The sequence below is a fragment of the Chryseobacterium viscerum genome, from assembly GCF_025949665.1.
In the GTDB taxonomy this organism is placed as follows: Bacteria; Bacteroidota; Bacteroidia; order Flavobacteriales; family Weeksellaceae; genus Chryseobacterium; species Chryseobacterium viscerum_A.
Genome location: NZ_JAPDFT010000006.1, coordinates 1 through 57,671 on the forward strand (window position 1 = coordinate 1; position 57,671 = coordinate 57,671).

At 36.3% G+C, this 57,671-nt stretch carries 46 protein-coding genes, 1 rRNA gene and 1 pseudogene (1 of these 48 running past the window's edge); 21 read left to right on the forward strand and 27 right to left on the reverse strand.

Annotation, left to right across the window (positions count from 1 at the left end; all coding sequences use genetic code 11):
• From rrf to OL225_RS20620, 4 genes and pseudogenes are all read left to right on the forward strand, one after another.
• Window positions 1–94, forward strand: a 5S ribosomal RNA gene (rrf, locus tag OL225_RS20605); the annotation flags it as partial.
• Window positions 95–949: 855 nt separating this feature from the next.
• Entirely contained in the window at window positions 950–1,117 is a 168-nt protein-coding gene (locus tag OL225_RS20610; protein WP_264519435.1) for a hypothetical protein, read from the forward strand.
• Window positions 1,118–1,137: 20 nt separating this feature from the next.
• A pseudogene (locus tag OL225_RS20615) lies at window positions 1,138–3,846 on the forward strand (SusC/RagA family TonB-linked outer membrane protein); the annotation flags it as partial.
• 15 nt (window positions 3,847–3,861) lie between these two features.
• Window positions 3,862–5,757, forward strand: coding sequence for a SusD/RagB family nutrient-binding outer membrane lipoprotein (locus tag OL225_RS20620; RefSeq protein WP_264519436.1), 1,896 nt, complete (start codon window positions 3,862–3,864; stop codon window positions 5,755–5,757).
• Between the two features lie 141 nt (window positions 5,758–5,898).
• On the opposite strand, the gene OL225_RS20625 is transcribed toward OL225_RS20620, so the two are convergent.
• The 10 genes from OL225_RS20625 to OL225_RS20670 form a co-directional block, all read right to left on the reverse strand.
• Window positions 5,899–6,468 carry a hypothetical protein gene (locus OL225_RS20625; RefSeq protein WP_047373616.1) on the reverse strand — a complete coding sequence of 190 codons (570 nt, stop codon included), beginning with the start codon at window positions 6,466–6,468 and terminating at the stop codon, window positions 5,899–5,901.
• 9 nt (window positions 6,469–6,477) lie between these two features.
• Complete coding sequence (locus OL225_RS20630; protein WP_264519437.1) at window positions 6,478–7,002, reverse strand: hypothetical protein; 525 nt, start codon at window positions 7,000–7,002, stop codon at window positions 6,478–6,480.
• Complete coding sequence (locus tag OL225_RS20635; protein WP_264519438.1) at window positions 6,999–9,746, reverse strand: hypothetical protein; 2,748 nt, start codon at window positions 9,744–9,746, stop codon at window positions 6,999–7,001. The genes OL225_RS20630 and OL225_RS20635 overlap by 4 nt, the downstream gene beginning before the upstream one ends.
• Window positions 9,739–10,539, reverse strand: coding sequence for a DUF3324 domain-containing protein (locus OL225_RS20640; protein ID WP_264519439.1), 801 nt, complete (start codon window positions 10,537–10,539; stop codon window positions 9,739–9,741). The genes OL225_RS20635 and OL225_RS20640 overlap by 8 nt, the downstream gene beginning before the upstream one ends.
• Before the next feature lie 105 nt (window positions 10,540–10,644).
• On the reverse strand, window positions 10,645–11,223 hold the full coding sequence (locus OL225_RS20645) for a hypothetical protein (protein WP_047373612.1): 579 nt from the start codon (window positions 11,221–11,223) through the stop codon (window positions 10,645–10,647).
• A 175-nt stretch (window positions 11,224–11,398) separates the two neighbouring features.
• Window positions 11,399–13,744, reverse strand: a complete 2,346-nt coding sequence (locus tag OL225_RS20650) for a phosphocholine-specific phospholipase C (RefSeq protein ID WP_264519440.1) — start codon at window positions 13,742–13,744, stop codon at window positions 11,399–11,401.
• An 84-nt stretch (window positions 13,745–13,828) separates the two neighbouring features.
• The gene (locus tag OL225_RS20655; protein WP_264519441.1) at window positions 13,829–15,349 is read right to left on the reverse strand and encodes a SusD/RagB family nutrient-binding outer membrane lipoprotein; all 1,521 of its coding nucleotides are present in this window, start codon (window positions 15,347–15,349) and stop codon (window positions 13,829–13,831) included.
• An 18-nt stretch (window positions 15,350–15,367) separates the two neighbouring features.
• Window positions 15,368–18,526: a SusC/RagA family TonB-linked outer membrane protein gene (locus tag OL225_RS20660; protein WP_047373610.1), complete on the reverse strand. Its 3,159-nt coding sequence runs from the start codon at window positions 18,524–18,526 to the stop codon at window positions 15,368–15,370.
• A gap of 319 nt (window positions 18,527–18,845) precedes the next feature.
• The gene (locus OL225_RS20665; RefSeq protein WP_264519442.1) at window positions 18,846–20,450 is read right to left on the reverse strand and encodes a hypothetical protein; all 1,605 of its coding nucleotides are present in this window, start codon (window positions 20,448–20,450) and stop codon (window positions 18,846–18,848) included.
• A 99-nt stretch (window positions 20,451–20,549) separates the two neighbouring features.
• On the reverse strand, window positions 20,550–21,344 hold the full coding sequence (locus tag OL225_RS20670; protein ID WP_264519443.1) for an SDR family oxidoreductase: 795 nt from the start codon (window positions 21,342–21,344) through the stop codon (window positions 20,550–20,552).
• 397 nt (window positions 21,345–21,741) lie between these two features.
• Here OL225_RS20670 and OL225_RS20675 point away from each other — a divergent pair, with 397 nt between their 5' ends.
• The 3 genes from OL225_RS20675 to OL225_RS20685 all read left to right on the forward strand — a co-directional run bounded on the left by OL225_RS20675 (window position 21,742) and on the right by OL225_RS20685 (window position 28,101).
• The gene (locus OL225_RS20675; protein WP_264519444.1) at window positions 21,742–24,630 is read left to right on the forward strand and encodes a SusC/RagA family TonB-linked outer membrane protein; all 2,889 of its coding nucleotides are present in this window, start codon (window positions 21,742–21,744) and stop codon (window positions 24,628–24,630) included.
• A 25-nt stretch (window positions 24,631–24,655) separates the two neighbouring features.
• Entirely contained in the window at window positions 24,656–26,164 is a 1,509-nt protein-coding gene (locus tag OL225_RS20680; protein WP_264519445.1) for a RagB/SusD family nutrient uptake outer membrane protein, read from the forward strand.
• A 110-nt stretch (window positions 26,165–26,274) separates the two neighbouring features.
• Window positions 26,275–28,101, forward strand: coding sequence for an alkaline phosphatase (locus OL225_RS20685; RefSeq protein WP_264519446.1), 1,827 nt, complete (start codon window positions 26,275–26,277; stop codon window positions 28,099–28,101).
• Window positions 28,102–28,319: 218 nt separating this feature from the next.
• On the opposite strand, the gene OL225_RS20690 is transcribed toward OL225_RS20685, so the two are convergent.
• From OL225_RS20690 to OL225_RS20710, 5 genes are all read right to left on the reverse strand, one after another.
• The gene (locus OL225_RS20690) at window positions 28,320–29,303 is read right to left on the reverse strand and encodes a phosphatidylinositol-specific phospholipase C (protein ID WP_264519447.1); all 984 of its coding nucleotides are present in this window, start codon (window positions 29,301–29,303) and stop codon (window positions 28,320–28,322) included.
• Between the two features lie 405 nt (window positions 29,304–29,708).
• A complete protein-coding gene (locus OL225_RS20695; protein WP_264519448.1) occupies window positions 29,709–30,389 on the reverse strand; it encodes a hypothetical protein in 681 nt (226 codons plus the stop codon).
• A 78-nt stretch (window positions 30,390–30,467) separates the two neighbouring features.
• Window positions 30,468–31,691, reverse strand: a complete 1,224-nt coding sequence (locus OL225_RS20700) for a 3-phosphoshikimate 1-carboxyvinyltransferase (protein WP_264519449.1) — start codon at window positions 31,689–31,691, stop codon at window positions 30,468–30,470.
• Between the two features lie 75 nt (window positions 31,692–31,766).
• Entirely contained in the window at window positions 31,767–32,093 is a 327-nt protein-coding gene (locus OL225_RS20705; RefSeq protein ID WP_034692883.1) for a nucleotide pyrophosphohydrolase, read from the reverse strand.
• Entirely contained in the window at window positions 32,093–33,502 is a 1,410-nt protein-coding gene (locus tag OL225_RS20710; protein WP_047373604.1) for a hypothetical protein, read from the reverse strand. The genes OL225_RS20705 and OL225_RS20710 overlap by 1 nt, the downstream gene beginning before the upstream one ends.
• A gap of 184 nt (window positions 33,503–33,686) precedes the next feature.
• On the opposite strand from OL225_RS20710, the gene OL225_RS20715 reads away from it, so the two are divergent.
• Both OL225_RS20715 and OL225_RS20720 read left to right on the forward strand, forming a co-directional pair.
• Window positions 33,687–33,938: a type B 50S ribosomal protein L31 gene (locus OL225_RS20715; RefSeq protein ID WP_027375398.1), complete on the forward strand. Its 252-nt coding sequence runs from the start codon at window positions 33,687–33,689 to the stop codon at window positions 33,936–33,938.
• A gap of 105 nt (window positions 33,939–34,043) precedes the next feature.
• Window positions 34,044–35,204 (forward strand): GlmU family protein, encoded by a 1,161-nt coding sequence (locus OL225_RS20720; RefSeq protein WP_264519528.1) that lies wholly within the window; start codon window positions 34,044–34,046, stop codon window positions 35,202–35,204.
• A 32-nt stretch (window positions 35,205–35,236) separates the two neighbouring features.
• Here OL225_RS20720 and OL225_RS20725 read toward each other — a convergent pair whose 3' ends face one another.
• The 3 genes from OL225_RS20725 to OL225_RS20735 are packed head-to-tail and all read right to left on the reverse strand — an operon-like array spanning window position 35,237 to window position 38,034.
• A complete protein-coding gene (locus OL225_RS20725; protein WP_264519450.1) occupies window positions 35,237–36,070 on the reverse strand; it encodes a hypothetical protein in 834 nt (277 codons plus the stop codon).
• A gap of 41 nt (window positions 36,071–36,111) precedes the next feature.
• Window positions 36,112–36,708 (reverse strand): DUF6705 family protein, encoded by a 597-nt coding sequence (locus tag OL225_RS20730; protein ID WP_264519451.1) that lies wholly within the window; start codon window positions 36,706–36,708, stop codon window positions 36,112–36,114.
• Window positions 36,709–36,720: 12 nt separating this feature from the next.
• A complete protein-coding gene (locus OL225_RS20735) occupies window positions 36,721–38,034 on the reverse strand; it encodes a hypothetical protein (RefSeq protein ID WP_264519452.1) in 1,314 nt (437 codons plus the stop codon).
• A 154-nt stretch (window positions 38,035–38,188) separates the two neighbouring features.
• Between OL225_RS20735 and OL225_RS20740 the strand changes: the two genes are divergently transcribed.
• The 7 genes from OL225_RS20740 (at window position 38,189) to OL225_RS20770 (ending at window position 45,582) form a co-directional block, all read left to right on the forward strand.
• Window positions 38,189–38,539: a helix-turn-helix domain-containing protein gene (locus tag OL225_RS20740; RefSeq protein WP_264519453.1), complete on the forward strand. Its 351-nt coding sequence runs from the start codon at window positions 38,189–38,191 to the stop codon at window positions 38,537–38,539.
• A gap of 86 nt (window positions 38,540–38,625) precedes the next feature.
• Window positions 38,626–39,135, forward strand: coding sequence for an RNA polymerase sigma factor (locus tag OL225_RS20745; protein WP_047373602.1), 510 nt, complete (start codon window positions 38,626–38,628; stop codon window positions 39,133–39,135).
• A complete protein-coding gene (locus OL225_RS20750) occupies window positions 39,110–39,790 on the forward strand; it encodes a hypothetical protein (protein WP_264519454.1) in 681 nt (226 codons plus the stop codon). Before OL225_RS20745 ends, OL225_RS20750 begins: the two co-directional genes overlap by 26 nt.
• A 16-nt stretch (window positions 39,791–39,806) precedes the next feature.
• Window positions 39,807–41,093, forward strand: coding sequence for a DUF4252 domain-containing protein (locus tag OL225_RS20755; protein ID WP_264519455.1), 1,287 nt, complete (start codon window positions 39,807–39,809; stop codon window positions 41,091–41,093).
• A gap of 10 nt (window positions 41,094–41,103) precedes the next feature.
• A complete protein-coding gene (locus OL225_RS20760) occupies window positions 41,104–41,607 on the forward strand; it encodes a DUF4252 domain-containing protein (RefSeq protein WP_264519456.1) in 504 nt (167 codons plus the stop codon).
• A gap of 297 nt (window positions 41,608–41,904) precedes the next feature.
• On the forward strand, window positions 41,905–43,365 hold the full coding sequence (guaB, locus tag OL225_RS20765) for an IMP dehydrogenase (RefSeq protein WP_047373599.1): 1,461 nt from the start codon (window positions 41,905–41,907) through the stop codon (window positions 43,363–43,365).
• A gap of 348 nt (window positions 43,366–43,713) precedes the next feature.
• Entirely contained in the window at window positions 43,714–45,582 is a 1,869-nt protein-coding gene (locus tag OL225_RS20770) for a zinc-dependent metalloprotease (protein WP_264519457.1), read from the forward strand.
• A 144-nt stretch (window positions 45,583–45,726) separates the two neighbouring features.
• Here OL225_RS20770 and OL225_RS20775 read toward each other — a convergent pair whose 3' ends face one another.
• From OL225_RS20775 to ruvC, 4 genes are all read right to left on the reverse strand, one after another.
• A complete protein-coding gene (locus OL225_RS20775; protein WP_047373597.1) occupies window positions 45,727–46,419 on the reverse strand; it encodes a T9SS type A sorting domain-containing protein in 693 nt (230 codons plus the stop codon).
• 5 nt (window positions 46,420–46,424) lie between these two features.
• Window positions 46,425–47,018 carry a phage tail protein gene (locus OL225_RS20780; RefSeq protein ID WP_264519458.1) on the reverse strand — a complete coding sequence of 198 codons (594 nt, stop codon included), beginning with the start codon at window positions 47,016–47,018 and terminating at the stop codon, window positions 46,425–46,427.
• A 172-nt stretch (window positions 47,019–47,190) separates the two neighbouring features.
• Complete coding sequence (locus OL225_RS20785) at window positions 47,191–48,261, reverse strand: DUF4407 domain-containing protein (RefSeq protein WP_264519459.1); 1,071 nt, start codon at window positions 48,259–48,261, stop codon at window positions 47,191–47,193.
• A 132-nt stretch (window positions 48,262–48,393) separates the two neighbouring features.
• Window positions 48,394–48,948 (reverse strand): crossover junction endodeoxyribonuclease RuvC, encoded by a 555-nt coding sequence (gene ruvC / locus OL225_RS20790; RefSeq protein ID WP_047098744.1) that lies wholly within the window; start codon window positions 48,946–48,948, stop codon window positions 48,394–48,396.
• A gap of 101 nt (window positions 48,949–49,049) precedes the next feature.
• Between ruvC and OL225_RS20795 the strand changes: the two genes are divergently transcribed.
• Together OL225_RS20795 and OL225_RS20800 are read left to right on the forward strand one after the other, a co-directional pair.
• Window positions 49,050–49,541 carry a hypothetical protein gene (locus OL225_RS20795; RefSeq protein WP_264519460.1) on the forward strand — a complete coding sequence of 164 codons (492 nt, stop codon included), beginning with the start codon at window positions 49,050–49,052 and terminating at the stop codon, window positions 49,539–49,541.
• A gap of 2 nt (window positions 49,542–49,543) precedes the next feature.
• Window positions 49,544–50,902, forward strand: a complete 1,359-nt coding sequence (locus tag OL225_RS20800) for a M64 family metallopeptidase (RefSeq protein WP_264519461.1) — start codon at window positions 49,544–49,546, stop codon at window positions 50,900–50,902.
• Between the two features lie 31 nt (window positions 50,903–50,933).
• On the opposite strand, the gene OL225_RS20805 is transcribed toward OL225_RS20800, so the two are convergent.
• Window positions 50,934–51,458 (reverse strand): 2'-5' RNA ligase family protein, encoded by a 525-nt coding sequence (locus OL225_RS20805; protein WP_264519462.1) that lies wholly within the window; start codon window positions 51,456–51,458, stop codon window positions 50,934–50,936.
• Window positions 51,459–51,537: 79 nt separating this feature from the next.
• On the opposite strand from OL225_RS20805, the gene OL225_RS20810 reads away from it, so the two are divergent.
• Both OL225_RS20810 and OL225_RS20815 read left to right on the forward strand, forming a co-directional pair.
• Window positions 51,538–51,861, forward strand: coding sequence for a PadR family transcriptional regulator (locus tag OL225_RS20810; protein WP_047373591.1), 324 nt, complete (start codon window positions 51,538–51,540; stop codon window positions 51,859–51,861).
• Window positions 51,858–52,577, forward strand: a complete 720-nt coding sequence (locus OL225_RS20815; protein WP_264519463.1) for a hypothetical protein — start codon at window positions 51,858–51,860, stop codon at window positions 52,575–52,577. Before OL225_RS20810 ends, OL225_RS20815 begins: the two co-directional genes overlap by 4 nt.
• Window positions 52,578–52,593: 16 nt before the next feature.
• Here the strand turns inward: OL225_RS20815 and OL225_RS20820 are convergent, their stop codons facing one another.
• Complete coding sequence (locus OL225_RS20820) at window positions 52,594–53,706, reverse strand: serine hydrolase domain-containing protein (protein WP_264519464.1); 1,113 nt, start codon at window positions 53,704–53,706, stop codon at window positions 52,594–52,596.
• A 171-nt stretch (window positions 53,707–53,877) separates the two neighbouring features.
• Between OL225_RS20820 and OL225_RS20825 the strand changes: the two genes are divergently transcribed.
• The gene (locus tag OL225_RS20825; protein WP_264519465.1) at window positions 53,878–55,287 is read left to right on the forward strand and encodes a pyridoxal phosphate-dependent decarboxylase family protein; all 1,410 of its coding nucleotides are present in this window, start codon (window positions 53,878–53,880) and stop codon (window positions 55,285–55,287) included.
• Window positions 55,288–55,322: 35 nt separating this feature from the next.
• On the opposite strand, the gene OL225_RS20830 is transcribed toward OL225_RS20825, so the two are convergent.
• The 3 genes from OL225_RS20830 to OL225_RS20840 all read right to left on the reverse strand — a co-directional run.
• Window positions 55,323–56,033, reverse strand: a complete 711-nt coding sequence (locus OL225_RS20830; RefSeq protein ID WP_264519466.1) for a diphthine--ammonia ligase — start codon at window positions 56,031–56,033, stop codon at window positions 55,323–55,325.
• Between the two features lie 42 nt (window positions 56,034–56,075).
• The gene (locus OL225_RS20835; RefSeq protein ID WP_264519467.1) at window positions 56,076–57,134 is read right to left on the reverse strand and encodes a hypothetical protein; all 1,059 of its coding nucleotides are present in this window, start codon (window positions 57,132–57,134) and stop codon (window positions 56,076–56,078) included.
• A 91-nt stretch (window positions 57,135–57,225) separates the two neighbouring features.
• Window positions 57,226–57,671 carry the end of a methylmalonyl-CoA mutase family protein gene (locus OL225_RS20840; RefSeq protein WP_264519468.1) on the reverse strand. The gene runs 2,902 nt beyond the window's last position, so 446 of the gene's 3,348 nt are visible here — the last part of the coding sequence; its start codon lies off the right edge, out of view; it ends in the stop codon at window positions 57,226–57,228.

A 57,671-nucleotide genomic window follows, 5' to 3' on the forward strand; every position in this document is an offset into this window, starting at 1 on the left:
CGGTGGGGCTCACCTGTTCCCATTCCGAACACAGAAGTTAAGCCCACCAGCGCCGATGGTACTGCGAAAGCGGGAGAGTAGGCCGCCGCCAGTTTTTATTTTATTTTTAAAAAATCCTTTATCATCAGATAAAGGATTTTTTTTGTTGTATACCTAATCCAGCCAAATAAGCAGCTACAACTCTAAACATAAGTAATGAGCAATAAGTAATAAACAATAGTCATCACTCATCACTATGTCATCGCAGATGTTATTATTTATCCATTCATCATCCATTACTTATTACTGATTATTCATTACCCATTATTACTTTTCCCTTTTTTATATTACTGCTGACTCCTTCTTTACTGTCATCACTACCGTTTATCACCCCCGGTTTGTCACTCCGCAGGAATCTAAACAATACATTTTAAAGTTCTATCATCAACTCTATCTAAGATTACAAAATCACTTAAGTATTAAAAACCCCTGTAGTTCTGCAGTATCCCTTTAAATTTTTTTAACCCTAATAAATGTGGCTGGATTCCTACGGAATGACATAGTTGGGATATTAGATCTTACTATGTAAAATTGACTCTTCCTAATCCGGATCTGATAATTCACAATTTAACGCTGATCACTTATTAATGATCATTTATAACATATCCCACTATCACTCCATAGGAGACTAAACAAATCCATTTTATTCAACTCAATTCCCACAAAGTACTAGATTTAGACTATAGCTCATCTAACTTTAAATTTTACTTAATCATTTAAGGATCAAAAGCTTTAAACTCATATTAATGATTTAATATGTTATGATTAAAAAAATATTAGAAAGATTCTGTTGCTTTTATTAATGTATTTAGCATAAATAATTAATGATTGTATATTAATTTAATAAGAATTACGTTTATTTGTTGAAATATCTTGTGATATTATTAAGTATATACCAAATCTAATTTTTATGAAAAAAACCATTTTTAAGGTTGGACTGCTCCAATCCTTATTCTTTTTCGGTGGATTGTATGCACAAAGCGATTCAACTAAAACGTCAAAGATTGATGAAGTAGTTGTTACAGCTTATGGTGTAAAAAAAGAAAAAAAGCTCTTGGATATTCTTTCCAGGATGTAAAAGGCCAGGCCCTTGTTGATGCTAAGGAAAACAACATGACCAATGCATTAGTAGGAAAGGTTGCCGGATTACAAGTCATTAAAGGAGGTTTTGGACCTGGTTCTTCTTCCAAAATTAATCTGCGAGGGTTTAATTCTTTTACAGGAGATAATCAGCCTCTTATTGTGGTGGATGGAGTTCCGTTAAGTAATAGCTTAGGATCAAAGGTTAAGCAGAATGGAAAAGACTTTAATAATGATTTCTGGAACCCGGATCTTGATATGGGTAATGGTTTAAGTGATATTAATCCTGATGACATCGAAAGTCTTTCTGTTTTAAAAGGTGGTGCTGCTTCTGCTCTTTATGGTTCCAGAGGTGGAAACGGAGTTATTTTGATTACTACAAAAACTGGTAAAAGAAAAGGAGGATTAGGAATTACATATTCTACAAGCTTAGGGTTTGAAAATATTTTTATGAAACCTGATTTGCAGCACAGTTTCGCACAAGGCAGTAATGGTTTACCCAACCCACAGGGAGTTGATAATACAACTTCATGGGGGCCCGCTTTTGAAGGATCAAATATGACGGTTCATGATAACCTAAAAAACTTTTTTAAGACAGGAACTAATGCTCAGCATACATTGAGCTTTCAGGAGAACTTAGGCGAAGGATCAAGCCTGTACACTTCTGCTAATTATTTAAACAGTAATAGCCAGATTCCGAATTCAAAATATGAGAGGTTCAATTTTATGGCAAAAATGAATTCTAATTTTGGAGCTAATAAAAGATGGACGTCTGAGGTGAAAGCCCAATATATGAGCGTTAAAGGAACAAACAGACCTTCTGCAGGACAAGGCGATGGAAATTACTATCCAAAAATTCTTCTAATGCCTCAAAATATTGATGTAAGAGATTATCGTGACGGGCAGATGCAAAATGGAGTGACATCGCGCTGGATAACCTCAAATGGAATTAATCCTTATTGGACAGCCTATAATGCATTGAATGCCGATAAAAAAGATAGATTCTTATTAAACGGCTATCTCAAATATCAATTTAATAATTGGCTGAGCGCAGATGTAAGGTTAGGTACAGATTTCTATTCTTTAAATACTGATGCCAGGGTTTGGACGGGCTCTACCCGAAATAATTCCTACTCAACTGGTCAGGAGAAGTTTTATGAAAATAATTACATCGTAAGTCTTAATGCTAAAAAAGATAATATTGTGGGCAAATGGGGCGGATCACTTTCTGTTTATGGACAGATGATGGAAAGCAGGGATAAAGCACTATATTTTTCTACACAAAATCTTATTCTTGCCAACGTTTTCAGCACTTCTAATACGAGTGATCTCGCGTCTATTACAACGACTGAAGTTGATATGTGGAAAAAAATTAATTCAGTATTTGCTGCTGCTGAAATTAATTATGACGGATATTGGTTTCTGAATGCTACGGCAAGAAATGACTGGTCTTCTACTTTGAATATTGATAACAGATCTTACTTCTATTCTTCTGTGAGTACTTCTTTGGTTTTGACAGACATGCTGAAGAAATTAAATGGCACAAGTTCAAATGTCTTAACATTTGCTAAGCTTCGCGCGGCTTATGCAGTTGTAGGAAACTCTTTACCTCCTCAAAGCCTGTACAATACATATAGCGCTTCCACTGATCCAAACGGACATATTGTACTTACAAGAAATAAAATACTTTTTAATTCAAATTTGCATGCGGAAAAGCTTAAAACTTTTGAAGTCGGTGCAGATATGAAGTTTTTTGACAGAGTATCTCTGGATGTAAGTTATTTTAATAATAATGCCACCGATCAGCTTATAGCTATTCCGATAAATCCACTTTCCGGATATGAAAGAATGATGATTAACTCAGGAGGGCTGCATAACAAAGGGTTTGAATTCGTATTGAATACGGATATCTTTAAGAAGGAAAGTTTCGCATGGAATGTTAATGCCAATTTTTCAACGTTAAAAAGTAACATCGATAAAATTGATGGGATTGTTTCAAAATACCCTTTATCAGGTTTTGACAACGTTGCCTTCTTTGCAGAAGTAGGAAAACCTTACGGAGCAATTTATGGAACAAAATTCTTAAGAGTAGAAGATACCAGCAGCCCTTATTACGGAAAACTGATTGTGGATCAAAACGGATTACCACAGGCTACTCCTGATCAATATTACCTTGGAGATCAAACTCCGAGAGCTTTGTTTGGTTTTACAAACAGCTTTGTATATAAAAATATCGGACTTTCATTTTTAATTGACGGAAGAATCGGAGGAAAATTTTTCTCTGCTACACAAGCCGCGTTACAAGCTGATGGGCTTGCTGCAGACACTGCACCTGGAGGAAAACGATATAATATGGTATTGGATGCGGTAGTACAGGGAAATAGCGGCTATACACCAAATACCAAAGAAATTACTCAACAGGATTATTGGGGAGCTGTAACATCGGGAAATTTAGGAATTACAGAGCAAAATATTTATGATGCTACCAATATTCGGTTAAGAAATATTCAGCTGACGTATAATTTTCCTAAAAGTATTTTCCAAAAATTAGCTTTGCAGAGTGCTAAAGTTGCTTTTACCGCAAATAATGTATGGATGATCTACAGTAAAGCCAAAGGAATTGATCCGGAATCTGTATTCGCAATTAATTCTAATGCTACAGGATTTGAAAACCTTGCTTTTCCTACTTCAAGATCTTATTTATTTACAATCACTTTAGGCTTTTAATTAACAACTGAAACAATGAAAAAATATATCTTATCATTTTTTACGATTGGTTTACTATGTACTTCATGTAATGATTTTGAAGACATCAATAATAACCCGTTTGCCGTAGACGCTAGTAAGGCAGAACCTGAATATTTCTTAAATAATTCAATTCTCGGTGCTCAGCAGGATCCTAATATCGCAGAACGTGTTTTTGTTTTATATTGGAAAACGGCGGCAAGACAGCATTTGTCAACAGGAATTGCGGGTGGAACTTATGATGATTCCTGGACTTCCGAATATTGGAAATACGTTTCAGATTGGCTGAATAATGCGAATGCAGCCATTCAATTGGCCAATGAAAAAAAGGCGGCCGGGCAAGGAAAACCTTATTATGACAACATTATTCAGGTTTCCAGAATTTGGAGAGCTTATTTGATGAGTGAATTTTCAGATAATTTTGGGCCACAACCTATTCAGGCTTTTCAGGGAACAAATCCTACTTTCAATTCTGAAAAAGAAGTGTATTATTTTATTTTAGAAGAATTAAAAGATGCAGCCGCAAAAATGAACACAACCCAGGGAGCACCATCAAATGCTAATGCTTATGATATGGTGTATGGGTTTAATTGGACTCAATGGGTAAAGTATGCCAACTCTATGAGGATGAGAATTGCCATGAGAATCGCCGAAGTAGACCCTTCAAAGGCAAAAACGGAATTTGAAGCAGCAGCTAATTCAAATATGTTTATCGCTACAAGTGCAGATAATTTTACAGTGGCTGAAAAACCGGGATGGGATGCGCTAACAGGTGTGATGTCCAGAGAATGGAACTCCCAGATCTTATCGGCAACACTTAATAATTTATACATTGGTCTAGGAGGAGTAAACTCCACCGATCAATTACCGGCAGCTCAACATACAATGGTAAAGGCATCCGACTATATTGGTATAAAATATGACCAACAGTTCACTACAATGACCAACGATCCAACTGCAGGATATTGGTTGGATGGCTTACCCAATAAAATTGATCCGAGAGCGTATAAAACGTTCTATATTCCGGGGGATCTTACAAGCCCGGTTTATTCATTGTATCCCACTTATACCAATCAGGCAACTACCAATCATGGAGATCTTACATTTGAAGATAATTCTAAAATAACAATAAATACAGTCAATACCTGGAATGCCTATACCATTGGAAATTGGGGGGGAAAAGGACAGAGAAACGGCTTGAGAAATGTAGTAGGATGTGTACCGGCTTTGGGTAAGCAGTATAGAGAAAGTAAGAATTCAAGAATATTTTTTGCAAGCTGGGAAACCTATTTCCTTATAGCGGAAGCTGCATTGAAAGGCTGGACGGTTCCAATGAGTGATGAAGCTGCTTATAATAAGGGAATTCAGGATAGCTTTGCTTATAATGGAGTTTCACAATTCTATGGTCAATATATTGCTTCAACAGATTATAATCGTGATGGTACTTCTGTTTCTTACAGTCATATTACAGAACCGGGAGTAAGTCATACAATGAAATATAAAGATCCTGTAAGCGGGAACTTAGTTTCTGTAGAGATTAAATATCCTGTAAATACCATTTATAAGAACGGATCGGTAAAAAATGATAAATTAACAAAAATTATTACCCAGAAATACATTGCCAATATGCCTTGGTTACCATTGGAATCCTGGAGTGATCAGAGAAGACTTGGGCTGCCGTTTTTTGAAAACCCTGCCATCGAAGCTCCATTGCCAAACCTTCCTAATCTGAGCTCAGGGAATTATATGACGAATTCTATTCAGAATTTCCCTCAGAGGTTAAGATATCCAAGTACTTTCAGAAATACTGATCAGCCTGGATATGATAAAGCTGTACAATTACTTGGGGGTGCAGATGCTGTACTGACTCCTCTTTGGTGGGCCAAACATTAATTAATTTTAAATAATAAAAAAATAATCCTTTTCTGATTTTGAAAAGGATTGTTTTTTTGGATACAAATTCACTGAATATCTCTTTAGGTGAATTGTTGAATTAATTATGAGGTAGGTAACTGGATTGGCTTTGGTGTACTTTTAATTTGCTCCAATTGTGAAAACTACCTGTGTAGCATATGTAGTTGCAGGAATGGCTACAGAAACTCCGCTTATCTGCAATTGTGCATTGATACCTGTGTACGTTACACTGTTACCCAATCCCAAAACTCCGGTAAAATTGATTGTAAAGAATGCTGTAGCCACAGCTTGTGGTATTTCTGTATAAGTTGTCCCTCCGTTTATTGTTGCTGTACAAAGAACACAGAGTCCACTGATACTAGTACTTCCACCACTTCTTTTGGCATAAAGATGCAGATTGCTATTCCAGGTGGTAGGAGTATGATGTACACTCACTCTGGCAGCCCCACTGGTAAGAAGGTTTAAAAATGATCCAGGTAAATTTCCGGAAAGCGTTATCAAATTGGTAGCACTTTCATAAGTTCCGGCATAGTCTGTTCCGGCTTCTGTAACAGCAGGTACACTTACTGTCCAATTACTGCCACCAACATTTATAGTTTGTGCCCCAAGACAGCAGCCCAATATTAGAAGGAAACTGCTTACATATTTTTTTAAACGGATTTCTCTGAAAAAACAACTATTGATTTTCATTTTTCAATTTTATTCTGTGATGGTGTAGGTAACTACAATAGCAGTATTAGCCTGTGCAATTAAATTAGCATAAGTGTTGGTTGTTAATGACATTGTGAGTACATGGCCGTTACTGGAACCATTTCCCGTATATGCACCTCCAATTCCACTGATGATCGTAGTGGCAGTTGTGGACAATGTAACGATCCCAACAGAAGTTCCCAATGTTCCTCCTCCTGCTCCGGTAGCTGCCGCTGCCTGTAATCTTATATTTACTCCATCGATGACTTTATTCACAGATGCTGTAATTCTTCTGGTAACTCCACTGGGAGCAATAGCGGAAGTATAGTTAATTCGTTTTGATGTATTTGGGGTAGGGCTTCCAATGGCATTTCCTGCTTCAGTAGGAGCCGTAAAGTTGAGTGCAAAACTTCCTGTAGGCTCTATATCCATTAAAGTAACAATAGGTAAGGTCATGGTAACAGTAGTCTGGGAATAGAATACCCCCGACAAGATAAAAGACACCAATAACAATAGAGAACGGATCAAAATCATTTTTTCTTTTTTATTTCATTATAGCCTACCTTTAGAGATTCCTGCTGATATTTTATTTCTATTTGCTGCTTGACAATATGAATGTTTAATTTTTTTGTTTCTGAAGGATTAAGAGTAAACTGGAATTTATCATTCGAGACTTTATAACGCTTATCAAGACCATTGCGATAGACTTTAACGGTCCAGTCTCCAGGTCTGAGATAAGTAAAATCAAAATCTTCACCTATAAAACAGATTTTACGATAGGTTTGGTCCTTGCCTGTAGCTTCTATAATAATACTTTCTTTTTTCTTTTTTTTAGCAAGCAGTTCAGTAAATCCCGTCTGATCTTTATCTTCTGTTTCTGCAAACTGAATATGACCCTGAACATTAGCTGCAATCGTTAATCCGAAATTAAAGATATTTTCCTTATTACTCAGAGAAAGTGCTGCCGGAAAAGCCAATGTGGGAATATCATTGATCTCTGTTGTTGATCGGTCGATTTCCAGAAAATAATTTCCAGGAATCACATTTTTGAATACATAATTTCCATTCTGATCGGTAACTGACAGATAGCTTCCCAGCATTAACCTTACGCCTTCCGTCTTTTTTATCCCAAGATTACTGATATTTCCGGATAACGAAATATATTCAGCTGTTTTCTGTACCGGAACATTGGGACGCCATGTATAGCGCATGGAGAATATAAAATCTTTATCCCCGATTTCTCCTCTCTGTAATGAATATCTGCCGGAAAGATCAATTTCATTTCCTGGAAATAGCTGCTGGTGGAAGAGAAGCTCAAACAAATTTCGGTCTTTAAAATATTCTTCCGGTATATAATTGTTCTGATAAAAAATGCTTAAACTAGTCTTATCAGAAAAACGGCTGTAAATTCTTGCTCCATAATAGAGTTGTTTCTGATTCTGCAGCTGGTATCTTGAGCTGATGGCGTAGCTTCCGAATACATTAAAATAGGTTCTGAATTTTTGAAATGAAAGGTTGGCAGAATAAAAACTTGAATTACCGCTAAATCCCGTCAGATAATTGTCTGTTTTGCCAAACTGCCCTGCAATATTCACCTGAAACATTCCGAGCTGCTGATCAATGCTTACCTTGAAAAAGCGTTCATAATAATCAAACTGTCTGGGTTCCAGACGGTCCTGATACTTTTGATAACCGCTGTTAAGGATAACAGATCCATTTGAACGGTATTTATATTGTAACCCATATTGCAGATACTGTCTGTAGGGAGCCGCTAAAAACAGAGTATCTCTCTGGAAATTTTTAACATCCTGTGTATAATTGACAAAAGCACTGATTTTTCTGGAAATTTTGTAATTAACGTTCCCATTAAAGGTATTTGTATTTGTAAAATATCCTGCAAATTCCGGACTTGCTTTTACATACATCAAACTTCCGTTAAGCTTTTCAAAAATAGCATCAGCCTGCAGCATATAAGCTGTTCCATCCGTTTTTTTTGTGTTGCTGTAGGCCAGTTCTCCGGAAATATTAATGTTTCTTGAGATTTTGAATTTTCCTTTAGCATAAGGAAGATGTGCATCAGAATCCAGTCTTACATCCCCATATCGGATTTCATCCTTTCTTGGAGTCTTGTAAAGGTACCCGACTGAAAGTTCTGATTCTTTCCGGATTTTGAAGCTGGAATAAATATTAAATTCATCCTTAATATCCCGGAAAAACCTGGGATGATTATAGAAACCGCCCAGACTCACTTTATTAAAATCATACCGGATTTCTGCCCCTCGTCCATATCTTGCAAATTCCGTTAAATAAGATGAAGAATACGTTTTATCACCCAGATGAATAAAGAAGTTATCCCGTTTATAATTCACAAAATATTCTTCATATTGGGTGAAAGTATTGAGTTCTACAGGATTGTGGGTAACCGCCCGAAATTCAATCTGATTTTTGTTGTCTTTGTCCAGAGTTCCTTTACCATAAATTTCTCCCTGAAAGCCATCATTGTAAACTCCCATATTCTGCATTCCGATGAAAGATAATGAAAGGGCAACAGGAAGCCTGTGGTAGATATCGTTTTCAGACGGTTTTACAGATATAATCTGAGTACTTACATAAAGACTTTGAACTTCCTTAGGATTATCTCCTGAGTACACCGAAAGATTAAGGTTCTGAAATTCATTTTGACTGAGTTCAGGGTTGGTTATTTTGTGTATCGTAATGACTTTTGACTCATTGGGCTCTAGTACTAATGAGGACTCATTGTCAAGAATAGCATTTTTACTTTCAAGATGAATATCCTCTGTTACATTACCATTATTTTTTAAAAGAAAAGAAGCCCGGATTGTTTCTCCTGCTCTTACAAACTCAGGTGAATTCAGAGCGGTAAGGGAAATATTCCGGTTTCCTGAAACTGTTATTTTCGATGTTTTTGTAAAGGATATTCCGTTGCTGCGGTCAGTAATATTCAAGGTTACAGAATAATTGCCCTGGCTTGTTTCTGTTGCAATACGCAAAGGTACCAGATAAGCCGATATTTCATGGGCTGCAATCTGAAATTCTCCTTTTGTTAAGATGGGCGTAATAGACGGGCTTGAAGTAGAAACTGAAATGTCATAAGTCCTGTTTTCACCTGAATTATTTTCTAATGTGAAAGGAATAGAAGTTGACATTCCCGGTAATATACTATCTTTTTTACTGGACAATCTGTTGGATTGCTGTTGAGAAAAAATAAATATCGGGAATAATAAGATGATAATAAATAAAGTCCAAGTTCTAATCATTTTTTACTTCTAATTCCACATTGAGTGCAAATGCATTCTCCTCTTCATCCGTAGCTATTATGGCGGCTTTGTATTTGTCTGGCGGTATTTTACTGATGTCGATGTAAAATGTTTTGGAGGTGTTAGGCAGCAGTCCCATTGTTAAACTGGAATACGTTCCTATTTTTTCACCTGTTTTACGGTTATAAATTTCAATGGCTGCTGTAGGCTTGCAGTAAAGATTACCATTATTAGCTACAGCAATTTTCACAGTTTGCTTTCCTTCCTGTTTTTCTACTTTTACACTCTCAAACTTAAGGTCCGGTTTGGCCTTTTCTGTTTCAAAATCTGTAATAACCTGGATAGCGTATCGTATAACAGAAGTGATGTTTACTCCCGGTTTATTGTCGCTGGGTTTGATATCTTCTACCGGCTCTACGATAATGACACTCCAATAGCTTCCTGGATCTCTGGTTTCATTGGGAACTGTAATCTCATAAAAGACCTCTGTCTTCTCCTTGCCTTTGAGAGTGACCAGATTGGTATTGAGTTTTATCCATTCTCCATTGGTCCGTTTATTTGTATGCAAAGCCGAATAATTGATCGTTCCGTCAGAATGATAAGCAAAGTCCTGTAAAAACAATTTTACACTTTGAGGATTATTGCTCGTGTTTTCAATGGCTACCTTTCCTTTGTAAACCTTTCCGTTTTCAATTTTGTAAGAATGCGTAAGTCCGTTGAGAATCACAATACCCGCATGTAAAAAGCTGAACTGCAAAATCAGGGTAATCAGGAAAAGGATACGCTTTATCATGATGTAAAGTTTGGAGTTAAATCATTAGGTAATACAAAAACAGGAAGAAACTGAATAACAACTTCTTCTTGTTTTTGGGAAACAAAATAAAATTTTAATTAAATTCTAATTGTCTGATATCGTATAGGTAACGGTTGCTACAGTAGTTGCTGTTGCCTGTAAATCAGCATAAGCTGCTACCCCGCCAGGGCCGCTTCCTGCAGCAAGTGCATATGTAAGGTTGTGGCCATTATTGGCGCCATTACCTGTATAAGCACTTCCGATTCCCGAAATAATAGTCTGATCAGCTGCACTTAATGTCAACAGACCTGCAGATGTTCCTAATGTACCTGCTCCGGATCCGGTTGCAGCAGCAGCAGTTACATGAAGATCAACTCCGGGAATGATAGCATTCATTTTTACACTTACATTACGGGTAGGGTCTGCAACAGATTTGATAGATGAATAATTAAGCCACAAAGTAGTGTTAGATGCTGCCGGGATGATAGGATTTCCTGCTTCTGTAGGAGCTGTAAAGCCAAGGGTAAGGTTTTTTGTGGCAGCTGGCTCAATATCTACCAAGGCAACTTCGGGAATAGAAATTGTGACTGTATGATTGTCTGTATTGGTATCCTGCGCGCTCAGATTGGCAGACAGAGAAAACGCAAATAAAGACATTGCAATAGTTAAATTTAGTTTTTTCATGATGCGAATAATTAGTTAAGTGAATATAACAAAAATCAGTATATCGTAAAAAAAATATATAATAATTTTTATATTGATGCTTATTTGCATTATGTAATGCATTATAATTAACAAATAACTCAAAAAAAACCTGCACAATTTTGTACAGGTTTTTATCAGTGTTATAAGTCTTTTTTTAAGCCCAATGCGGATCAGAAACAGAAACTTTTCCGGTCTCTATTCTTCCGGCAAAGTGCCACAGATGATCATTTAACGTTAATTTCAAATCATACCAGCCTTTATATTTATCAAGATCAATAATGATTTTTTCTTCCGGTTTTTGTACAGAAATTGTTTTTTGATTTTTTCTGTAAAGATCTTCCAGGCTGATGGGGAAATTTTTCTTTTTATGATTTCTGATGATCAGCTCCGCCTGATTTTTTGAGGACATATTTGTTAAAATCACCTCTATTTCCGCAGTTTTATTCCCCTTAAATTTCCTGAAAAAGCCATTGGGACCGAAAATTTCGTAATCATAAGCTCCGGAATGCACAGTATGGGATAGCATTTGCTTTGAATATAAGGCATATGAAAAATGATAATCCTTATTGTTGAATTGAGTTCTGTCATAGATTAACAAGGGAACTCCATTTTCTTTTAAGTTAGCCATTTTAATCTGCTCCCCTTCTAAATTGACATGGAAATGATACGGAAGCGGATTCGAGGGTTTCAAACCTCTTTCCTGAATCTCCAGTAAATTACCGTTAAGTTCATTTTCAGAATACCATTTCAGATCCGGAACAGGTTTGTTTTTAGCAGCATTAATGGTCTTTGCATAATCTTTTTGATTCAGATAATCCATCTCTGGAGCCTTTACACTGGAAGAATTGAAAGCGGATGTAAGATCACCACACACAGCTCTTCTCCAGTCACTGATGTTATCAACATGAACATTCTTGCTGAATTTTTTCATGATGAATTTCTCAAGAAACTGCAGGACGGAAGTATGATCCGATACCTCAGAATTTACAAAACCTCCTTTGGTCCAAGGGGAAGCGATGATCATCGGAACTCGGTAGCCCAGCCCAACGGTTCCTTCAATTTTTTCATAATTTTTTAAAGAAGGATCAGACATGTATTCCTGGGATTGATCTACATATTCCGCACCTTCTTTTCCGTTCATATCAACGGGCTGACTAGGATTCACCGGCGGGGCAAAAGGCAGAACATGATCAAAATATCCGTCATTTTCATCATAATTGATGATAAATATTGTTTTTTTCCAGGTTTCAGGATCTTTGGTCAGAATATTCAATACCTCAGAAATATACCAGGCTCCGTACCATGGTGATCCCGGATGGTCTGAGAAATGCTCAGGAGCTACAAGCCACGAAACCAGCGGAAGTTTTTTCTCTTCAACATCTTTTCGGAACTGGAACAGGACATCACCTTCCGGAACAACCAGTCTTTCTCCGTTGTCATCCTTTCCGATTTCCAGTTTCCAGTAATCCGGATCATTTACATTGATAGTGAAGGCTTTTTCGTGAAGGTTCTTTTCCTCTTTTGAAAGTTTTGAATAATTATCAGGATGATATTTCACCTGATCTTCCTGAACTTCTGCGAGCATAATTTCCAGCCTTTCTTTCTGCTTAGGATTTTTTTCAATTTCCTGTTTCAGATATGCTATGATATTAGGAATATTCTGATAATAGCCTTTTGAAAATTTAACGTTGAATTTTGAAAACCACTCAATAGGATTATCAGTAAAATTACTTAACCACGCTTCCTGTTCTCCGGACATCCCTTTTGGAAGACTGATTTCATTCTGATAAATCCTCCATGAAACATTCTGCTGTTCTAAAATTTCCGGAAAACTTTTCCATTTTGCCTGTCTCGCTTTATCATAATCAATGTTCTCATTCACAACATTGGCCTTTACTTTTCCGTTTTGCTGTTCCCTCAAGGTTCCGGACCAAAGGAATAATCTGTTGGGAGTAGTCCCGGTAAGTGAAGAGCAGAAATACTGATCGAATATGGTGAACGCATCTGCCAGCTGATAATAAAACGGAAGGTCTTCACGGTTATAATATCCTAATGTAAGCGGAATATTTTTATAATCTTTATTTCCTGAAGCTTTAGCCTGAAGCCATTGGTCATATTTTCCTTTGTTCAGTGCTTTTTGCTGATCTGCCCATGAATGAGGCAGTGAGCTCATCCAGGTTGATTTTGTATTTCTTAAATCCAGTCGGGCAGGAGATGCATATTTTCCTTCATCATTCTTTTGAAAGAAAACAGAATGTCCATCCTGTTTTACAAAAGCTCTTTTATCTAAAAAGCCTCTCACTCCTTTGAGTGCACCAAAAGCATGATCAAATGAGCGGTTCTCCTGCATCAGGATTACCACATGCTCTGCATCATAAAATGTAGACTGGGCAGCCGGATCAATGGCCAGAGCTTTTAAAATGGAAGGATGCAGAACACCTGATGTCCCTAATCCAGCTAATAAAAGACTTGATTTCTCTAAAAATTCTCTTCTGTTCATGTTCAATCGTAATAAGAAAGAAACCGCAAGTTAATAGGATTTTCCTGCGATTTCTTTGTTTTTTATATAAAAATAATCAGATTTCTATTGTAACCACCAAGGTTTGGAGTTAATATTGTCATTTCCTCCATACTGAGCAGCCAAAGCTGCTTTTAAATTATTACTGTTATAGCTGTATTCCGATTGCGGATACCTGAATCTGAAAGGAGCTGGAACTCCGGTTTTCAGAGGATAATTTGGATATCCAGTTCTTAAATAATCATAATAAGAAGTCCATTGTGCCTGATGAAACATTGTCATGTACTTTTGAGTCATGATTTTTTCCAGCTGTGTCTGTAAAGGATCAGCATTATTGTAGACAACCAAAGGCGTTGCCAGATACTGATTCACATCAAATCCTGAGAAATATTGTCCCTGATTTTTTACATAGGTCTGATAAAAACTGAAACTTGCCTTGATCGCATTATCATAATGGGTTTTTGCAGATCCGGAAATCCAGCCTCTTGCAGCAGCTTCGGCAAGGATAAACTCAAGTTCTGAGTAGCTCAACACAGAAGCAGGCTCATTGGTAGGATCTTTATAAAAACGGTCGTTTACTTTAGAGATGTTTTTTGCTGTGATCAATGCTGCATTGTCAGAATAAGGTGAGGTCGGGTTTCCTCCGTTATAGGCTGTAAAATCTGTGATGGCTTTTCCTGCTTCCTTAGCTCCGGTAGTTTGTGCTGCAAAAGTAAAAAGACGTGGATCATGTCTGTCTTTGAACATGTTGATGAAATAATCTGCCATATACAAACTTGAACCATATCCGCTGTTGTTAAACATTGTGTATCTGCTGTCTGCAGCATCGGCAAACTTAAGCTCACCATTGTCTGCAATAGAAGTCATTAAAGACTGGCTTCCTGCGATAGAAGCAAATTCTGTAGCAATATTGTAACTTCCTACTGTGGTTTTCTTAGATAAAGTGATCAGAATTTTCAGACGGAAAGAATTGATCAGCTTTTTCCACTTCAAAGCATCTCCGTTGTACACAATGTCACCTTCAATTTTGTCATTGGTATTAATAAGATCATTTGCTTCTTTCAGTTCTGATAAAATTCCGGACATTACCACTTCCTGTGTATCATATTTAGGCTGGGTAATCCCGGATTCACCTTTTGCTGCTTCAGAATACGGAGCACTTCCTACCTTTAAGCTGATATTGAAGAAATGATACGCTCTTAAAAACTTTCCAATGGCAAGATAATTTTTATTTCCTCTTTTCTCTGCTTCCTGCATCATTTTTCCTGTATTCAGGAGTCCTTTTGTATATACTTCAAAAGAGGCGTCATTCCATTTCATATATTGATAAGCATTCTCACCATCAGTACCAATCATCATTCTTGAAGCATACATATTATCACCGTTTACCTGGAATGTGTATTTTTCTACGTAAGTCAGAAGGTTTTTAGGATCTATGCTGGCCTGGTCATTAGGGTTCTCATTGATGGTGTCAAGACTGGTTTCGCATGAAGCCAATGTCAGAAGTCCTGCCGCAAATATAGACTTCATCAGCCATCTTGCTGCCTTACCTTTTTGTCCCTTCGCGTTATTGATATTATTTTTCATTGTTGACGTACTTTTTAGTTAAAACTTAAGATTAAATCCGATTCCGAACCATCTGCTTGACGGATCCTGGATATCATTAGCGATATCTCCACTTCTTCCTGATCTGATCTGGAAATCAGGATCGGAGTAAAGGTTCTTTGATTTTTTCCACATAGCTAAGTTGTAGGCAGAAATATTGGCGGTGAAACCTTTCACCATACCTTTTGGATTAAGCAGATATGAGAAATCATATTCCAATACTACAGATCTCAGCTTGATGAAAGTTCTGTCGAAAACATTGGCAAACTCTTCACTTTCATCCTGCGTTACCCTTGCCTGGTATGGATAATTCTGTGCCCAGTCCTGGAAGCTGATTGCTTTGGTGTGTGGAGTATAAAGACCAGTAGAAGGATTGTAGTTGACCCCATCCGGTACAAAATAATACGTTCCCGGATTAGCATATTCAAGATCTCTGTACGCTACAGAATTAGGATGTTTTCCTCCCCACCACATTTTTTCAACAACCTGCGACCTCATCACACCTCCGATGCTTCCATCGATTCCAATGTTTAAAGAGAATTTTTTGTATTTAAAAGTATTGTTGAAACCGAAAGTCCAGTCCGGATTGAAATGTCCTAAATTACTTGGCGTGTTGGCTCTTGTTGGCATTCCTGAATTGGCATCAAGAATTACTTTTCCGTCCGGAGATTTTTGCCATGTGTAGTCATAATAGCTGTCCATTCTTTCACCCAACTTAATGTTTTGATAGTTGGGCATATTATCATAAATGGAAGTCAGTTTTTGTTCATAAGTACTCCAGTTGATCAAAGTTTTCCAACTGAAATCGGCCGTTTTTACCGGAACCAAACCAAGAGAAACTTCAAATCCTTTGGTGGTATATTCATTTCCGTTGACATATTGTGAAGTGAAACCTGATGATTCTGCCGCTGGAAACTGAAGAATATTATTATAATCAAGTGTTCTGAAATAAGTAGCATCTAAAGTAATCCTGTTGTTAAGGAAACCGGCACTTAATCCCAGCTCGTAAGATTTTGTCTGCTCAGGTTTCAGCGAGTTTTCTACATTCAGAGTGGTTGGATAATAATACGTAGGATTTCCGTTGAAAGTAATTCCCTGGTTATTCAGATAATAATTTCTGATAGAATAGGGCTGGAAGTCATATGCCACTTTTGCCCATGAAGCAGAAAGTTTCAGCATATTGATAGACTCCGGTAATTTTACCAGGTTGGAAATAACAGCACTGATGGAGGCAGAAGGGTAGAAGTAAGACCTGTTGGCTTTAGGAAGCGTAGAAGACCAGTCATTACGCCCTGAAATATTGATGAAGAAAGCATTGTACAATCCAATGTCAATCGTGGAATAAGCACTATAGATCAACTTTTCCTTCAGATAGGTGTAATTTTTAAGTGCTCCGATAGAGTTTTCAAATGTGTACACTTCAGGGACTCTCAGTCCGTCTGTAGATCTTTCGTTGTTATTGTTTTTGAAATAAAAAGCTGAACCTCCGGCATTGATTGTGAAATCAAAGTTTTCAGATATCTTTTTCTTGTAAGTAGCCAGAACATCATAGTTAAGATTCCATGTTTTATTATCTTTCAGAATATACCCCCCACTTCTTGGTGCACTGTAATTGAAATAAGAATAAGGACTTAATATTTCCGTTTTGCTGTGGTTTTCCACAAGGGATATTTTCCCTTTTACCGAAAGATCCTGGGTAGCCTTATATTCTAATCCTGTCTGTGCATTGATGATATTGGTTCTGTTCTGATTTTTATAATACTCAGCTCCGAACCATGGGTTATTGTACCAGGCATAGTTCCAGTTGGCCTGCGCTCTTCCTTCCTGTCCGGGAATCCACATATGATTTTTCAGTGCCTTTCCGTCTACATCACCTCCCATCCAGATCAGGATGGTATACATGTGTCCGCTTGGGTTGTAATCGTAGTTAGGAATATTAGGTGTAAAAGCCTGATTGAAATTAAATTTTGTATTAAAGATTAATTTATCTCCCAGATGGTTTTCAGAAGAAAAATTGAGCCCATATTTTTGAAGATAAGAATTCGGAACTCTGTCATCATAATTCATGAAATTTCCGGAGAATCTGTATATATCTTTATTATCTCTGTAGCTGATCGCAAAATTATTATTATTGATCACTGCAGGCTTTAAGAACGTGCTTAAGTTATCGTGGTATTTCCAGTCAATCGGAACTCTTTCATATCTTGATTTATTATCATATTGAGTCCCGGTCACTGCTCCATACCATGGAACTACCTGCCCTGTTACTTTATCTCTGATAGGGCTGTTCCATTGGGCAATCTGTAAACCCGGGACAAATTTTGGTCCCCAGATCATATCCCCGTCATTCACACCGCCATCGGCTCCATCCCAGAATTCATATTTTCCGTGAGATCCGTTTCCGTATTCAGTCTGTGTTTTCGGAAGATTGGTAAATCCTGCCGTAATCATGGTGTTCTGAGAAAACTCTACGGAGAACCCTTTCTTCTTAGCTGATTTTGTCGTAATCAGAACAGCTCCGTAACGGCCTCTGGAGCCATACAGTGCAGAAGCGGTGGCACCTTTCAGTACGTTGATGTTCTCAATATTGTTTGGATCTAAATTCTGGAAAACTTCTTTTTCTACAATCACTCCGTCAATTACAAAAACAACATTGGAATTTCCTCTAAGAGTAAACTGCGGTGCCTGCTGCATTCCTGTTGGATTGGAAACATTCAGACCGGCAACCTGTCCTGAGAATAAATTACCAATACTCGGTGTAGTGATGGTTTCAAACTGTTTCGTTCCCACTTCCTGAGTAGAATAGCCGATTTTTTCTTTCTTCTTGGCAATACCTAATGCGGTAATGACAACGCCTTCAATCTGCTTTTCGTTTGGTTTTTTTAAGACAACGGAATACTGTTTTTTTGAAGAAACCTCAACGGTATAAACAGAAAAATCAGGAGCAAAAAACTCAAGAATGTCTTTCGGGTTTGCAGAAATGGTAAAATTACCATTTTCATCTGTAGTAGCAGTCTTTCCTGTATTTTTGTCAGTGATGTTTACACCGGAAACACTAGAACCGTTTTCTGATTTTACATTTCCGGAAATATTGATTTCCTGTGCGGAAAAATATAGAGGAAGTAAAAAAACGGCAAAAGTAGCTAGAGTCTTCTTCATTTTTTTTGAAGGCAAATTTAGTAGAGCACTGTTACCAGTATTTTAATGAAGTATTAAAATAAAAATACGATTTTAATATTTTTTAACAAGAAGAATTAATAGAAAGGTAAAGTGGGAAATGTCCTTTGTATAGGAACTTTTGCTTTATTATATAGATATTATTATAAGGTAGGAAGCTGGAAGAAGGAGGCTGGAAGTTACCTTTGTGTTATAAGATTTTAGGTATTTAATATAAATTATTTCTATAAAATAATAGGATAGTAAAACTAGGACATCAATAATTTTGACCTTCCAGCTTCCCTCTTCCTTTCTTTTATCCTTAGAACCTGCTCAGAATTCCCCAGTGGATTTTTGTATCATTAAACTTAAAAGGATTTCCAAATTCGTTACCATTAGATAACTGAAAACTCATCAGACCGATTGGAATAAAGAAGTTAAAACCAAGTCCTACACTATAAAGCTTGGGCCTTACATTTAAAGATTTATTATTGAGCTGTCCATATTGCCCAAAGACGTCGAAGAAGGCTTGACTGCCGATCAGATACCGGTATTCCAGACTTCCATAATAGTAAAAGTCGGCGGCAAGAGATTTTTCATTGAATCCCCGCATGGAGTTCCAGCCTCCGAAACGGTATAATTCGTTGGTGGTGAACTCTATTTTAGAATCCATCATGGCACCTTCTCCCTTAATGTTCAGGAAGTGATTCCCTGAGATATGGTAATTGTGTTCCCCAAAGAAATAAAACTGATTTTGATTGGCTTTTATATTATCTTTAGAATAGGTAGTCGTTAAAAAATCATACCCCGCATTGATCCTTGTTTTATAAAGGAAAAGATCAATATCGGTGGGTTCTGTCATTTCATACCATATCCCGATCCCTTTTTTGTTGTAATCTTTCCCCTGAACGTATAGGGTGTCAATAATAGTAGAGGATTCCAGGGTTGCTCTCAAACCTATTTTATTTCGGTTGTTGATATGATAATAAAAGGCAGGAAGGAATTTTACATTGGCAAACGTAGAATCCTGACGGTAGATATTTACCTTCGTATCCATCCCGACATTCGATTTGAACAGGTATGGAATATCTACTCTAAGATCAAAAGTCTGTCCTTTATCCGGGTTTCTCTGCCAATATAAATTGACAGTTTCAAAGCCATTGAACATATTCCTGAAATTGACATTCATTGTTCCATTTAATGTAAACTTGGAGGTTTTATCATTTCCGAAACCGACAACTCCGTCAAAAGTATTCGTTTTTTTCTTTTCCAGAAACAGGTAAATGCTTGTAGAGTCTTTTGTAAATAAAGTTTGTGGCTGCCGTTCAAGGGTCAGAAAAGGATGGCTCTGAAATGTTTTATTGATGGCTAAAAGATTTTTGTCATCATAGTTTTTGCCTTTAAATTCCTTTTCAAGATTTTTGATGAATCTTTTAGGAACTTTTTCATATCCTTTAACGACAAAATTATTGATCGTTCTTTTATCGTTCTTGTTAATGTCAAGCTCTACAATTGGATAACCGTTTTTCTGACCTTTGTATTTGGATTTGATTCTGCTGAAAGAATACCCGTCATCAATATAAGTTTTGTTGATGCTTTTCTTGGTGGAATCTAAATTTTTAGTGAAAAAATCTTTCTGAATCTTTAGCTTCTGGACCAGTGAATCGGTAAGGTTTACATACGTTTCATTGAAATTTTTGCCTTTGTCATAGAAAATTTCGGTACTGTCACCCTTTACTTTTACATCTTTCAGTTTGGTAAAGAAATAATTATTCTGAGCTAGTGAATCCAGAAATTTTACCGCAGAAGTGGAATCTTTTACTTTTTTCCTGACTTTGGTTTCCGTATCAATAAGCCAATACTGCTTTTTCTGCGCTTGTGTAAAAACGCAGAACAGTACAAAAAATATTTTTAAAAGTAATTTCAATTTATTCTTCTGAATATCAATAGGAATCTCTATAAAAATATAAAAGATTCTTCACTACATTTCATTCCCTTCAGAATGACAATGCGCCTTATCAATCAACTAATTTTTATCCAGTTTATTATACTTCTTCATCAAATTCTCATAAGTTCCCTGCGGCAGAATCCATTTCAAAGGAACTCCTATTTTCTGCCCGAATTTACCAAAATAATAATGAGCTTTCCATTTATTTTTTGCTAAAAGTTTTTCAATGTATTCTGCTACTTCCAACGGCTCTGTTCCGTCATTCACATGGGAATTCATCAGAGCATATACTTTGTCGAAAACGTTTTTGTAAGGCTGGGAAACCTGTGCAATAACTCTGTTGTCCGCAATATTGGTTTTAATATCTCCTAAATGCAGAGAACATACCTCAATATTCCATGGGTATACTTCATACCTCATTGCTTCTGTTACTTTATCCAATGCTGATTTTGAAGCAGAATAAAATCCGCGGAAAGGCAGACCCATTTCACTTCCGATACTGGAAACGTTGATGATTTTTCCAAATTTGTGCTCACGCATGTTCGGAAGAACTGCGCTCATCATCTGTACAGGTCCGGCAAGATTCAGACTGAAAAGTTTCAGAATATCTTCTTTTGTGGAATCTTCTACGGCACCTACCATTCCCATTCCGGCATTATTGATCAGAACGTCAATTTTAGTTTCTGTTTTTAAAACCTCAGCGATTGCATTCTGAACCACGGTGTTATCAGTAACATCAGTGGGGATAGATTTGAAGTACTGGCTTTCTGTATGCTTTCGGCTTAATCCGTATACTTTATGTCCTTTTTTACCAAAATATTCGGCCAATGCAAACCCGATTCCTGATGAGGTTCCTGTAATAATGATGGTCATTGAATTCGTATGATTTTTAATGTTTTTATTTTTCTTCTGATGCCAGCGAGACGTTTTTAAAGGTCTGTGCTCAAAAGTAAAATCTATTTTCAGCAAATGTAAAAAAAGAAAAATGAACTCAGTTATTTATTATTCCTGAAATAATCTTTAATGATTTCTCCATCTATTCTCCCGCTTCGATGATAAACTTAAAATAAAGTTAATCTCAATTCAGTAAACAATATGAATGGAATGATTACTTTTAATTGCTTATTGCATTGAAAATCAATTGTTTGTTTTTATTTTGTGGTAGGTGGTATCTGTAAAAAGCTAAAATTTCTTAATAAAAACATAAGAAAACCTTAATGATTGATGGGAGCGGGCTGATCTAATTTTGCACCTAATCAAAAAGGATATCATGAATGTATTTAAAATCCCTGTCTCAGTAACTTATTTAACGGGTAGGGTGTTACTTATTGGTGCAATATCAGCTTCACCGATGTTCCTCGCTCAGAAAAAAGACAGCTTAAAAGAAAAATCCATTGACGAGATTGTTGTTGTTGGATACGGAACACAGAAAAAAAGTAAAGTTTCCGGCGCTGTTTCGGAGGCTTCACTGGATAAGCTTACTTCCAGATCATTATCTGGTGTAGGAGAAGTTCTTCAGGGTAAAGCTCCCGGAGTAACTGTAGTGAACGAAGGTGGAGATCCTAACGGAGCACCTAAGGTAAATATTCGTGGCCTTGGAGGAATCAATGGAGAAACTCCTCTTTATGTAGTAGATGGAGTGGTTTTTAATGGAACTCCTTCTATTAATCCAAATGATATTCAGGATATTTCTGTACTTAAAGATGCTTCTGCAGCCATTTACGGAGCAAGATCTTCCGGAGGGGTTATCCTAATCACCACTAAAAAGGGGAAAAAAGGAAATCTTACAGTAGATTTTGATGTGAAATACGGGGTGAACCAGGTATGGAGACTAAAAGAATCTTTGAATGCTGCGGAATTTCAGGATGTAATGTACAAAGCATATGAAAATGCCGGGAAACTGGGAAGCATACCTATTGCTTTTAATCCTAACCAATATCCGGACGGAAGAATTACCAGAACAGACTGGATGAAAGAAATTTTCAGAACAGGAACTATTCAGGAATATAATGTTAATGTAAGTGGAGGAAGCGAGAAGTCAAGATATTTTGTGGGAATGAACCATAGAAATCTGGAAGGGATCTTACTGAATACTCAGGCAAAACGATACAATTTCAGAGTTAATTCCGAACATAAAGTAAAAGACTGGTTAACGATAGGAGAAAATATGTACTATAATTATTCTGACGGAAATACAGCAGATACCAAGAGTGGGTATACCGGTGCTTTAGTGGCTGCCATGTATTATCCGCCGAATGTTCCGGTATACACACCAAGCGGAGCTTTTTCCGGATTGCCTATTGATGTGGCAGGAGGTTATGGAGATATGATTAACCCGGTAGCTTATCTTAAAAGAATCAGTATCAGAAACCCTACTCATGAGATACTGATCAATCCATATGCGGAAATTACTTTGGCTAAAGATTTAAAATTCCGTTCTAACTTCTCGCAGACATTTAAACTGGGGGATGTAAAAAACTTTACCTACAGAGTTTTGGAAGTAGGAAAAATTTTTGATACCAATAATTTAGAATACCAGTCCAATAATTCTTCCACAGCGCTTGCAGAGCAGTTGTTAACATATAAAATTTCAGCAGGACAGCATAATTTTGATTTCCTTGGAGGTTTTACTTTCCAGAAAACAATTGATGATGGTTTTGTGGCAAAATCGTATGACTTCAGAAGTGAAGCTGAGGTTTTCCAGCACCTTCAGAATGCTGCCGATACTAATAAAGATGTCTCCAGTTATAGATTCAAACAGTCTTTGGTTTCTTATCTGGCGAGAGTAAACTACGATTATGCAGGAAAGTATATTGTAAGTTTATTGGGAAGACGTGATGGTTCTTCACTCGTAGCAAAACAGAACAGATTTGCTAACTATTATGCGGTTTCCGGTGCTTGGGTAGTTTCAAAAGAAAATTTCATGAAGGATATTTCATGGCTTTCCAGTCTGAAATTAAGAGGAAGTTATGGTATTCTGGGTAACCTTGGAGGAATTTCACCGCAAGCTGTGAATCCACTGATGACGAGAGATAATAATGTGATTTTCGGACAGGATCCTTCTCAGAATATTGCTTATTATGCTACAACGCGTCCGAACCCGGATCTGAAATGGGGTAAGTCTGAGCAGACTAACTTCGGGGTAGATGCTTCATTCCTTCACAACAGCCTTTCCTTACAGTTCGATTACTTTGTAAAGAATTCCAAAGATCAGATCTTCAACGTAAGCTTACCAAGTACGGCAACTTATAATAATCAGTATGTGAATGCAGGATTATTCCAGGATAAAGGATATGAATTGGGAATCAATTATAACAAGATTATTTCAGATGACTTTACCTTCTCAGTAGGAGCTACCATGAGTCAACTAAAAAATACGGTGAAGCAGCTTGCCAATGTAGATGAGATCTTCATCAATGATAACGGAGTAAGAGGAGTATTGAAACCAACCCGTGTGAAAGTAGGTGATCCTTTATATTCTTTCTATGGTTACAAGACCGGAGGAATTTTCCAGACTCAGGAAGAGATCAACAATTATAAAGACGCTAACGGAAATCTTATCCAGCCGAATGCTAAGCCGGGAGATATCAAATTCCTGAAAAAAGAAGGAAATACAGGAGTGCTTAATAATAATGACTTCGTCAATCTTGGAAGTCCTTATCCTAAGTTCTCTTATGGATTCTCTTACAATATGACCTGGAAAAACTTTGATCTGAATCTATTCTTCCAGGGAGTATACGGAAATAAAATATTCAACGGAATGAAGTTTATTTCTTTGAACCCAGGCGGAACAGGGCAGAACTACAATATGGATAAAGATATCCTGAATGCATGGACTCCTCAGAACACGAATACTGATATTCCAAGACTGGTACATGGTGACCCAAGCGGTAATTATTCCAAAGTATCAGATTTCTATGTGGAAGACGGATCTTATCTAAGACTGAAGAACCTTACCATCGGTTATTCATTACCAAAAGAACTGTACAGCAAGCTGGATGTAAATAAGGTGAGAATTTATATGACTTCCAACAACCTTTTTACAATTACGAAATATACAGGATTTGATCCTGAAGTAGGAATGAATTCTTATGGAGTAGATACCGGAAGATATCCTCAGGCGCGCTCATTTATCTTTGGAGTGGAGATCGGATTATAATTTTTAACCAACAAAAAGTAAAAAAATGAAATTTTTCAATAAAATATTTTTAATATCAGGACTATCTGTAATGCTTTTATCATGTACAGGAGAACTGGATGTTCAGCCGGAAGGAACACCTACTGAAGCCAGTTTCTGGAAAACTGAAAACGATCTGATTACCGGAGCCAATGCCATGTATAAACCTTTATTTGATGGAGAATTTTACGGAAGAGGTCTGTTTTGGTTTATCAATGCCAGTGATGATATGGTAACCGGAAGAGCCAAAAGTGAAGCCGATAATGCAAAAAACTTCAGCAGTAATTACATCGCAGCAGGAGATCTTGAAACTCAATGGAACAAAAGGTACAACGTGATCGGAGTTGCGAACCGTGTGATCCGTAATGTTGATAATATTCAGACCTCACAGGCTATTAAAAATAAATATCTGGGAGAAGCTTTGTTCATGAGCAGCAGAATGTATTTTGAACTTTCCTATTCCTACGGAAATGAAAAGGCAGGAGTACCTATTATTGACCGTTCAAAAGATCCGGATCCAAACCCGATTCCAAGAGCAGCTAATGTGATGGAAAATTACACCTACATTGTCAACGACCTGAAAAGAGCAGCAGAATTATTACCTACTCAGGCAGAACTTCCTGCAAAAGATTACGGAAGACCTCATAAAGCAGCAGCATGGGCACTTCTTGCAAAAGTATATCTGTTTATGAAAGACTGGAAGAATGCAGAATTCTGGGCTAATGAAGTAATGACGAAAGGAAACAGAGCCTTATTGGGTAATTTTGCAGATGTCTTTAAAGCTGAAAATAACTACAGTTCAGAATATATCTGGTCTATTCCTGGAACTCCTAAGTTTACAGCCTGGGGAAGTATTCTTCCGGGAGTAATGCTTGAAAATAAAGGATGGGGAGAATATAACGGATGGGGATACTTCCAACCTACAAAAGAACTCTATGACGAATATGAAACAGGAGATCTTAGAAGAAGTGCTTCCATCCTGAAAATAGGAGACAAATTTACCTTTAATGGTAAGGAAAGAATATATGCTTCTACCAATTCCCTTACCGGATACCAGTTCAATAAATATATGGACGCTTTCAAATACCAGCTGAACAGCGGTCATGTAAGTGCCAACGGAGATTATCCGTGTACAGATCTTGCCGTTCCTATCATGCGTTATGCTGAGGTTATCCTTATCAAGGCAGAAGCTTCACTAATGCAGGGGAAATCTGCAGATCAGGAAATCAATATGATCAGAGTACGTGCAGGTTTATCTCCGAAAAACGGATGTACAATGGCCGATCTGAAACATGAAAGACGTTGCGAACTGGCAGGCGAATGGGCAGACAGACACAGAGACCTTGTACGTTGGGGTGATGCGCAGGCAGCTTATGCGAAGCCTCTGCACGGTATCAACGGACAGGTAGTCTGGGCAGCAAGAAACTTTAATCCAGCTGTACATAATGTTTGGGCAGTTCCGCAGGCTGAAATCGTAAACAGTCATGGAATCATTAAACAAAATGAGGGTTGGTAAAATTTTAATCTTTTATATATAAGTCACTATATCATTGCAGAAGCTTCTGTGATGATATAGTTTTTCTCAGGCATTTCATTTGGCCTAAAAAGAACAATAAAGATATACGAATGAAACTATCAAAAATATTAGCGGTATTGGTTTTGGCTGTTTTTTCCGAAAATCAGGCTCAGAATTATTTAAATTACAATGTAGGGAATGCGCATTCGCATAATGATTATATGCAGGAAATCCCTTTCTGGCAGGCTTATTATGCCAACTTCGGTTCCATTGAGGCAGATGTTTTTCTGGTAAAAGGAAATCTTTGGGTAGCTCATACCGAAAAAGAACTTTCGGCAGACAGGACACTGGAAAATCTTTATCTCGATAATATTTCAAAGCAGATTAAGCTGAACAAAGGAAATATTTACCCTGATGCAGGTAAGAAACTTCAATTGCTGATTGATATTAAGCAGGATTATAAATCATCATTGGCTGCTTTAGTAAGTACATTAAAGAAATATCCGGGAATCACGGGAAATCCCGGAATTAAAATTGTTATCACCGGAGGAAGACCTCAGCCTGCAGATTTTCAAAACTATCCAGACTATCTTTACTTTGATGGAGATCTAGATAAAAATTATTCTGCAGATCAGCTGAAAAGAATCGGGATGTTCAGTGCAGACCTTCCGGGATTGGTAAAATGGAATGGAAAAGGAATTCCAAGAGATGAAGAAACGGCAAAAATTAAAACTGCTGTGGAAAAAGCACATTCTCAGCAAAAGCCAGTGCGTTTCTATGGTGCCCCGGACTTTCCGAATGCATGGGTGAATTTTATGGATATGGGAGTAGATTATATCAATACTGATCATATTCCGGATCTTAAAAAATTCATGAATACTATTCCGAAAAACTTTTATAAGAATACAAAAGAATACGCCACTTATACTCCAACTTATCAATCAGATGGAGTGGAGAAAAAAGTGAAGAATGTGATTCTTCTTATTCCGGACGGAACTTCTTTGCCACAATATTATGCTGCTTTTACCGCAAATAAAGGAAAGCTGAATGTCTTCAATATGAAAGCAACAGGGCTCTCCAAAACCAATTCATCCAACGCTTACATTACAGATTCAGCACCGGGTTCTACAGCATTTGCAACTGGTGTGAAAACTAAAAATACGTTTGTGGGAGTTGACAATATGGGAAAGGCACTCGCACAAATTCCTGATATTATTTTTGAAAAAGGAATGGTTTCCGGGCTGATTTCTACAGGAGATGTTACAGATGCAACTCCTGCAGATTTCTATGCCCATTCGGATAACAGAAACAGTTCAGAACCTATCCTGAAAGACTTTGCGGATTCAAAAGCTAAAATTCTGATCGGTGGTCCTACAAGCGGATTGTCTCAGGAAAATCTGCAGAAATTTAAAGAAGCGAAAATTGATCTGTTTCAGGATCTGAAATCAGTAACTAAAATCAACAACCGCACTTTGGTGATTGATCCTTTAGCTTCACAAAGAATAACCAATGGAAGAGGAAACTGGCTGGCTGATGCTTTTGATCTTACTTTAAATGATTTAAAAAACAATAAAAAAGGATTCTTTATGATGATTGAAGCTTCCCAGACAGATGGCGGAGGCCATAGCAATAACATAGAACAGCTGGTTACAGAATTACTGGACTTTGACCATGTTGTAGGGAAGGCTATGAAATTTGCTGACGAAAATAAAGAAACTTTAGTGATTGTGGTGGGAGACCATGAAACAGGAGGTTTAACGCTGTTAGACGGAAGTCTGAAAGAAGGCTGGGTATTCGGAAATTTCAGTACGAATGATCATACCTCTATTCCGTCAAGTGTTTTTGCTTACGGACCCAACTCAAAAGAATTCACAGGATTGTTTGAAAACACTGAGATCTTCAACAAAATACTGGCCGCTTACGGAATTAAGAAATAGCTTTTAATTTATACTTTTACTTTTACAAAGAGAGATTGTTTCATTTTTGAAGCAGTCTTTTTTTTGCGTGTTTAATTTAGAAATCCCTCAGATTTCACAGATTAAGCAAATGTTTGTGGATAATCTGTGTAATCTGAGGGAGATAAAAGCAGAGAAAAATTCAAAAAGGCTGCCTCAATAAGAGAGACAGCCTTTGAGTATATCTAACAAATAATAATTTAGAAATTCGTCTTAACAATTAATTCAGACAGCTCAGCATTCACAAAGTCAATCGGCATGATACCGAATGATCCCTGAGTATTGTTTTGGAAGAATGTTTTAAGTCTTGGATTAATATTATTGGATACCGTAGGAATACTTGGGATTCCGAAGATTCCAGGTTTATATCCGCTGGTGAAATTCACAAAAAGTTTACCATTTGTATCATTTTTCGCTTCATTTAGAAGGTTGAAAATTCCATTCCACTTATCGTCGTTATTCGTTACTTTATAATAATCCTGCACTTTTAACTGCACCCCGGAATTGTTGATGTCAAAAGTAGTATTGTCTGCCCATGGTGAAGCATTGATTCCTTTAGTTGTTCCTGAAGAGAATCTTCTTAACAATTTGATCTTTCCTCTTACAGAACCCAGCGTAGGAATATTTGCTCCAAGATCCCATTTAGTAGGATTTTTCTGTACATAAGAATCAAATGTCTGTTCAAAACTTCTGGTTGTGTTGGAAGCATCGTATTCTTCTTTTACAGACATGATAATGGTTTCAGACGGATTGTTTTGAAGGAATGTATAGCATGCATTAAGCACATCATCAAAATTCAGATTTTGGTAAATCGCTCCGTGATGAATAGTGAAAGCATTGTCAATATGTCTGCAACGTATATCCAGAAAACGGACTCCTGCATTCAGTTGTTCTGCAATGCTGAGGTCTTGGGTTTTAGCCGTACCTGAGACAACAGGGGCATCTACACGTGCTCCAGAATCATGAGTTCCCGGAATTGAAATTTTTGAAATGGAAATATTATCCTGAAGGCCAGACATCCAGTTATTCATAGCGATAGGTAATAATGAAGCCCTATTACTTGATTTTGCTAAAGAAGCTACACTGTTTTCATTGGAATCTCTTTCCAGCAGGCTGTCATTTGAACAGGAAAAAAAGATAGACGCAGTTACAACCCCAAGAGTGATGGCTGTCATACGTTTCATGTTTTGTTTGAACATAGTTTTTTTAATTTTAATGTAGCTTAAAAATAAGAATATATCAAAGTATGAGGAGTTAATTTAACTTTAAGAGATAATTAAGTTGATTTAAAGTAGGAATCGTATAAAAGAAAAATTGAAGGATAGATTTTATTAACGCAAAGTTTATTTTTTATTCAGGAAATATAGAGGAAGCAAAGATGAAATCAATGAAATTGATTTTTTCTAAGCGGGTGTATAAATCAAGCTTCGTCAACGGCATATGTCGGCCTCTTTGCTCTCTTTAATATTGCAGTAGTACTGTTTTTATTTTGCGTTTAAAAAATTTAGTCATAAAAATTCATAATAAAATGAAGATCAAATGTTTGCTGTGAAACAGTAACTTCCTGCATCCAGCTTCAATCTTCCATCCTAAAAAACAAAATCCTCCTTCAAACCGGGAAGCCTGAACTTGTGGTCTCCGATAAAGAAATCATTCATTTTAATAAGAACCGGGAATTTATGAGTAAACTCTTTGTGTGAGTTTTCGGGTACTTTGGTATCATCATCACAGGATGAATATTCTCTGTCAACAATCACTTGGCCTGTAGAAAAATTGATTTCATTCGTAAAACTGAAATCACAGGTGTCTTCAAAATGATCGTACAAACCTATCAGATAAAAATCTCCGTTCTGAAATCTGAAGGTATGTTTATATTGCTGGGTATGTCTTGAATTGGTAAAAAACTGCTGTTCAATAATAAGACAGTTATTTTTTATATTGATTGTAAGAGTATTATCGGAAGGATAAAATCCGAATCCGCTTGAAAAAACGATGTCAGAATTTTCTTTCCATACTTTCAGGGCGTTGTTTTCCTTTTTCAGAATATAGAAAACCCTTTTATAGTTACTTGTACCTTCCGGGTTTTGCTCGTATGATGCTTTTATATTAGTATTAAATATCAGGACAGTTTCATCTTTTCCATCTTTGTCAAGATCGCCTTTGGCTTCTGCAATCTGAGTATAACCTTTCGGAACCGAAAAGTTTTTCAGAGTCTGAGCAGATAAACTCGAAACATATAAAGAAAACAAAAAGAAAAAGAAAGGTTTCATTATTATTATATAGAATTAAAATGTGGTAATCCGAAATAAAAAATCATTTTCAAATTACCACACTTTTATATTGTTAAATTAATGAGTCAGTATACTTTCAAGATCTTTCCAGAACATTGGATAAGACTTTTCTACTACATCTTCATCCTCAATATTGAGTTCTCTGATCAGACAAAACGGTGCAAAACTCATGGCCATTCTATGATCCTGATATGTTTTGATAGAAATGTTGTCCTGTGGCCCACCGAAACTGATAGATTTAATGGTTAAATCTGTAATCTCTGTTTCAGTGCCCAGTTTTTCAAGCTCATTATATAAAGCAAGAAGTCTGTCGGTTTCCTTTACCCTTAACGTTCCCAACCCTGAAATATCAAAAGGAATTTTTAAAGCTGCTGCCGTTACACAAAGAGTCTGTGCAATATCCGGGCAGTTGTTCATATCCAAAACAATTTTCTCAGGAAAAGAAAAATCTGGATTAGGTTCCAGCGTCAGCTGATGTTCAGCTTCAGAGAACGTTGTCTTGATCCCAAAGAACTTTTCATAGATATTGGCAATTGCAGAATCTCCCTGCGTTGATTCTTTGTAAAAACTTTTCAGGTGAATGGTTTCTCTTCCCAATGCGCAAATAGAGTAGAAGTAAGACGCCGAACTCCAGTCGCTTTCCACTTCATAATGTACCACTTCAGCATTGCTGTCCGGAGTGAAAGGTTCTACTTTGATGGTATTTCCTTCAAAACTGCTTTGGATACCAAATTTTGTCAGAATATCAAGAGTCATTTCAATATAAGATCTTGAGGTAATTTCTCCCACAAGATTAATTTCCAGCCCATTTTCAAGCTTTCCTGCAACAAGAAGTAAAGAAGTGATAAACTGGCTTGAAATATTGGCCGGAACATTCACAGAAGTTTGAGTGATCTTTTTTCCTGTAATTTTTAAAGGAGGAAAACCTTCATTCTCCAAATACTCAATTTCTACTCCAAGATCCCTCAAAGCATTTACCAGATTTTTGATCGGTCTTTCTTTCATTCTTCCGGACCCGGTAAGAATTGTTGTCTTTCCTTCCTGAATAGAATAATAAGAAGTAAGAAAACGCATTGCCGTTCCCGCATGGTGGATGTCTACCACTTCAGTATTTTCAGATAATGCTTTTTTCAGCAACTGAGTATCCTGAGAATTGGATAGATTTCCGATTTTTATATTGCTAAACAGACTTTCCAGAATCAATAAACGATTCGAAATACTTTTCGAACCGCTGATCTGTACTGTTTTTCCTCCTGATAATTTTGATTTTTCTAGCTTCATTATTTCTTCAGATTTTCAGAACCCTGCTATTAGATGCCAGATAGATTTGAATATCCGAAATCTAACAGCTGATTCTTATTTAAGTTTTTCATTATTCTGATGCCGGTCTTTATCCCGGTCAGTCTTGATTTTCATTTTTCTGTCAAAAGCGTCCTGCAGGTTCACTCCCGTTTGATTGGCCAGACATAACGTTACAAAAAGTACGTCTGCCAGTTCTTCACCAAGATCTTTATTCTTATCGCTTTCCTTTTCGCTTTGTTCACCATACCTCCTGGCAATGATTCTTGCTACTTCACCTACTTCTTCTGTCAGCATTGCCATATTGGTAAGTTCATTAAAATATCTTACACCAATGGTTTTGATCCATTCATCTACCTGCTGTTGTAACTGGGTAATTTCCATTATTGATAAGCTCCAAGAGTTGGGTTGGTAGTTCTGGATACATTCACGATATCAAAAGGTACTGTAGCTGCAACAGCTGCATTTCCTTTTCCAAGGGCTGGAGAACCTGGTTTTACTCTTAAATTCATTTTGGCCATAAAATAATTGACAAACTGAGGGTCGGTATTCTTAGTTGTTTGTATCACATTTGGATTATTGTCAAAAGTGAAACCTGCTCCTGTGGCACTGGTATATTTGATTAATGAATTTTGAAGTAAGAATTCAAACTGCTGTCCCGGAGTCTGTTCAAAATGAATGGCATCATCCCTATCAGAATATAGGATACTGTTTTTTATATCAAGTTGCTGTAAAGCACCCTGTTCTGTTTGTCCTGCATCATTCTTCCATTCATTGGCTGCAAAAATTCCGTTTCTGTCAAAAGAGCTCATCGTTCTGGAATAATTGGCAATAGTAGCGTGAGTATAGCTGTGTTTTCCTCCTCTGAAAATACCGATACATGATAAGCCGCAATTGTTCATCACAAGGTTGTTGGCAGTCACGGTAGAACCTACTGCATAGATTCCGTATTCAAAGAAAGTATGAATGAAGGAATTGGTAATTGTGGCATTGGTTTGCTTCATATCCAATCCTCTCGTACCTCCGAAAAGTCTTGCATGATTCATTTTAAGCGTAGAGTTTGCTTCCATTTTGATAGAATTCCAGTTTTTAGGAATCGTATCATAATAAGGATCATTTCTGTCTCCACGAAGAATAACCTGGTCAGTCTGAGTTCCATTGATGTTTAAGACCGCTCCGGAAGAAACTTTCATTCCGCTGTTCTTGTGGAAGTACACTTTAGTTCCAGCATTGATATCAAGGGTTACACTTGGATTGATGGTAAGATTTCCGTAAATGATCTTTGCTTTATTGTTATTCCATGTAGTGGAATTGGTAATCACATTTGGATTGGTAGGAGTCTGAATAAAAAATTCAGCATCCTGAACCACAGAAAATAAGGTCACATGCTGCTGTCCTGTTGGGCTGGTGAAAAGAACTTTATCTTCTGCAATAGCTTCCGGACCGGTAGCTTCCGGTGCAATTTCAACAAATATATAAAGGCTGTCCTTTTTTCTCAAAGGAACATTTTTAAAATCATATCCCGGTTTTCCATCTACATTGATTCTATATAATGAAGAAGCTCCTTTTTCAAGGTTCACTCTTGGGATCAGAATATCCTTGTCTTCATTATTATATACTTTTACAACATAAGTTTCTGAACGTACCTGATGATATACCGTGTCACAAAATACCGTATCTGTTGAGAAACGTAGTTCCTGTGTAGGGCTGTCAAACGTAATGTCATCTTTATTACATGATACTGCTACAAGTAACATCCAGAAGGAAAAAGCCAGTAATAATTTGAATTTCATTGAAATTAAAGTTTAAGTAAGTTCCAAATTTAACGAAAATACTTTGAATTTCTTATCAATAAAAAAATATTGAATCGAGTATTTGGAAATTTAAAAAAATGTTGTATTTTTGCAACCTAAAATTTAGCAGAGAAATATCCATTACTATTTCGAAAGCAAACTTAATTTTTTTAAAAATAGTATTATGAAAAACGGAATCCACCCAGAAAATTATAGACTTGTTGTTTTCAAAGATATGAGTAACGACGAGGTGTTTCTTTGCAAGTCTACTGCAGAAACAAAAGACACTATCGAGTTCGAAGGACAAGAGTATCCTCTAATCAAAATGGAAATCTCTTCAACTTCTCACCCTTTCTACACTGGTAAAGTAAAATTAGTTGACACTGCAGGTAGAGTTGATAAGTTCATGAACAAATACAAAAAATTCGCTAAGTAATTTTTGTATACTTAAAAATATAGAAGTCTTCCAATTTTTTGGAAGACTTTTTTTATTGTAAATTTGTTAACCTTGAACTTTAAACCTTAAACATAAAACTGAATGATGCAATTAGTATTTTCAGACGCACAATATTGGGAAGACTTTCTTCCGCTTACTTTTACACGCCCGGTTGCTGCTATGCGATGCGGAATCCTTACTTTCTCTGAAAGATGGCAGAAAATCCTTGAAAACACGGAGGTTTCATTCTTCACAGAAATGTATCTTCAGGATAAATTTAAAAGTCCGGAGGAAAAAGAAAGTCTCTTTTTAGTTCCGAATTTCCTTCCAACGGAAACTGTAATTCAACAGATTAAAGATCTTAAACAGGGAGAAGCGTTGGTTTATGAAGATGAGTTGATCGCAGCTAAAATCAATATGAAAGGTTTTTCTCTGAATCAGATTGAGAAAATGACAGATATCAAAGAGGATTTGATTTTCTTCAAAAGACCAAAAGACCTGTTTACCTATAATCATCATGCAATTGATTTTGATTTTGATCTGCTTACGAAAGGAAGAATTTCACAGGAATTATCTTCAACTAATGGTTTCTTAGGTGATAAAAAAGATCTGTTTATTGAAGAAGGTGCCGAAATAGAATTCTCCACACTGAATACTAAGACCGGTAAAATTTATATCGGTAAAAATGCTGAAGTAATGGAAGGCTGCCACCTTCGCGGGCCTATCACTCTTGGAGAAGATTCTAAGTTTAATCTTGGGGCTAAAATTTATGGTGCAACCACTATCGGTCCACATTGTAAAGTAGGCGGAGAAGTGAATAATATTATCATTTTCGGTTACACGAGCAAGGGGCATGAAGGTTTCGTTGGAAACTCTGTAATCGGGGAATGGTGTAACTTCGGTGCTGATACCAATTCTTCCAATCTTAAAAATAATTACAGCCATGTGAAACTTTGGAATTACAGAACGAAAGCTTTTGAAGATACTGGATTACAGTTCGCAGGTTTGATCATGGGAGATCACTCCAAAACAGCTATCAACACTCAGTTGAATACCGGAACAGTAATTGGAGTAGCTTCCAATATCTTCAAACCAGGTTTTCCACCCAATCTTGTGGAAAGCTTTTCATGGGGTGGATTGAAAGATGATGAAAAGTTCAGACTGGATAAAGTATATGAAGTAGCAGAAAGGGCAATGGCAAGGAGAAAAATCCCTTTAACAGAAGAGGATAAAGCAATTCTGAAACATATTTTTGATACGTATTAATAAAAAAACCTCAGATAAATTCTGAGGTTTTTTTAGTTTGAGTATAATAATTGTAAACTATCCAGATATCCTTTCCCGGAAATAACTTCTGCTTCTTTATCCTTGAAAAAGAAGTATTGATAATTGGAATTCTCCTTTTTCAATTGATCAAATTTCTTTTCACTCATACTTTTTCCATTAAAATAATAATAATCAGGTGGGCTTTCAGATGTTACTACTACAGCTCCTATTTCTAAATATCGATGCTGAGATTCAATCTGAAATTCTTTCTCATTTATTTGTTCTTTTTTAGAGAAAATAATTGAGGTATTTTCGTAAATATCGGCATTTATTGTATTGGGTACTTTTCTGTTGGGATTTTTATAGGTTTCATTATTTAATTTGTCAAAATCAAAGTACAAAACATTTTTTCTTTTAATCAGATCGTTAGGTATTTCTAAAGTGAAATTTCCATTTTCATCTGTTATTGTTTTTATATATTTTGATTTACAAATGAAGAAAACTTCAGCATTGGATATTTCCTTGTTTGTTCTTTTAAAGATCAGTTTTCCTGAAACCTTTGTGATATCTGTTGTTTTTTGTTCGGTAACAACTCCCGGATTATTTTGAATCTGCGCCTGAATAAACGTAAGATTGGTAATCAAAATAATTCCTGTAGCAGCTATAACTAATGACCGTTTTGAAATTCTTCCGCAGATTTCTTTGCCATTAGCTGTCTGAAGAATTTCATTAATTTGGGTATCTGTTTTCTCAGTAAAATCTATGACATATTTAGAACATTTCTCACAGAATTTCCCTGAAGGAAAGTCTTTCATATTTTCCCAGTTTTCCAGGCAGGGATTTTGGATTCTAATTTTGTTTTTCATATTCTGTGTTGGTAAATAAAATATTCAATATTAGAGGTTTATTATTGTTTTGTTAATACCATTTTCTCTTGTGGTAATAGAGGCACGAAGCTACTGAAATTAGGGCATTTTGCAGGATTTAATATGCCGTCTTTATCCTGTGAATAATAGAGGCTCATCTCATTAAGATTATTTAATCTGGTTTCTATAAATACATTACCAGATTCTAAACAATCATAGTTGCCAACAAAATGCATTAAATATGATCTTTTTTGAAAATTATACCCCCAGAAAAAGGTGTCATTATCCGTTTTTTTAAATGAATTATAAATAATATTTCCTTGGTTATCTTTGATTAAGATACGCCCAATAATCATGTCCCATGAAAGGGCATCATTAGGATTCTTTTTATAGTTTATCTTTTTATCTAATTTAATTTCATATTGTTTACCATTGGCGGCCCCTTTCCATATACCTATTAATTTATCAAGTCTATTATTAGTGTCCTTAACATAGGTGATGTTCTCTAAATCAGGGCAGCCTTCATCATGATTAGGACGCATTGTGCATTCTTCGAATTGTTCTAAAGTTCCTATTACCTGAGCCTTACATGAAAAGATCAGTATTAATAACGAAAATATAAATAATCTGTTTTTCATTGTTTTAAATTTTTATGATTGAGGACAGTCACTAGATAGTACATTATTATTTGAATTTAATACTTTTTCTTGTATAGTGCCATTGCTTTTTATTTTATATAGCTTTATGCCTTGTACATTCATTTCATTTTGTAGAAAATTAAGAAATAGTTTTTCAAATGACCAATAAGGATTTCTTGTTCGAAATGCAATATATTCATCTCTCCATCGTTGAGTGTCAAATCCTGTTTTTATGTCTGAGGTGGTCCCTGTAAACATTATAGTATAATTTCCATAGCTGGAAACCATGGTCCCATACAGCTCACTGTAATTGCTATCAGTCACCATTTCTGCCATAGTCATCAATGTATTGACATCTGCTGGAGAAAACATTCTGATAGGCTGATTAATTTCTATTTCTCCATTTTCATTAGTGTTGCCTGTTTCATAATCATTCAGGTGGTTGTGAATATATCCTTTAAGATCAGGAGTTACTGTTATGGCCATTCCATCTGAACTCGCAGTAGAAGCTGACGGAGATAACTGTGTAAATACTCCGCTTTTGCTTTCAGCAAAACCTGTTTCTTTTTTCATGCCTACTTTAGACGTTAAAAGATCTACCTTGGCTTTGAAATTTGGATCTGTATTTTGTGTTTTCAGTTTATCACAAGGATTTGGTGGATCAGGTGGGTTATTATTAGTCCCACCTCCTATTGGATAATTATATCCACCGCCGCCTTCTAGACACTCCCCATTAGGCCCTACAACACCTAGGCACGCTTCCGCTTGTGAAAATGTACAGTTGGTGACGTGATAGGTCCCCCAATGTCCTGACCCGCTCGAAGGATCGGGATTAGACTCATTATCTGGATACCATACAGAATAGACCTTTGTAGTACAAACCAGCTTGCTGGCTTCATCATTCGTTTTTGCATCCATTACCTTCTTTAGTTTAGAAGAAAACAGGTTTTGAAAGAAAGAAATATCATCATCTAAAGATGTATAAATAAAATATACTTTGTCTTGATGTCTCGGAACCTTTAATACAGATAGCACTTTCCCGTTCTCTACTATAGGTACCATCAGAAAGCTTTCGTCATACCTGTCTACAGTAGTAGCATAGTCCCAGTAAGGAGTACCACTATTTTTTTTGATCTCAAATTCATTATCCTGATAGATTTTCATTACATTTTTAATGTACTTTTCATCTTCTTTCCATAAGCTCTTATTGGTGTATTCTTTAGAAGCCGGATCTGAGGAAGCTAATGTTTCATCATGAATACAGGAATGGAACAGGGTAAAGAGAACCATCGGCAGGAAAAGCCGAAAGATTAAATTTTTCTTCATAAGCATTTGTTTTTTAGGTATTAAATATATACTTTTTTATTACTCTACAAATGTGTGAATAATAAATTGAAACAATACAGAAGAAAAATACTGGTTTCCGTATTATTTTTCTAAAAGAAAAAAATATGTAATTTTGGTAAAAATACATTGTGCTATGACGCTAGGAGAAAAACTGAAAAAAGCGAGAATCAATAAGAACTTTACCCAGGAATATCTTGCGGAAGTATTGAATGTCTCCCAGAAAACCTATTCCAATTTTGAGAACGATAAAAGTAAGCCCGCTTTTTCTCAGGTAGAAGATATAGCAAAAGCTTTAGATGTAAGTGTTCTTGATTTTTTGAGCGGAGATGGATTATCTTTTAATTATGATAATGTTCATGGAGGAAATAATGGCTTTATTTATCAAAATCAGCTTCCTGAAAAGTTAATAGAGCAATACGAACAAAGGCTTAAAGACAAGGATGCAGAGATTGAATTTCTCAAGCAGCTTCTCGGTAAAAAATAAAAACTTCAATTTTTTTTTGAAGTTTTTTTATTTTTGATGTAATAGATCTGTAACGGCAATTGTCTTACCTATAAGAAACAAAACTCATGACCCAAGAAACTTTCAAGAATACGGTGTTTATTCTCAAAGACGAGATGTATCGTTTTGCGAAGCGGTTTGTCATGAGCAGTGATGAAGCAGAAGATGTAGTACAGGATCTCATGATGAAGTTTTGGCAGAAGAGGGATGAGCTGGGGCAATTCGGAAATTTTAAATCCTATGCGCTGAAATCTGTCCGGAACGAATGCCTGAACCGCCTGAAGCATCACGATGTAAAGATCGGCTTTGCGGATATGCAGCTTCATCGCTCGGAGCTTTACAGTATGGAAGTTGATAACCTTAAGGAACATATTGTAGGATTTATCAATCAGCTCCCCGAGAAACAAAAGATGGTCATCCACTTGAAAGATGTAGAAGAATACGAAGTTTCCGAAATTTCTGAAATGCTGGAAATGGAGGAAAATGCAGTAAGGGTAAACCTGATGCGTGCGAGACAAAAAGTAAAAGAACAAATCTCACAACTGATGAGCTATGAAAAAAGATCAATTACAAGATAAATACAACGAGGTCTTCCGGGACATTAAGGAAGAAAAAATGGACTGGAGTTTTGAAGACTTTCTTCAGACTGCAGAAGGTGCGGAGCCTGAACAGAATACAATCCCTCTTATTCCATTGGAAGAAAAGAAGAAACCCTCCTTTCCTAAATGGTTCTGGATGGCCGCCAGTGTAATGCTTGTTTTCAGTATCGGATTCTTCCTGAATAACAATAATAAGGACGCGCAGGACAAAGAAAAACTGGTAAAAGAGGAAATCTTAAAACAGAAATCCGGATTTATTGAAGAAAACAGGGATCATCAGGAACAGGTTGCAGTGAATCATACCGATTCTATTTCCGGAGTGAAAAAAGATTCTGTTTTTCAGGATAATCAGGTTGCAGAAAAAGATGTAATGGACGAAATCCTGCCTAAAAGAGGAAGACTTAAAAAAGAAAGAAAACCTAGATATGTTGATAATTCTTCCTTCCCAAATAAAAGTTTAAATGATTCTGCAACAGCATACAATGACTCTTATGTAATTGTAAACGGTAAAAGGATCAGTAGTGAAAAAGAAGCCTTGGATGTTACCAGATACTCCTTTATGAAATTAGGAAACGAGTTCAAAAAAACAGTAGCATCTTCTCAAAAAAATGAAAATCTTGACAGCGAATACTAAAAATCAGAACAATCCCATGAAAAAAATATTTTTTATAATAGCTATAATGCTAAGCAGCTTTGCAACTTCTTCTGCACAGACTGAGAAATTAGACAAGCTTTTTCAGGATTTTGAAAAAAATGGAAGAGTAACCTCTATCAATATCAAAAAACCGATGTTCAAGTTATTGAATACCATTGATGTTGATGATGCCTATATCGGAAAAATTAAACCTATTCTGAATGAGGTAGAAGGTCTCAAAATTTTGATTATTCCAAAAATCACTTTTCCGGATCGATTAAAAGACGAAAATCTTGCCAATATAAAAATGAATGAAGATAAGACGGCAAGAATAAACAATGCTTTGAAGTCTCTTAACTTCAATGAATTGATGTCAATGAGCAGTGACGGAACCTCTATGAAGTTCTTGGCTGAAGAAGAAAAAGACAACTACCTGGAAAATCTTGTTTTTAACGTTGATTCTAAAGAAGAGAACATTATTTTTATTCTTAACGGAAAAATGAAATTATCTGACGTTAACAAGATCATTAATTCCGGTGAAACAACTACTTCTTCTGTTACAACTTCTGTGAGAAATGATCTTACTTCAGGTAATACATCATCCTACCTGAACGGAGATAACAGAAATGTAGGTGATTTCTCAAAGATAGATGCCAGCGTAGGGGTAAATGTTACCTATAAACAGGAAAATACAAGGAGTGTAAAAGTTATTGCGGATGCAGATAAGCTTCAATATGTAATCACGAAAGTGGAAAACGGAGTTTTAAAGATCTATGTTGACAATAAAGGAGTTCGAAACCTGAGGTTTAAAAATCTGAATGTCAACGTTTCTGCTCCTAGTATTAATGCTATAAAAACATCATCAGGCAGTGTCTTTACAGCAGTGAATCCTGTTACAGAAAACAGTTTGGCAATTGAAGCAGAGTCCGGTTCTATTATTAAAGGAACATTCAATGTGAAAGAGGCCGCAGCAGTGGAAGTAAGCTCAGGGTCTGTACTGGATGTTGATATTAAAACATCAAAACTGGTATTGGATACTTCCAGTGGTGCAAGTGTTAGTATATCCGGAGAGGCAGCCTCTGCTGTCATTGATATCAGTAGTGGAGCATCTTGTAAAGCAGATGATCTTAAGATTGCTACAGCAGTGGTAGAATCTACTTCAGGTGCAAGTCTTTCTCTGCTGGTTACAGATAAACTAAAGGTAAGTGTTTCTTCAGGAGCCGCTGTAAAGCTGAGAGGAAATCCTGAACTGGATGCTAAAGTAGATAAAGTTTCAGGAGGAAGCTTTAGACAAATCAAATAAAAACTAAACTATGAAGACTCTTAAAAACATTTTCCTCGCTATTCTGACAATAGGTATGCTTCAGTCGTGTATTGTATCAGAAAAACCGAACATCGACTTTTTTCAAAACTCAAAATATGATTTCAAAGGAGCGAGGTTTGCAAGTATTAATGTACCCATGGCTCTTGCTAAATCGTATATTAAGAAGGCTTTAAGGGAAGAAGGCGAAAGTGAGGAAACAGTCAATCTGGTGAAGAAAGCTTCAAAAATAAAAGTTCTTACCGTAACAAACGGGAGTAAGGAAATGCTGAATGATTATACTCAGTATTTAAGTGATAATCATTATGAAGAATGGGCTACCATCAAGCATGATGGAGATAATGTCAATATACGGGTAAAACAAGACGGAGACGCTATTAAAAATATGCTGATCACTGTAGGTTCCAATAGCCAGGATATGGTTTTTGTAGATGTGAAAGGAAATTTTACTCCTGATGATATCTCAAAAATGATTAATTCTGTTTCTGTTAAATAATTCTGGCAAATAATCTCCACAACACGAAAAAACTAATAAATTATACATTGATAAAATAATCAGACTCATATTGAGCATTTAGATAAAAAATGGAAACCAGGCTAAGCAGGCCTTTTAACAACCATTTTAATTAGAGTTAACAAGTAGTTTCTACATATTCAATTATTTTGTACCGTAACCGTTCTGACAAAAGAGCGGTTTTTCGATTTAAGTTATTGATTATTAAATTTTATTTAAACTATTGAAAAGGATTTTCATATCTCATTAAAATAACCTAATTTTGCAAAGAAAGTAAAGATGTCTATTCATAACAAAATTGTAGAGACAGCCATCACTTTCGATGACGTTCTTCTAGTCCCTTCTTATTCAGAAGTTTTACCTAACCAGGTTTCATTAAAATCAAGACTTACCGACAAAATCACGCTGAATGTTCCGATAGTTTCCGCTGCGATGGACACTGTTACTGAAGCTGATCTGGCTATTGCTTTAGCAAGAGTTGGAGGATTAGGTTTTATTCACAAAAACATGACGATCGCTGAGCAGGCTGCTCAGGTAAACCGTGTAAAGCGTTCTGAAAACGGAATGATCTCTGATCCGGTAACTTTATCTAAAGATCATACTTTAGGTGAAGCTAGAGATCTTATGTCAAGATATAAGATTTCCGGTCTTCCCGTAGTAGATCCTAATAATGTCCTGATTGGAATTATTACCAACAGAGATGTGAAGTATCAGGAAAATCTTGATATGAAAGTTGAAGAGATCATGACCAAAGAAAATCTGATCACTTCCGACAAAAATACCAACCTTGAAAAGGCAAAAGAAATCCTTCTTAAAAACAGAGTTGAAAAACTTCCTATCGTAGATAAAGACAATAAACTTGTAGGTTTAATTACCATCAAGGATATCGATAATCAACTGGAGTACCCGAATGCTAATAAAGATGAGAGTGGTCGTCTTATTGTAGGAGCAGGAGTAGGTGTAGGAGAAGATACATTGACAAGAATTGAGGCGTTGGTGAAAGCTGGAGTTGATATCGTAGCAATTGACTCTGCACACGGCCATTCTAAAGGAGTTTTAGATAAAATTTCTGAAATCAGAAAAGCATACCCGAACCTTGATATTGTAGGTGGAAACATTGTAACTGCCGATGCTGCTAAAGACCTTATTGAAGCAGGAGCAAATGTTTTGAAAGTAGGAGTAGGGCCTGGATCTATCTGTACAACCAGAGTAGTTGCCGGAGTAGGGGTTCCTCAGTTATCTGCGATCTATAATGTATACGAATATGCTAAATCTCAAAATGTAGCTGTAATTGGTGATGGAGGAATCAAGCTTTCTGGAGATATCGTTAAAGCTATTGCTAGTGGAGCAGGTGCAGTAATGCTGGGTTCACTTTTAGCTGGTACGGACGAAGCTCCGGGAGAAGAAATTATCTTCCAGGGAAGAAAATTCAAATCTTACCAGGGAATGGGAAGCCTTTCAGCAATGAAGAGAGGAGGTAAAGAAAGATATTTCCAGAGTGAAGCTAAAAAATTCGTTCCGGAAGGAATTGAAGGAAGAGTTCCACATAAAGGAAAATTGGAAGATGTGATTTTCCAGTTGACAGGAGGTCTGAGAGCTGGTATGGGATACTGTGGAGCAAAAGATATTGAAACGCTTCAGAGAGATTCCAAACTGGTAATGATTACCGGAAGCGGATTGAAAGAATCTCACCCGCATGATGTAATTATCACACAGGAAGCTCCGAATTATTCTTTATAAAAGCATAATTGAATTTATATATTTAAAACCGCACAATTAGTGCGGTTTTTTTATTTTGTAATTGTATTTTAACTAGTTGATTAATAATGTTATAGTTTTATATTTATAATTTATTGAATTATTTATTTCTTTTTATTTTGTATGTTTTTTTAAGAATAATTTAAATATAAAAATAAGGTTTTGAAGTGATGTTAATTTTATTTTTATATTTAAATGTAACAATAGTTTATTTTTTTCTACTAACTGTAGTGAAATTTAAAATTTTACACTGGTTTTAATGATAAATATTATTGATTGAGGTGTAAAATTAATAAATTTGCAACTTGTTTAATTTTTTTAATTATTGGAATGAAGAAAACTATCCTTTGTGGGGCTTTGTTACTTTCCCTTTCAATCTCAGCACAGCAAAAAAAAGAATGGTGTGACTTTGATAATGAACAGAGAGTACACCAAAAACAGAATGAGGAAATTGATGAAATGATTCGCAATATCCGTAATAAAGTTATTAGCAGTAACCAAAATACTACTGCTAAAAATGGAAGTGCATATAAAATTGTAAATGGAGTTTATGAAATTCCTGTGGTAGTACACGTAATAGCACCTACTGGTGCTGCTATTGGTACAACGTACAATAAGAGTGATGCACAAATTCAGGCTTGGCTGGATCGTTGTAATCAAATGTATGCAGGTACATATCAATGGTCTCAGGGAATTCCTGCTGATTTTGGTACTGCTGCTACAATGCCAATTAAATTAGTATTGGCTAAAAGGGATCCTAACTGTAACGCTACTACGGGGATTGTTCGATATAATGGTGGTACTCTTCCAGGATATGATGCAAATGGGGTAAACCGTAGTGGAACAAGTGGTGTTACTACTGATCAGGTTAAATCAATTGCACCGCACTGGCCTGAGGCATCTTACTTTAATATCTACATCATGAATAAAGTAGATGGTGGTGGAACATACGGTATTATGGGCTGGGCTGGACTACCTCAAAATGCTGATGCTAACTATGAGTCCTTTATGAAATCTTTTGTGGTTACATTACAGGATGATATTACTTTGGCCCATGAATTTGGACATAGTATGGGACTGCTTCACACTTTTGGAAATGCTAACGCTCAACCGCCACAAGGGACTACTTCTACTACCTACTGTCCTGCGATGACTAATAATGATTGTAATAAAGATGATGATCAGGTTTGCGATACAGAAAGATCAAGAAGCTTACTGAATGACCCTGCACCTACTAACAATGATATGAATTATTGTACAGGAGCAAACTATCAGGGAGTACAGTATAATATGATGAATTATACAAACCCAATAGCATTCAAGTTTACCAATGGACAACATGATAGAGCTGCTCTTTATTTCTTCTTAATGAGGGGGGCGTTGAGTACTTCATTAGGAGCAACAGCTCCTTCTGCAGGAGCTGCGATAGGAACACCTATTGCTGCTACATGTAATCCAGCAGGAGTAACCAATCCGAATAATTATTTTGTAGGGCCAACTTTAGTAAAATTAGGTACTATTAATAATGCTACTACAGGATTTTGGCAGAATAATGCTAGTTTTTATGAAGATTATACGGGAGCAGGCTGTCTGAAAGCTACATCTACAGAACTTTCGGCAACAGGTACTCATAATCTTCAGGTAAATGTATCAGATTCAAATAATGAAGTAAGAGTTTGGATTGACTATAATAATAACGGAACATTTGAAGCTTCTGAACTTGTAGGTTCTGCTGATAATATTGTAGCAGATCCGGTTACGTTAATAGGAACTTACAATACTACCATTACAGCTCCTGCTTCAGCAGTACTTAATACTCCGCTTAGAATGAGAGTACTTGTAGATGATGAGAATCCTAATATGACTCCTTGTGGGCAATTAAAGTACGGACAGGTTGAAGACTATACTGTGAAATTTGTTACTAACTTAGGAACAAGTGAAGTGAAAGCAGATAATGGTGATTTAACTGTTTATCCTAACCCGGTTGCAACCGGAGATAAAATCTTCATTAAAGCTAAAAATGGTAAAAACCTGAAGGTTTCTATTTCTGATATGTCAGGAAGATTGATCGCAAGTCCATCTGCAACTGAAGAAGGGAATGGAGTTTTCAAAGTAGAGCAACAGTTAGAAAAAGGAGTATATATGATTCAGGTTTCTAACGGAAAAGATTCTAAAACTTCTAAATTGATCATCAAATAAATTGATCAAAGTTTAAAATAAATATAAATGTCTCCATTTTAATGGAGGCATTTTTTATTTAATTCTAATGTATTTTGTGATGAAAAATAAAAGCTTCCGGAAATTCCGAAAGCTTTAAAAGGTTTTTTCTTATAAAATAGTAGTTTATTTTTTTACGAATTTAAATTGATGAGTTTGGAAATTCCTAGTATTTATTTTTAATATATAACCACCTGGAATAAGTTGTGAGACATCAATTTTTGAATCAAACATTTCCGATTTTACAAGTCGTCCGTCAATATTATAAACTTGGATGGATAATCCGTCATCAATGCCGGAAATTCTAATGAAATCGGTCACAGGATTAGGGAAGATCTGAATTTTATTTTTAGAAAGATCTGAAGTTCCCAATGTTGTGGTCTGTACGTCACCCGTCATGGTAGAATTTGCTGTAGTAAGATTTCCGCCACATTGTCCGTTAGTAATTGCTGTATTTTCAACCCAGGTTCCTATGCTGTTTCCTGGGGGTATTGGCACGGAATTATTTCCTGTTGAGTTATAATAAAGCAAAGAGGGAGTGGTAAAGGTTCCGTTTCCTTCATCACCAAGAAACTCCCATCTTGTAAGAGCATTGTTCCATTGAATTTTAAATTCGCAGGTACCTAATCCACTACAATCTTGCCCGCCATCAATAGGAGTGGTCATATAAATATTCTTACTAAAGGCATCTACTCCTGTTTTGTTAAAGACATAAGTATTAGGAGGGCTATCAAACAGATTAGGGCATCCATTAAACGTTATAGTCTGTGCAAAAGCTGTGCTTCCTGCTATCAGACATAATAAGTAAAGAATTTTCATAGCTCTTAGTTTTGTGATGGAAAGACTCCTGCTAATGCAATGATGCATTTTAGGGTAATAAAAGGAGGTCTGTTTTCATGAGGCTGGTTTCCTCCTGTGTTTCCTACCATTGTACTTTTCATCGTAGTATTGGCGGCTGTATCAGAATATTCTTTATCAAGAATTTTGGTATCTGCCGGAAGATTATTTGTGGGTGAATTTTGATTTCCTTCCGCGGTTACAGCATTTACAGTATGATTGTGAGCTGGCATTTGTGTTATCAATAATGTAACACTTTCTGTTCCGCCGGTTTCTCCCATGGTATACGTTGTAGGCCCTCCCGGAGCCTGTCCGTTATGAACAAGTACTCTTCCCCTCATATCAGGTAAAGCAAATGTGGTGGTTCCATTTCCTCCATAGGTAGTTCCTAACAATGAAAAAAGTGCTTGATTTTGAGCGATAGACAGGATCTGCCCATTACATTCTGCCCAGTACTTTGGAGCAAAATTATAAGGTACAAAGGCTATTTGCCCTAAAAATGGTTCTGATGCCTGAGCTTTTAAGGCAGGGGCAAATGCACCGCAGATCAGCAGTGTACATGCAAAAAATAAATTTTTCATGATGACAAGGTTTTAAGTAATATAAAATTAGAAAATATTTCACATATAATGAATTATAAAAACAAAAACCTTTCATTAATTTAATGAAAGGTAGATTTCATTAATTAAATATTAATATTTTATAGATTTTTTCTCTAATGTTTAAATTGCTAATAGCCCATACACATGATAATTAATTTTTCAAATTATCCTTAAAATCTTCAATCCTAAAATCTGTCAGAGCATTTCCTTTTTCAATTTTCTCTTTGGAATACAACCTGAAATCATTTTCTGTTTTTTCTAAAAGATAATCGTAAGGCCCTATATGAGAAATTAATTTTACCAGGACCGGGGAAATTTCAAGACATATAAACAGTCCCATAATAAAAGCTGCTGCCAGTCCTATAATAGCTGAATTTTTGCCCAGTTCATCCAATGCCTGAAGCCTTGCCGCAAACCCGTTAAATTTATCTTCAAAAGTCTCTGTAGATTTTCTTTCGGTTTCCAGATTCGTATATACTTTGGAAATTTCTTTATCCAGATATTCCAGTCTTGGAGAAGCTTGTTTTTGATAGTTCTCAAGATCTTGTCTGCGTTGCTCTTTCAATTCCTTTTTACGCTTTGCATTCGGTCCGTAGCCTTCTTTTCCACTGGTTAGACCTGATTGTTTTCCCAGAATTTCTTTTTCAAGTTCTACTGAAGCTGAATCATAGGCTTTCTGATACTGTGCTATCTTTTCTGAAATTTGTTGTTTTTCTGTTTCAAAAGGCCCGCTCTGTTGAAGAATTCTTCCGTTCATTTCTCCCTGAAGCTGTTTTTTATTTCTTTGAATGATTGTATTCAACTGTTTGTTTACCTCTTTCTCAAAAATTTTAAGCTCTAATGGTTTCGAAATAATAATTCCTAAAAATGTGGCAAGGATAAGACGGGGAATGGCCATCAGAATCTGATTCCACCAGGTACCTGTTTTTTTAATGGAAGAAACGATATAACGGTCAAGATTAAAGATCATCAGCCCCCAAAGAATTCCAAATCCAATGGCAGCCCAGATATTATCGAATACGGTATACATGGCATAGCCTGCAGATAAAGTAGCAAATACTGCCGTGAAAAGCACGATACCTCCAATCCCCGAAAATTTATTCCACTCACTCGGGGTCTTTCTTAAGATATGGATGTTCCCGCCGGAGCATACCATCAGGAACTTTTGGAACCAGTTTATTTTATGAGTCCCTTGATTTATAGTTTGTTGGTTTGTTTTCATAACTGAAAATTTATACAAAGGTAGTACTAAAAATCATACCAATGTAAAAGATAGTATTATGTTTTACCAAGTAATTATGTGTGTTTTCGTAAGATATTGTTTTTTAAACGTTTAAAATAGAAGTTTGAAAAATTATTTCAGTCTATCCGGATTCTGCTTCAGAAAGCTTTCCCATCCGGAATATGATTTGGTATCTGCTATGGTTCCGGAATTGAAATGATGGCATACAGCAACGGCAAGTCCGTCGGAGGCATCCAGATATTTGGTAGGGAACTCCTTTAAATTAAGAAGATTCTGAAGCATACCCGCTACCTGTTCTTTACTGGCATTTCCGTTTCCGGTGATGGCCATTTTGATTTTTTTCGGAGAATATTCTGTGATCGGGATATTTCTGTAAAGGCTGGCAGCCATGGCTACTCCCTGTGCACGGCCAAGTTTAAGCATACTCTGTACATTTTTTCCAAAGAAAGGAGCTTCAAGAGCTACTTCATCAGGATGAAACTCGTCGATAAGAGACAGCGTTCTTTCAAAAATATATTTGAGCTTGGTTTCGTGATTAGGGTATTTTTTTAAGATGAGTTCATGAATAGAAACCATCTCCATTTTTCCTTTTTTTACGGAGATAATACCAAATCCCATGACAGTTGTTCCGGGGTCAATACCTAAAATTATTTTCTCTGAAATCATTGCCCAAAGATAGAACTTTCTAAGTTTTTTAAGAGTGAAAAAGTATTGGAAATGACTTTCATTTATATTTAAAACTTTAGTACCTTTAAACAAAAATGACTATGAAAAATGTATTTAATGTACTCGTTGTTCCTGTTTTTCTGTTCTGTAGTTTTCAGAAAGAGAATGGATTAACTCAGAAAAGGCAGTCACTTTCAGAAACTACGCTAAAAAAAAGTGACCGAATTATTTATTTGTTTTTCAAGGCAGATAAAGATCAGTCAGGAAATGCAAAAATTACCCTCCAAAGCAGTAAAGTTACGGATGGCAGATTGAAGCAGATCTCATCTTTTGAAAGAAATGAAGCTCATCAGGGAGACTTTATTATCACGCTGACGCAGTCTGACGGAAAAGAAGTTGCCAGACAGCTTGTGAAAGATCCTTTTAATCCTGAATTGGAAGTGTACGAAAAAGAAGGAATTTCCAGACATAAAGCATCCCTTCAGAGCACAGAGTTCAGTGCCCGTTTTTCCTATTCTGAAAATGTTCAGACTGTAAAGGTTGAAAAGGCAACTGATGATGGAGCACAACTATTATTCACAAAAAAACTATAGCTATGAAAAAAGTTTTATTACCCCTTTTGATTGGAAGCAGCTGTTTTGCCCAGACATTTGATACGGTTCCGCTTTTACAGAACGGAGACAATAGTAAAAGGATTATTATTGCTGTTTTAGGAGACGGATTTACCGCCGCACAGCAAGCTGCTTTTACAACTTCAGCTCAGAATACCGTTAATTATCTTTTTACCAAAAGCCCTTATACAGAATATAAAAATTACTTTAATGCTTATGCTGTAAAAGTAATTTCTACAGAATCGGGAGTGAAGCACCCCGGGACAGCAACAGATGTTACTGAACCAGTAATCCCTGTTTCCAATCCTAATAATTACCTGGGCTCCACTTTCGATGTAGGAGTTCACAGATGTATATACAGTAACACAACTAATAAGGTGGGGCAGGTGTTGGCAGCCAATATCCCTGATTATGATATTACCTATGTATTGGGCAATTCTACAGAATATGGAGGTTGTGGAGGAACTTATGCCTTTGCCTCATTAAATGGTTCCTCGAATGAAATTGTGGTGCATGAGCTGGGACATTCCTTTGGAAAGTTAGCTGATGAATATTGGTTTTCAGGTTCACTGGAATCTGCCAATAAAACCCAAAACTCTAATCCTGCAACTATCAAATGGAAAAATTGGGTAGGATTAAATGGAGTAGGAGTATATGCCCATGCTGAAAGTCCTAGTTGGTTCCGCCCGCATCAGAGTTGTGAGATGAGGTATCTTAACCAACAGTTCTGCTCAGTATGTAAAGAGGCAATTATTGAAAAAATTCATGGTTTAGTGTCTCCTATAGATTCCTATACACCAGCAAACAACACTACAGTAGATGCTACGTCTAATGTCACTTTTACAGCTAATGAAATTCTTCCCAATCCTAATACGTTAGTCAATACCTGGAGCTTAAATGGGACAACACTTGGATCAACAGGAAGTAGTGTTACCATTACTCCTGCGCAACTGAATAATGGAAATAATACACTAACATTGTCTGTAGTAGATGATAATCCGCTTTTAAAAGTTGATAACCACAGTACTCTGCATGTTACTACTGTTTCCTGGACTCTAAGTAAATCTACCCTTAAACTTTCAGAAGTAAAAGCTGAAGAAAGACGCTTCAGTGTTTACCCGAATCCTACAGAAGGAGAATTTTATATTAAAGGGAAACAGGATTTTTCAAAAGATGTAAAAGTAGAGATCTATGATACTTCAGGAAAACTGATTCCTTCAAGATTTGAATTCAAAGATGCCGGACTCAGAATTGATATTAAAAACTATCCGTCAGGCACCTATCTGCTGAATGTAAAAGAAAACAAAAACCTGATTCTTTCTCAGAAGATCATCAAAGAATAAATTTGAACTCAACCGGCTCTAGCAGCCGGTTTTATTTTTCCAGCTTTTTATCTGCTATAGGTACCCATTGTCCATCGTGGCGAAGAAGCATTATTTTATCAACTAAGAATTTAGTTTTGTATTGCTTCGTTTCATATTTTTCCCAGGCTTTAAGATAATTTTCCCAGGTCAGATCTCTGAATCCTACAGTCACATGAGGACTAAAAGAATACTGTGCAAAATTAAAGTACTCTTTTACTCTATGATAAAGCTCAGTTAAATGAATATTTTCTTTTGGCTGAATATAAAGTACAGGGTTTTTAGGATTAGGAAAGCTTCCAAAGCCATCCAGCTCTACTTCAAAAGGTGTAATTTCCGTATTGATCTTCTGAAAAGCAATATGAATATCATCCTCCAGTTCAATTTCTCTTGAAAAGGGAGGAAATAGTGTAATATGGGCTTCATTTTTCAAAGCCTTGGAATTGGCAAAATGAATAGCCAGATCTCTTTTAAAGACTTTTATTTCTTCAATAATCTCCTGAGAAGGGTAAATGGCTATGAAGTACATTTTTTTCATAAGGCAAATTAAAAGTTTTTATATTAAATTTTAATACATAAGAAAATTATGCATATGTTTGCAATGCATAAATCATTCTATGAAAAAGAATAGTCTTTATAAAGGTACCCTGCAGAATATTATTTTGAAGCTTCTTTCAAAAGAAATTAAAATGTACGGGTATCAGATTACTCAAAGGGCAAAAGAGCTTACAGAAGGTGAGCTTGAAATGACGGAAGGAGCACTTTATCCATTACTGCATAAACTGGAGAGCGACGGAATGATTATTTCTGAAATTCAGAAGATCAACGGAAGAGACCGTAAATATTATCTGCTGACTGAAAAAGGAAAAAAACAACAGGCAGAAAAAGAGACTGAGATGAAAAGTTACTTGTTAAATCTACAGGCGATATTCAATATATGATAACCGAAGTACAGGAAAATAAAATTACGGATTATCTGATAGCCCAACAGCTCTCACTAGATATTCTGGTAGAAATCAGAGATCATATGATCAGTCAGGTTTCAGATCTTCAGCATAATGAAAATATCAGTTTCGAGGACGCTTTCTTAAAAATAAAAGAATCCTGGAACGGAGAATTTAAGTTGGTTAATTATCTGCTATTCTATCCAACGGCAATTCCTTTGATTGCCAAAAAGATTATACAGGAAAAATATGCCGGACTTTTCAGAAAATCTTTAATGATAGGACTGTTGGCTTTAGGAATTAATTTATTGTTGATTTTTATAACAAAAAATCAGGAAGATTATAATCTGTTTTTCAAACTGCTTAACGGATCTTTTTTATTGGGTTCAGTATTGATATTGGTTTGTAATTATAAGATATGGAAATATCTGAGAGCAGATTTCAAATACAAAGGAAAAAGCCTTTATACAATGTATCAGCAGAATATAGGATTATTGGTAGTTTGCTTTTCTTCAATGATGCAGGTTACCATGAAAAACGGAAATTATGCTTATCAGTTTTTCAGAGAGCACCATCATTCTGAAGTTTTTCTGACCTTAGTTACCTTGATTCTTCCTTTTATACTGCAGACGGCTCTGGTGTTTGCTGCACTCAATTTTATAGAGCACAAAAAGAATTTGGTGAAAATGCAGGAGTTCCTTAAGCCTGTATAAACAATGTACTATTCAATTAACGTTGTGATCTGAGCTGTGTAAGGGTATTTTCAAGATGATCTGTAATCTTTTTTACTTCAATATGAGGTCTGAAGATTACTCCTTTTCCTTTTTCTTCATCGGCAATATTAGACAAGATGATCACGGAAGTTTTGGTGTCCGGATAATAGATGTTTAATGAAGGAGAACCTTTTATATAACCGCTATGGAAATAAGAGTTGGGCTGGCCAATGTTAAGCATGATGCCGTAAGCATAACCCATCTTTCCAAAGATTGCATGACGCCTTTCTGCGCTTTTTGCCATAAATAGTTTTAAGGTTTCAGGCTTTAAAATTTTTCCGCCGTACAAAGCGTTGTTCCATGAATGAAGATCCTGAATGGTAGATAATATCCCTCCAGCAGGAGTTCCGATTTCCTGCCCGCCTAATCTTTTAGGCATATTGGGAACTTCCTGAAATTTAACAGGCGTACCAAGATAGGCACTGGCAAAATTATTTCCCTTAAAAGTATCTCCTGTTGAAGAATGTTTCATTCCCGCTTTTTTAAAGAGTTCCTGAACATTTTCAGCATATGACTTTCCGGAAACTTTTTCCACAATCTTTCCAAGAGTATTGAATCCGTCGTTGGAGTAGAAAAAGTCGGAACCGCTCCTGAACATCAGCTTTCCTCCCACCATATTCAAACCTGAAGTATGGTTTAGCAGCTGATGAATTGTTATATTTTCATATTCTTTAACCTGAAACTCCTTCAGGTATTTTGAAACTTTATCTGTTACATTCAGCTTTCCTTGCTCCATCTGAAGTAGGATCATAACCGCTGTGAATTGCTTGCTCACAGATCCTATGGCAAAAATGGTATTGCTGTCAATTTTGGTTTTTCTCTTAAAGTCAGAAAAACCGTTTTCTCTTCTGTAAAGAGGAATGGTGTCTTTAAAAACGGCAATGCTTCCATTGAAATGATACTTCTTGAAAGTAGAATCAATCTGTTGTTCTAAAAGTGTTTTCTGAAAAGCGGCAATGGTAGAATCAACAATTGCTTTTTTATCAACGGGAGAGGCTTTGGGTGCTTCAGTAGTTGTACAGGAAAATAAAAAGCAGAATAGGGCCAGGAATGCTAAATTTTTGATCACAGGTGTTGTATTTTTTAATAATGATTATTACTCTTAAAGATACTAAAATATTCAAGAGCATTAAGGGAAGCAAATTGCGTGCTAGGACGGGCTTTTAATCAAATTAATATGGATGTAATGGTTCTTTAGCAGGCATTTTATACATTTGATATAGAAAATGCATCACAAAGTATGAATGAACACTTGAAAAATGATTCAGCAAACATCGGATATCTGCTGAATATCATTAAAGAACAGGGAACGGATTACCTGAACTCTATTGAAGAAAGATTAACCTCAGTAATCAATAATACGGTATCGGAAAAACAGGAACTTCCGGAATCAGGATTCGGGACAGAAGAAGTTTTAAGGATTTTTAATGAAAAATTTGAACCGATCATGGTGGGATCCGGGGGACCGAGATATTGGGGATTTGTGACGGGAGGGGCTACTCCGGCATCTGTAGCTGGTGACTGGCTGGCTACGGTTTATGATCAGAATCCCCAGTCTGTATCAGAGCAGGGAGATGCTTCCGCAAAAATAGAGATGGAAACCATACAGCTTTTACTGAAACTTCTTCAGCTTCCGGAAAGCTTTCTGGGAGGTTTTGTATCGGGAGCAACGATGTCTAATTTTACCTGTTTGGCTGTGGGGCGTCAATGGCTGGGGAAAGAGCAGGGAAGAGATATTGCGAAGGAAGGTGTATCCGGAACGGTAAAGATATTGACAGCCACACCTCACTCGTCTTCTATAAAATCATTGTCACTCCTGGGTCTTGGCAGCAGTAATATCATTAAGATTAAAACGGAAGAAGGAAACCGGGAAGCCATTCATATCAAGGATCTGGAAGAAAATATCCTGAAGCTTGACGGTGAACCATTTATTCTGATTTCAAGTGGAGGAACAGTAAATACAGTGGATTTTGATGATTTTAAAGCGATCAGCAGATTAAAAGAAAAATATAATTTCTGGTGGCACATCGATGCTGCTTTTGGTGGTTTTGCAGCTTGTTCGGAAACCCATCAAAATCTTGTGGAAGGCTGGGAATATGCAGACAGTATCACGGTGGATTGCCACAAATGGCTGAACGTACCTTATGAAAGTGCCGTGTTTCTTATTAAAGATCAATATAAAATTTTACAGGTAGAAACCTTTCAAAACTCAAATGCTCCTTATCTGGGAGATCCATTGGAGAATTTCAGCTATTTAAATTTTCTTCCGGAAAACTCAAGAAGATTAAAGGCGCTTCCTGCATGGTTCTCTCTTATGGCTTATGGTAAAAAGGGATATCAGGAGATTGTAGATAAGAATATAGGATGGGCAAAACAGTTGGGACAGCTGATTGAAAACAGCGATAATTTTAAACTGCTGGCTCCGGTAAGATTAAATACGGTTTGTTTTACATTGAAAGAGGATGCAAAGCAGGATGAGGTAGGGAGATTTCTTGAAAAGCTAAATGATACAGGAAAGGTTTTTATGACACCTACTTTTTATAATCAGCATAAAGGAATAAGAGCTGCCTTTGTAAACTGGATGACCAGTGAAAAAGATATCAGGCAGGTATTTGATCTCATGAATGAAATCATTACTGAAATAAAATAATATATTGAAAAGCCTGTGGATTACTATTCACAGGCTTATTTTAACAGCAGGTCACAAAACCAGAAAACATATTCCCCATCTTCTTCTTCAGGAGCTGTTTTAGGTTTTGGGTAAGTTTTTTTGACTGTTTCTCCAATTTCAAAGTTAACCGGATTTTTGAAAATGGGTCCATCGAAAGTAAAGGTATGAAACTCTCCGTTTTCTCCGCATGGATCTACATTTTCAGGAAGATCATCTATAAATTTCTGATCAATAATTCTTCCTGCAAAGCTTTTGTCCAGATAAGATCCGTTGACGCAGGTTACAATGGTTTTAAAACCAAGCTCTAGAAATTCATAGATGAGGTTGGATGTATTTTGTTTCCACAGGGGGAATACAGCCTTCATACCAATCGCATTTAATTGGTTTTCCCTGTATTTTCGCAGATCTTCCAGAAAAATATCACCGAAAACGGAATAAGTAATACCCTGCGCCTGAATTCCGGCCATCGTTGTGCTCATGATTTGCTGATATTCTTCCATTGATGGTTCTTTAGGAAGCTCCATTTTAATCAAGGGAATTTCGATACTTTCAGCTTGTTTTTCTAAAAGAGAAACGTGTACACCATGCATGGAAATCCTTTGGAATTCTTCATTAATACTTGTAAGAAGTGTAGAAACTTCATATTGATCTTCCTGTAGTATTTTGTAAAGAGCAAGCGCAGAATCTTTTCCGCTGCTCCAGTTGAATAAAGCTTTTGGTTTCATTTTGAAAATAAAAATCTCCCAAAAATAAGGAGATTTTGTGGCTTAATAATTTTTGTTTTGAATTTCTTTAATTGGAACAAATCCACCATTGAAGTAATCAATCTTCATTTCAAAAGGATAGGCCGGATTGGTCATGATCAGGACACCAATTGCACCAAAGAATGCGGCTCCGGTCAGCATCATGCTTCCCGCATTGGGATTTGACCTTATTTTTCCAATGAAATAGTAATCATTATCTCTTTTTACTGCCTTGGTAAAAAGATTTTCTATGGAAAGGTAGATATATGGATCTCCTTTATACACAATAGCATAAATGTTGTCTTTTTTAATTTCTTTTTCTTTGCCGTCTGCCACTTCATAAATTCTTACAATTTTTGGTGCATTACCGTAGAATTTGACATTTGTGATTTCTTGGTCCGGCTGTTGATTTTTTAAAGAATTATAATTTTTATATACTCCGTCTTTCAGCTGAGGTGAATTGTAAAAACTGATTAACTGCTTGGCTGTATTATCAAAGTTATTTATTTGTTCAAACGTATAATTATTGTTCGTTTCAGGCTTTTTAGACGCGTTTTTACTGATGAAATCTACGAGCATTTCGCTTCCTTTTTCAAGGGTTTTTGTGGTAACATCAGTTGCTTTGACATCAATTACGGTATCGGTCTGATCCATCAAAGAGTAAGTCCCATCATTATTTTTTGAAAACAGAAATCCCTGAAAATAGCAGTAGCCATGTTCACTGAGTTTAGCAGTAACCTCTGCAAAGTACAATTGCTTCAGGTACAGAACCATTGTTCCGTCTTCGGTATTATCTCCATTGATGCTGTTCAGGATACTTTGAAATTGACTTGATATACTGGAGGTGGGAACCACTTTAGCTTTGGCATTCAACATTCCCTGCTGTACAATTCCTAAAGAAGTGGTGTCTTCTCTTTTATCAATAAGTTTTATCGTTTTATAATAACTTTTCTCTATTTTGTGGCTGGGAAGGCTGATGGTAAATGGTTCGGTACGTTTCTGGCCCCATAAAGAAGATGTAAGACACATGAAGACTAAGAAAAGGATTTTCTCAAAATTTATTTTCACAGCTATATTTTTCATTGTTAATTAGTTTTAAAATTAAAAATACAAAAAAACCTCAAAGAATTTCTTTGAGGTTTTGTTTATAAAAAATGTCTGTCAAATGATGGGCTTACATGTTTCTTCTGTATTTACCGCCCACTTCGAATAGAGCATTGGTAATTTGTCCTAAAGAACAGTATTTTACAGCATCCATCATCACTTCAAATAAGTTTTGCTGGTTGATGGCAGCATGCTGAAGTTGTTTCAGAGCCTCTTCAGATCTGCTGTCATTCGCTTGCTGGAAGTTGTGCAGAGATTCAATCTGTGATTGTTTTTCTTCTTCAGTAGAACGGATAACTTCTCCTGGTAAAACGGTTGGTGAACCATCTTTTCCTAAGAACGTGTTTACTCCAATGATTGGATATTCACCCGTGTGCTTCAACCACTCGTAATGCATAGACTCTTCCTGGATTTTTGAACGCTGGTACATTGTTTCCATCGCTCCAAGAACACCACCTCTTTCAGTGATTCTGTCAAATTCCGTATATACAGCTTCTTCCACAAGATCCGTTAATT

Bases quoted from the DNA above. Each gene is read 5' to 3' on its own strand.
- OL225_RS20630 (WP_264519437.1), bottom strand. From the start codon at position 7,002: ATGATTTTGATCCGTTCTCTATTGTTATTGGTGTCTTTTATCTTGTCG.
- OL225_RS20715 (WP_027375398.1), top strand. From the start codon at position 33,687: ATGAAAAACGGAATCCACCCAGAAAATTATAGACTTGTTGTTTTCAAA.
- OL225_RS20740 (WP_264519453.1), top strand. From the start codon at position 38,189: ATGACGCTAGGAGAAAAACTGAAAAAAGCGAGAATCAATAAGAACTTT.
- OL225_RS20710 (WP_047373604.1), bottom strand. From the start codon at position 33,502: ATGAAATTCAAATTATTACTGGCTTTTTCCTTCTGGATGTTACTTGTA.
- OL225_RS20705 (WP_034692883.1), bottom strand. From the start codon at position 32,093: ATGGAAATTACCCAGTTACAACAGCAGGTAGATGAATGGATCAAAACC.
- OL225_RS20760 (WP_264519456.1), top strand. From the start codon at position 41,104: ATGAAGACTCTTAAAAACATTTTCCTCGCTATTCTGACAATAGGTATG.
- OL225_RS20785 (WP_264519459.1), bottom strand. From the start codon at position 48,261: ATGAAAACAAACCAACAAACTATAAATCAAGGGACTCATAAAATAAAC.
- OL225_RS20635 (WP_264519438.1), bottom strand. From the start codon at position 9,746: ATGATTAGAACTTGGACTTTATTTATTATCATCTTATTATTCCCGATA.
- OL225_RS20745 (WP_047373602.1), top strand. From the start codon at position 38,626: ATGACCCAAGAAACTTTCAAGAATACGGTGTTTATTCTCAAAGACGAG.
- OL225_RS20645 (WP_047373612.1), bottom strand. From the start codon at position 11,223: ATGAAAAAACTAAATTTAACTATTGCAATGTCTTTATTTGCGTTTTCT.
- OL225_RS20805 (WP_264519462.1), bottom strand. From the start codon at position 51,458: ATGAAAAAAATGTACTTCATAGCCATTTACCCTTCTCAGGAGATTATT.
- OL225_RS20700 (WP_264519449.1), bottom strand. From the start codon at position 31,691: ATGAAGCTAGAAAAATCAAAATTATCAGGAGGAAAAACAGTACAGATC.
- OL225_RS20660 (WP_047373610.1), bottom strand. From the start codon at position 18,526: ATGAAGAAGACTCTAGCTACTTTTGCCGTTTTTTTACTTCCTCTATAT.
- OL225_RS20690 (WP_264519447.1), bottom strand. From the start codon at position 29,303: ATGAAACGTATGACAGCCATCACTCTTGGGGTTGTAACTGCGTCTATC.
- OL225_RS20610 (WP_264519435.1), top strand. From the start codon at position 950: ATGAAAAAAACCATTTTTAAGGTTGGACTGCTCCAATCCTTATTCTTT.
- OL225_RS20730 (WP_264519451.1), bottom strand. From the start codon at position 36,708: ATGAAAAACAGATTATTTATATTTTCGTTATTAATACTGATCTTTTCA.
- OL225_RS20830 (WP_264519466.1), bottom strand. From the start codon at position 56,033: ATGAAACCAAAAGCTTTATTCAACTGGAGCAGCGGAAAAGATTCTGCG.
- OL225_RS20780 (WP_264519458.1), bottom strand. From the start codon at position 47,018: ATGAAAAATTTATTTTTTGCATGTACACTGCTGATCTGCGGTGCATTT.
- OL225_RS20825 (WP_264519465.1), top strand. From the start codon at position 53,878: ATGAATGAACACTTGAAAAATGATTCAGCAAACATCGGATATCTGCTG.
- OL225_RS20680 (WP_264519445.1), top strand. From the start codon at position 24,656: ATGAAATTTTTCAATAAAATATTTTTAATATCAGGACTATCTGTAATG.
- OL225_RS20815 (WP_264519463.1), top strand. From the start codon at position 51,858: ATGATAACCGAAGTACAGGAAAATAAAATTACGGATTATCTGATAGCC.
- OL225_RS20725 (WP_264519450.1), bottom strand. From the start codon at position 36,070: ATGAAAAACAAAATTAGAATCCAAAATCCCTGCCTGGAAAACTGGGAA.
- OL225_RS20835 (WP_264519467.1), bottom strand. From the start codon at position 57,134: ATGAAAAATATAGCTGTGAAAATAAATTTTGAGAAAATCCTTTTCTTA.
- ruvC (WP_047098744.1), bottom strand. From the start codon at position 48,948: ATGATTTCAGAGAAAATAATTTTAGGTATTGACCCCGGAACAACTGTC.
- OL225_RS20735 (WP_264519452.1), bottom strand. From the start codon at position 38,034: ATGAAGAAAAATTTAATCTTTCGGCTTTTCCTGCCGATGGTTCTCTTT.
- guaB (WP_047373599.1), top strand. From the start codon at position 41,905: ATGTCTATTCATAACAAAATTGTAGAGACAGCCATCACTTTCGATGAC.
- OL225_RS20655 (WP_264519441.1), bottom strand. From the start codon at position 15,349: ATGAAAAATAATATCAATAACGCGAAGGGACAAAAAGGTAAGGCAGCA.
- OL225_RS20800 (WP_264519461.1), top strand. From the start codon at position 49,544: ATGAAAAAAGTTTTATTACCCCTTTTGATTGGAAGCAGCTGTTTTGCC.
- OL225_RS20640 (WP_264519439.1), bottom strand. From the start codon at position 10,539: ATGATAAAGCGTATCCTTTTCCTGATTACCCTGATTTTGCAGTTCAGC.
- OL225_RS20795 (WP_264519460.1), top strand. From the start codon at position 49,050: ATGAAAAATGTATTTAATGTACTCGTTGTTCCTGTTTTTCTGTTCTGT.
- OL225_RS20720 (WP_264519528.1), top strand. From the start codon at position 34,044: ATGCAATTAGTATTTTCAGACGCACAATATTGGGAAGACTTTCTTCCG.
- OL225_RS20685 (WP_264519446.1), top strand. From the start codon at position 26,275: ATGAAACTATCAAAAATATTAGCGGTATTGGTTTTGGCTGTTTTTTCC.
- OL225_RS20650 (WP_264519440.1), bottom strand. From the start codon at position 13,744: ATGAACAGAAGAGAATTTTTAGAGAAATCAAGTCTTTTATTAGCTGGA.
- OL225_RS20750 (WP_264519454.1), top strand. From the start codon at position 39,110: ATGAAAAAAGATCAATTACAAGATAAATACAACGAGGTCTTCCGGGAC.
- OL225_RS20755 (WP_264519455.1), top strand. From the start codon at position 39,807: ATGAAAAAAATATTTTTTATAATAGCTATAATGCTAAGCAGCTTTGCA.
- OL225_RS20775 (WP_047373597.1), bottom strand. From the start codon at position 46,419: ATGAAAATTCTTTACTTATTATGTCTGATAGCAGGAAGCACAGCTTTT.
- OL225_RS20620 (WP_264519436.1), top strand. From the start codon at position 3,862: ATGAAAAAATATATCTTATCATTTTTTACGATTGGTTTACTATGTACT.
- OL225_RS20670 (WP_264519443.1), bottom strand. From the start codon at position 21,344: ATGACCATCATTATTACAGGAACCTCATCAGGAATCGGGTTTGCATTG.
- OL225_RS20810 (WP_047373591.1), top strand. From the start codon at position 51,538: ATGAAAAAGAATAGTCTTTATAAAGGTACCCTGCAGAATATTATTTTG.
- OL225_RS20625 (WP_047373616.1), bottom strand. From the start codon at position 6,468: ATGAAAATCAATAGTTGTTTTTTCAGAGAAATCCGTTTAAAAAAATAT.
- OL225_RS20695 (WP_264519448.1), bottom strand. From the start codon at position 30,389: ATGAAACCTTTCTTTTTCTTTTTGTTTTCTTTATATGTTTCGAGTTTA.
- OL225_RS20770 (WP_264519457.1), top strand. From the start codon at position 43,714: ATGAAGAAAACTATCCTTTGTGGGGCTTTGTTACTTTCCCTTTCAATC.
- OL225_RS20675 (WP_264519444.1), top strand. From the start codon at position 21,742: ATGAATGTATTTAAAATCCCTGTCTCAGTAACTTATTTAACGGGTAGG.